This window comes from Pseudophaeobacter sp., assembly GCF_048267565.1.
Classification (GTDB): Bacteria; Pseudomonadota; Alphaproteobacteria; order Rhodobacterales; family Rhodobacteraceae; genus Pseudophaeobacter; species Pseudophaeobacter profundi.
The window spans coordinates 1-57,349 of sequence record NZ_JBLWXG010000014.1 but is presented as its reverse complement, the minus strand read 5'-3'; the positions used below and the strand labels follow the sequence as shown (position 1 = coordinate 57,349).

At 59.8% G+C, this 57,349-nt stretch carries 51 protein-coding genes (1 of these 51 cut by a window edge); 25 read left to right on the top strand and 26 right to left on the bottom strand.

The window, feature by feature from the left end; all coding sequences use genetic code 11:
* From ACN0VH_RS19385 to ACN0VH_RS19370, 4 genes are all read right to left on the bottom strand, one after another.
* Window positions 1–267, bottom strand: partial view of a DUF2271 domain-containing protein gene (locus ACN0VH_RS19385; RefSeq protein ID WP_417702081.1) — the 5' portion only. Its footprint begins 204 nt before the window's first position; the window shows 267 of its 471 coding nt (coding positions 1–267); the start codon lies at window positions 265–267; its stop codon lies beyond the left edge, outside the window.
* A gap of 41 nt (window positions 268–308) precedes the next feature.
* Entirely contained in the window at window positions 309–668 is a 360-nt protein-coding gene (locus ACN0VH_RS19380; protein WP_417702079.1) for a hypothetical protein, read from the bottom strand.
* A gap of 167 nt (window positions 669–835) precedes the next feature.
* Window positions 836–1,510, bottom strand: a complete 675-nt coding sequence (locus tag ACN0VH_RS19375) for a cytochrome b/b6 domain-containing protein (RefSeq protein WP_417702077.1) — start codon at window positions 1,508–1,510, stop codon at window positions 836–838.
* Complete coding sequence (locus ACN0VH_RS19370; protein ID WP_417702075.1) at window positions 1,503–1,784, bottom strand: PepSY domain-containing protein; 282 nt, start codon at window positions 1,782–1,784, stop codon at window positions 1,503–1,505. The genes ACN0VH_RS19375 and ACN0VH_RS19370 overlap by 8 nt, the downstream gene beginning before the upstream one ends.
* A gap of 147 nt (window positions 1,785–1,931) precedes the next feature.
* Between ACN0VH_RS19370 and ACN0VH_RS19365 the strand changes: the two genes are divergently transcribed.
* The 3 genes from ACN0VH_RS19365 (at window position 1,932) to ACN0VH_RS19355 (ending at window position 4,735) form a co-directional block, all read left to right on the top strand.
* Entirely contained in the window at window positions 1,932–2,591 is a 660-nt protein-coding gene (locus ACN0VH_RS19365; protein WP_417702073.1) for a response regulator transcription factor, read from the top strand.
* Window positions 2,588–3,928: an ATP-binding protein gene (locus tag ACN0VH_RS19360; protein ID WP_417702071.1), complete on the top strand. Its 1,341-nt coding sequence runs from the start codon at window positions 2,588–2,590 to the stop codon at window positions 3,926–3,928. The genes ACN0VH_RS19365 and ACN0VH_RS19360 overlap by 4 nt, the downstream gene beginning before the upstream one ends.
* Before the next feature lie 387 nt (window positions 3,929–4,315).
* Window positions 4,316–4,735 carry a hypothetical protein gene (locus tag ACN0VH_RS19355; protein ID WP_417702069.1) on the top strand — a complete coding sequence of 140 codons (420 nt, stop codon included), beginning with the start codon at window positions 4,316–4,318 and terminating at the stop codon, window positions 4,733–4,735.
* 326 nt (window positions 4,736–5,061) lie between these two features.
* Here ACN0VH_RS19355 and ACN0VH_RS19350 read toward each other — a convergent pair whose 3' ends face one another.
* A complete protein-coding gene (locus ACN0VH_RS19350; RefSeq protein ID WP_417702068.1) occupies window positions 5,062–5,757 on the bottom strand; it encodes an abortive infection family protein in 696 nt (231 codons plus the stop codon).
* A gap of 269 nt (window positions 5,758–6,026) precedes the next feature.
* Window positions 6,027–6,572, bottom strand: a complete 546-nt coding sequence (locus tag ACN0VH_RS19345) for a hypothetical protein (RefSeq protein WP_417702066.1) — start codon at window positions 6,570–6,572, stop codon at window positions 6,027–6,029.
* 439 nt (window positions 6,573–7,011) lie between these two features.
* On the opposite strand from ACN0VH_RS19345, the gene ACN0VH_RS19340 reads away from it, so the two are divergent.
* The 3 genes from ACN0VH_RS19340 to ACN0VH_RS19330 are packed head-to-tail and all read left to right on the top strand — an operon-like array spanning window position 7,012 to window position 8,457.
* Window positions 7,012–7,383, top strand: a complete 372-nt coding sequence (locus tag ACN0VH_RS19340; protein ID WP_417702064.1) for a TIR domain-containing protein — start codon at window positions 7,012–7,014, stop codon at window positions 7,381–7,383.
* A gap of 52 nt (window positions 7,384–7,435) precedes the next feature.
* Window positions 7,436–7,972, top strand: a complete 537-nt coding sequence (locus tag ACN0VH_RS19335) for a hypothetical protein (protein WP_417702062.1) — start codon at window positions 7,436–7,438, stop codon at window positions 7,970–7,972.
* On the top strand, window positions 7,966–8,457 hold the full coding sequence (locus ACN0VH_RS19330; protein WP_417702060.1) for a RipA family octameric membrane protein: 492 nt from the start codon (window positions 7,966–7,968) through the stop codon (window positions 8,455–8,457). Before ACN0VH_RS19335 ends, ACN0VH_RS19330 begins: the two co-directional genes overlap by 7 nt.
* Window positions 8,458–8,665: 208 nt before the next feature.
* Here the strand turns inward: ACN0VH_RS19330 and ACN0VH_RS19325 are convergent, their stop codons facing one another.
* From ACN0VH_RS19325 to ACN0VH_RS19305, 5 genes are all read right to left on the bottom strand, one after another.
* On the bottom strand, window positions 8,666–8,959 hold the full coding sequence (locus ACN0VH_RS19325) for a hypothetical protein (protein WP_417702058.1): 294 nt from the start codon (window positions 8,957–8,959) through the stop codon (window positions 8,666–8,668).
* Window positions 8,960–9,115: 156 nt separating this feature from the next.
* Complete coding sequence (locus ACN0VH_RS19320; RefSeq protein WP_417702056.1) at window positions 9,116–9,310, bottom strand: hypothetical protein; 195 nt, start codon at window positions 9,308–9,310, stop codon at window positions 9,116–9,118.
* A complete protein-coding gene (locus tag ACN0VH_RS19315; protein ID WP_417702054.1) occupies window positions 9,300–10,271 on the bottom strand; it encodes a GAF domain-containing protein in 972 nt (323 codons plus the stop codon). Before ACN0VH_RS19315 ends, ACN0VH_RS19320 begins: the two co-directional genes overlap by 11 nt.
* A 500-nt stretch (window positions 10,272–10,771) precedes the next feature.
* Window positions 10,772–11,869, bottom strand: coding sequence for an AAA family ATPase (locus ACN0VH_RS19310; protein WP_417702052.1), 1,098 nt, complete (start codon window positions 11,867–11,869; stop codon window positions 10,772–10,774).
* Window positions 11,870–12,186: 317 nt separating this feature from the next.
* Complete coding sequence (locus ACN0VH_RS19305) at window positions 12,187–14,484, bottom strand: adenosylcobalamin-dependent ribonucleoside-diphosphate reductase (RefSeq protein ID WP_278924335.1); 2,298 nt, start codon at window positions 14,482–14,484, stop codon at window positions 12,187–12,189.
* Between the two features lie 190 nt (window positions 14,485–14,674).
* Here ACN0VH_RS19305 and ACN0VH_RS19300 point away from each other — a divergent pair, with 190 nt between their 5' ends.
* A complete protein-coding gene (locus ACN0VH_RS19300) occupies window positions 14,675–15,106 on the top strand; it encodes a DUF1489 family protein (protein ID WP_278924334.1) in 432 nt (143 codons plus the stop codon).
* Between the two features lie 209 nt (window positions 15,107–15,315).
* Here ACN0VH_RS19300 and hisG read toward each other — a convergent pair whose 3' ends face one another.
* From hisG to ACN0VH_RS19280, 4 genes are all read right to left on the bottom strand, one after another.
* Entirely contained in the window at window positions 15,316–16,008 is a 693-nt protein-coding gene (gene hisG / locus ACN0VH_RS19295) for an ATP phosphoribosyltransferase (protein WP_278924333.1), read from the bottom strand.
* Window positions 16,005–17,093 (bottom strand): ATP phosphoribosyltransferase regulatory subunit, encoded by a 1,089-nt coding sequence (locus ACN0VH_RS19290; RefSeq protein WP_417702049.1) that lies wholly within the window; start codon window positions 17,091–17,093, stop codon window positions 16,005–16,007. Before ACN0VH_RS19290 ends, hisG begins: the two co-directional genes overlap by 4 nt.
* A 3-nt stretch (window positions 17,094–17,096) precedes the next feature.
* Window positions 17,097–18,596 (bottom strand): histidine--tRNA ligase, encoded by a 1,500-nt coding sequence (hisS, locus tag ACN0VH_RS19285; protein ID WP_417702047.1) that lies wholly within the window; start codon window positions 18,594–18,596, stop codon window positions 17,097–17,099.
* A 176-nt stretch (window positions 18,597–18,772) separates the two neighbouring features.
* Window positions 18,773–19,600 carry a crotonase/enoyl-CoA hydratase family protein gene (locus ACN0VH_RS19280; RefSeq protein WP_417702045.1) on the bottom strand — a complete coding sequence of 276 codons (828 nt, stop codon included), beginning with the start codon at window positions 19,598–19,600 and terminating at the stop codon, window positions 18,773–18,775.
* 129 nt (window positions 19,601–19,729) lie between these two features.
* On the opposite strand from ACN0VH_RS19280, the gene ACN0VH_RS19275 reads away from it, so the two are divergent.
* Complete coding sequence (locus tag ACN0VH_RS19275; protein ID WP_278924329.1) at window positions 19,730–19,924, top strand: SlyX family protein; 195 nt, start codon at window positions 19,730–19,732, stop codon at window positions 19,922–19,924.
* Window positions 19,925–19,982: 58 nt separating this feature from the next.
* Here the strand turns inward: ACN0VH_RS19275 and dnaE are convergent, their stop codons facing one another.
* Window positions 19,983–23,495, bottom strand: a complete 3,513-nt coding sequence (gene dnaE / locus ACN0VH_RS19270; RefSeq protein WP_417702044.1) for a DNA polymerase III subunit alpha — start codon at window positions 23,493–23,495, stop codon at window positions 19,983–19,985.
* A gap of 435 nt (window positions 23,496–23,930) precedes the next feature.
* On the opposite strand from dnaE, the gene xdhA reads away from it, so the two are divergent.
* From xdhA to ACN0VH_RS19235, 7 genes are all read left to right on the top strand, one after another.
* Window positions 23,931–25,313: a xanthine dehydrogenase small subunit gene (gene xdhA, locus ACN0VH_RS19265; RefSeq protein WP_417702042.1), complete on the top strand. Its 1,383-nt coding sequence runs from the start codon at window positions 23,931–23,933 to the stop codon at window positions 25,311–25,313.
* Window positions 25,310–27,685, top strand: coding sequence for a xanthine dehydrogenase molybdopterin binding subunit (gene xdhB, locus ACN0VH_RS19260; protein WP_417702040.1), 2,376 nt, complete (start codon window positions 25,310–25,312; stop codon window positions 27,683–27,685). Before xdhA ends, xdhB begins: the two co-directional genes overlap by 4 nt.
* Window positions 27,675–28,637 carry a xanthine dehydrogenase accessory protein XdhC gene (gene xdhC / locus ACN0VH_RS19255; protein ID WP_417702038.1) on the top strand — a complete coding sequence of 321 codons (963 nt, stop codon included), beginning with the start codon at window positions 27,675–27,677 and terminating at the stop codon, window positions 28,635–28,637. Before xdhB ends, xdhC begins: the two co-directional genes overlap by 11 nt.
* Window positions 28,634–30,151 carry an ABC transporter ATP-binding protein gene (locus ACN0VH_RS19250; RefSeq protein ID WP_278924324.1) on the top strand — a complete coding sequence of 506 codons (1,518 nt, stop codon included), beginning with the start codon at window positions 28,634–28,636 and terminating at the stop codon, window positions 30,149–30,151. The genes xdhC and ACN0VH_RS19250 overlap by 4 nt, the downstream gene beginning before the upstream one ends.
* 45 nt (window positions 30,152–30,196) lie before the next feature.
* On the top strand, window positions 30,197–31,279 hold the full coding sequence (locus tag ACN0VH_RS19245; protein WP_278924323.1) for an ABC transporter permease: 1,083 nt from the start codon (window positions 30,197–30,199) through the stop codon (window positions 31,277–31,279).
* A complete protein-coding gene (locus ACN0VH_RS19240; RefSeq protein WP_278924347.1) occupies window positions 31,279–32,199 on the top strand; it encodes an ABC transporter permease in 921 nt (306 codons plus the stop codon). Before ACN0VH_RS19245 ends, ACN0VH_RS19240 begins: the two co-directional genes overlap by 1 nt.
* A 75-nt stretch (window positions 32,200–32,274) precedes the next feature.
* Window positions 32,275–33,348 carry a BMP family ABC transporter substrate-binding protein gene (locus ACN0VH_RS19235; protein ID WP_278924322.1) on the top strand — a complete coding sequence of 358 codons (1,074 nt, stop codon included), beginning with the start codon at window positions 32,275–32,277 and terminating at the stop codon, window positions 33,346–33,348.
* Window positions 33,349–33,467: 119 nt separating this feature from the next.
* On the opposite strand, the gene ACN0VH_RS19230 is transcribed toward ACN0VH_RS19235, so the two are convergent.
* Both ACN0VH_RS19230 and ACN0VH_RS19225 read right to left on the bottom strand, forming a co-directional pair.
* Entirely contained in the window at window positions 33,468–34,706 is a 1,239-nt protein-coding gene (locus ACN0VH_RS19230) for an HlyD family secretion protein (RefSeq protein WP_278924321.1), read from the bottom strand.
* 4 nt (window positions 34,707–34,710) lie between these two features.
* Window positions 34,711–35,070 (bottom strand): hypothetical protein, encoded by a 360-nt coding sequence (locus ACN0VH_RS19225; protein ID WP_278924320.1) that lies wholly within the window; start codon window positions 35,068–35,070, stop codon window positions 34,711–34,713.
* Between the two features lie 173 nt (window positions 35,071–35,243).
* Here ACN0VH_RS19225 and ACN0VH_RS19220 point away from each other — a divergent pair, with 173 nt between their 5' ends.
* From ACN0VH_RS19220 to ACN0VH_RS19205, 4 genes are all read left to right on the top strand, one after another.
* Complete coding sequence (locus ACN0VH_RS19220; RefSeq protein WP_417702034.1) at window positions 35,244–36,194, top strand: aldo/keto reductase; 951 nt, start codon at window positions 35,244–35,246, stop codon at window positions 36,192–36,194.
* Complete coding sequence (locus ACN0VH_RS19215; protein ID WP_278924318.1) at window positions 36,191–37,270, top strand: NAD(P)/FAD-dependent oxidoreductase; 1,080 nt, start codon at window positions 36,191–36,193, stop codon at window positions 37,268–37,270. Before ACN0VH_RS19220 ends, ACN0VH_RS19215 begins: the two co-directional genes overlap by 4 nt.
* Entirely contained in the window at window positions 37,270–37,941 is a 672-nt protein-coding gene (locus ACN0VH_RS19210; RefSeq protein WP_278924317.1) for a DUF938 domain-containing protein, read from the top strand. Before ACN0VH_RS19215 ends, ACN0VH_RS19210 begins: the two co-directional genes overlap by 1 nt.
* Window positions 37,942–38,029: 88 nt before the next feature.
* Complete coding sequence (locus tag ACN0VH_RS19205; protein WP_278924316.1) at window positions 38,030–38,368, top strand: carboxymuconolactone decarboxylase family protein; 339 nt, start codon at window positions 38,030–38,032, stop codon at window positions 38,366–38,368.
* Window positions 38,369–38,446: 78 nt separating this feature from the next.
* Here the strand turns inward: ACN0VH_RS19205 and ACN0VH_RS19200 are convergent, their stop codons facing one another.
* From ACN0VH_RS19200 to ACN0VH_RS19180, 5 genes are all read right to left on the bottom strand, one after another.
* On the bottom strand, window positions 38,447–40,957 hold the full coding sequence (locus tag ACN0VH_RS19200) for a GcvT family protein (RefSeq protein WP_278924315.1): 2,511 nt from the start codon (window positions 40,955–40,957) through the stop codon (window positions 38,447–38,449).
* A 178-nt stretch (window positions 40,958–41,135) separates the two neighbouring features.
* The gene (locus ACN0VH_RS19195) at window positions 41,136–41,471 is read right to left on the bottom strand and encodes a hypothetical protein (protein WP_417702031.1); all 336 of its coding nucleotides are present in this window, start codon (window positions 41,469–41,471) and stop codon (window positions 41,136–41,138) included.
* 132 nt (window positions 41,472–41,603) lie between these two features.
* Window positions 41,604–43,013, bottom strand: a complete 1,410-nt coding sequence (locus ACN0VH_RS19190; protein WP_278924313.1) for an FAD-binding oxidoreductase — start codon at window positions 43,011–43,013, stop codon at window positions 41,604–41,606.
* A 171-nt stretch (window positions 43,014–43,184) separates the two neighbouring features.
* On the bottom strand, window positions 43,185–45,050 hold the full coding sequence (ggt, locus tag ACN0VH_RS19185) for a gamma-glutamyltransferase (protein ID WP_417702029.1): 1,866 nt from the start codon (window positions 45,048–45,050) through the stop codon (window positions 43,185–43,187).
* Between the two features lie 38 nt (window positions 45,051–45,088).
* Entirely contained in the window at window positions 45,089–46,075 is a 987-nt protein-coding gene (locus tag ACN0VH_RS19180) for a 2-hydroxyacid dehydrogenase (protein ID WP_278924312.1), read from the bottom strand.
* Between the two features lie 270 nt (window positions 46,076–46,345).
* On the opposite strand from ACN0VH_RS19180, the gene ACN0VH_RS19175 reads away from it, so the two are divergent.
* Window positions 46,346–46,813, top strand: coding sequence for an SH3 domain-containing protein (locus tag ACN0VH_RS19175; RefSeq protein ID WP_417702091.1), 468 nt, complete (start codon window positions 46,346–46,348; stop codon window positions 46,811–46,813).
* Window positions 46,814–46,837: 24 nt separating this feature from the next.
* Here ACN0VH_RS19175 and ACN0VH_RS19170 read toward each other — a convergent pair whose 3' ends face one another.
* On the bottom strand, window positions 46,838–49,462 hold the full coding sequence (locus ACN0VH_RS19170; RefSeq protein WP_417702027.1) for an AAA family ATPase: 2,625 nt from the start codon (window positions 49,460–49,462) through the stop codon (window positions 46,838–46,840).
* A complete protein-coding gene (locus ACN0VH_RS19165) occupies window positions 49,459–50,607 on the bottom strand; it encodes a metallophosphoesterase family protein (RefSeq protein WP_417702025.1) in 1,149 nt (382 codons plus the stop codon). Before ACN0VH_RS19165 ends, ACN0VH_RS19170 begins: the two co-directional genes overlap by 4 nt.
* 143 nt (window positions 50,608–50,750) lie before the next feature.
* On the opposite strand from ACN0VH_RS19165, the gene ACN0VH_RS19160 reads away from it, so the two are divergent.
* From ACN0VH_RS19160 to ACN0VH_RS19140, 5 genes are all read left to right on the top strand, one after another.
* A complete protein-coding gene (locus ACN0VH_RS19160; protein ID WP_313790359.1) occupies window positions 50,751–51,446 on the top strand; it encodes a GntR family transcriptional regulator in 696 nt (231 codons plus the stop codon).
* Between the two features lie 43 nt (window positions 51,447–51,489).
* Window positions 51,490–52,509, top strand: coding sequence for an ABC transporter substrate-binding protein (locus tag ACN0VH_RS19155; RefSeq protein ID WP_278924309.1), 1,020 nt, complete (start codon window positions 51,490–51,492; stop codon window positions 52,507–52,509).
* Window positions 52,510–52,593: 84 nt separating this feature from the next.
* Complete coding sequence (locus ACN0VH_RS19150; RefSeq protein ID WP_278924308.1) at window positions 52,594–53,361, top strand: ABC transporter ATP-binding protein; 768 nt, start codon at window positions 52,594–52,596, stop codon at window positions 53,359–53,361.
* Window positions 53,354–54,166, top strand: a complete 813-nt coding sequence (locus ACN0VH_RS19145; RefSeq protein WP_278924307.1) for an ABC transporter permease — start codon at window positions 53,354–53,356, stop codon at window positions 54,164–54,166. Before ACN0VH_RS19150 ends, ACN0VH_RS19145 begins: the two co-directional genes overlap by 8 nt.
* Before the next feature lie 368 nt (window positions 54,167–54,534).
* Window positions 54,535–56,748, top strand: coding sequence for an NADP-dependent isocitrate dehydrogenase (locus tag ACN0VH_RS19140; protein ID WP_417702022.1), 2,214 nt, complete (start codon window positions 54,535–54,537; stop codon window positions 56,746–56,748).
* A gap of 133 nt (window positions 56,749–56,881) precedes the next feature.
* Here ACN0VH_RS19140 and ACN0VH_RS19135 read toward each other — a convergent pair.
* On the bottom strand, window positions 56,882–57,349 hold a 468-nt coding region (locus ACN0VH_RS19135; RefSeq protein WP_417702021.1), incomplete at its 5' end, for a methyl-accepting chemotaxis protein.

Sequence of the window (57,349 nt, the reverse complement as noted above, 5' to 3'; positions counted from 1 at the left end):
TGCACCTGTGATGCCGTTGACCTGGGCCGTGTCGCCGCCGGTCGCCCTGTGCCAGTCGGTCAGGTGCTCATAGTATTTCGACTTGCTTCCAGCCATCCACAGGTTGCCGGCATAGGCACCCGAGGCGTCGGTAACATAGAGCGCGAGATACGCTCCATCACCGCCGTAATTGTTGAGTGTCGTGGACATTGTGACGGGCCGTGCCATGGCTAGGCCGGGGAGTGTAAGCGCTGTTGTGAGCGCGAGCGTTGCGAGAACGGATTTCATTGGCTTGGGTCCTTGTATGAGATTTGAGAGAGAAACCGGGTTCAGTTCACTTGGACCTGCGGTGCCGCGCCATTTCCGAAAAGTCCGTTCTGCGGCGGGGCTACGGTGCCAGCGGGGGCCGGATTGCGGGCGCTGCCGCTGCATTCGTCATCATCATCATCGTCATCGCAGTCATCATCATCGTCGTCGTCATAGCGAGAGCCATTCCGGTATTCGTGCTCATCATCGTCGTCATCACTGCTGACAAACACGAGCGGTAGCGCCGCTTGGGCGTCATCCAACACCGCTGCGGAGGCCTGGGCGAACGTGTCGCCAGGTGCGCGCATGGCGCTCCAGGCAGGAACGCCCATGACGGTGGTCAAGGCTGTCGAGGTGATCAGAAGGGCAAGGGGCTTTTTCATGGCAAGGGTCCTTTCGTTTGCTGAGATCAATCTGGAGAGGCTGCCTGATGTCTTCCTGACGACGCGGCGATTCGTGCTTCAGCTTGCTGTCAGGAACAAAAAGAAGGCCCCGCCGATTGTGGCGGGGCCAGGGAGGGCCGACGGGACAGATCGGCCCGGGGGAACGTTCAGGCGATGTCGCCTGGTTCGGGAGCGCGTTTTTCGCCGGTGACCATGGCGCGGGCCAGGTTTTCGCGATGACGGAATGAGGTCAGCACGACGCCCCCCACATGAACGGCGATCAGCAGGAGCATCAAGTTGGCAAGCACCTCATGCACCTCAGCCACGGCACTTTCGCCGCCTTCGCCTCGAGTACCATATTCACGGCCCCCGTCGTCTTCATCGGCAAAAGCAGGTGCAACGATCTGCGGGAGATCGGGCAACATCGCGATGCGGGTCTCGTCTTCGAGCAGCCAGCCGGTAAACGCTGTGCCTGTCAGGGTGATCAACAGCGCCACAGTCATCGCAGCGCCCGCAGGGTTATGACCAAGATAGCGGCGCTCGCGATGTCCGACCACGTCACGCAGATAGCCAAATGTGGCAGATGGGCCCTTGAGAAATTGGGGGAAGCGCGCATATCGGCTGCCGACAAGGCCCCAGACCAGGCGGAAGGCCACCAGACCCGAAACGATGTAGCCTGCAACCTCATGCACAGTGGAGAGCTCCTCGGCGCTGAGATATGCGGCCGCGAAAGCGGCCACCAAGCCCCAGTGAAACACGCGGACCAAGGGGTCCCAGACACGAACCTTTGCAAGTGATCCTTGCGCAGCCGATCGAGCAGCCTGTTGCGATGTTTCAGTCATCGTCATCATCCTCAAATTCGAGTTCGATAATTTCCAATGTGGACGGATGCACAGTCACCTCGATCCGACGGCCGTTGGCATCTCGACCGTCGATCTCATAACAACCGTCGTCGATCTTGATGCGACGGACAGTCCAGCCGTTCTCATCGGCCAGACGCGCAACAGCCTCGCGTGGCTGCCAATCCGCCATGGGCACAAAGCAATCGTCATCGGCCAGCGCCACCCCAGCGGGAAACACCGCAAGAAAGGTCAGAATTGTCAGTGTCGTCTTCATGGTGCAAACTCCAACTTGTGGCCGTCTTGAACAGACCATCAGCCCTGAACCTGACGGGATCCTGAAGACCGGCTGCCAAAACCGTCAGCTTTACGTCAGCCCAATTGGACAAAGAGTACCTTGACAAGGAAAGGAAACCCGACTGCCATGCGTATCCTGCTGATCGAAGATGACGCCGTTCTGGGCGCCGCCATACGCGACCAGATCGCGGGTGACTGCCAGTCCGTGGATTGGGTGCAGCGGCTGGACGCGGCGCAAGACGCCATGGCGGGCGCATCCTATGACCTGGTGCTTCTCGATCTGATGCTGCCGGATGGACGGGGCATTACGTTTCTCAAAGCCTTGCGCATGCGGGGAGATGTGACACCGGTGATCATCCTGACCGCACTCGACCAGGTGTCGGACCGGATCGAGGGGCTGAACGCCGGTGCCGACGACTACCTCGTCAAACCCTTCGACCTTGCAGAGCTCTCGGCGCGCATCGGATCGGTCGCGCGCCGCTACACCGGCAATCCCAATCCGATCATCACCCATGGCATGCTCGATATCGACCTTGCCGCGCGCAGCATTCACTGCGCTGGTAAACCGGTGGCTCTGACGGCGCGCGAATGGGCACTGTTCGAAGCATTCCTTACCCGGCCCGGCCAGCTTCTGTCCAAGGCGCAGCTCGAAGACAAGCTTTATGCCTTCGGGGCCGAGATCGAGAGCAACACGATTGAGGTTCATGTCAGCCGTCTGCGCAAGAAGCTGGGCGCGGGCATCATCGAGACAGAGCGCGGGATGGGCTATCGGCTGGGTGCGCCATGAGGATGCCACGCAGCCTGCGGGGGCGCTTGGGTCTGTCGCTCGGAGTGGTCTTGACACTTTTGTGGGTGGCAGCTGCATCGCTGACCGCCGTGACCCTCCGGCATGAAATGGACGAGGTGTTCGACAGCGTGCTGCAGGAAACCGCGCAGCGCCTGTTGCCACTGGCTGTTGTGGATATCGTCGGACGCGAGGATGATGGAGTAACCCAGCGTCTGGGAGCGATCCGAGACCACGTCGAGTTCTTTACCTATGTCGTGCGTGACGCGCAGGGGCGTATCCTGCTGCAATCCCATTCGGCCGATCCAAGTGTTTTCCCTGCCTTTGAAGGAACAGGCTTTCAGCAGACCGCGACCCATCGGCTTTACAACGAGGATGCCTTGCAGGGCAGCATCCGCATGACGGTGGCTGAACCGCTGGAACACCGTGCGCAGGTGGCGCGTGAAATCCAGATGGGTCTCGGGCTTCCGCTGCTCATCGTGATCCCGGTCGCACTGCTGGCCATCATTCTGGCGGTGCAGGCCAGCCTTGGCCCCGTTCGCCGATTTCGCGCCACGCTGGAAGCGCGCACAGCTCAAGATCTGACGCCGGTTCCCGCTGACGACATCCCATCCGAGATCAAGCCGATTGCGACGACGCTGAACGGCCTGCTGGATCGCCTCAAAGACGCCTTCGACGCCGAACGCAGCTTTGCCGCAAATGCCGCCCATGAACTGCGCACCCCGCTGGCCGGGGCCATCGCGCAAGCGCAGCGCCTGCAATCCGAGACCAAAGACCCGGCGGCATCGGCACGGGCAGCCTATATCGAAGCGACGCTGAAACGGTTGAACCGCCTATCCGAACGCCTCATGCAATTGGCCCGGGCTGAAGGCGGTCGTCTTAGGTTGGATCAGGCGTCGGATCTGCGGGCCGTGGCAAGTATCGTGATCGAAGATATCAGGCGCACTATGGCTCCGGGCCGCATCTTTTTGACTCTTCCGGATGAACCCGTAATGTCGGACCTTGATCCGGACGCCTTCGGCATCCTTTGCCGGAATCTCGTCGAGAACGCCCTGCGACACGGTTCGGAAACTGACCCAGTTGACGTGGCTTTGGCGGCAAACGGAGTTTTGAGTGTATCCAACGAAGGACCTGTAGTAGCTCCCGAGACGCTGGATCGTTTGACAGCGCGCTTCGAACGTGCTGGATCAGACACAGATGGCCTCGGCCTCGGCCTCGCCATTGTCGCTGCGATCGCCGCGCGCATCGGAAGCCAGCTTGTTCTGACATCTCCGCGCCAAGGGCAAGAGTCGGGGTTTGAAGCGTCCCTTGGGCTTCCCACATCGTCCAACTTCAATTGAAAGTGAACACCAAACATTACTAAATGAGGATTAAACCCGTCCAATCCATAACCAGGTTGTCTCAACCTCTTGATCTTTGAATGTCAGCAAATAGCATTTCGCGGTCTTTGATGCTCATTGCAGCATTGATCAAAGGGGCTCGAAGCCGACATGCGGCGTCGCGGCGGCAAGGTTGGAGCGTTCTTGACCTGGTCATCGCCGCCAGATGACGCCAGCAGCCCAGAGCGGACCACAGGCAAACGAACACGACTGGCATTGCCGCAAGTGCGAACAGCTTGCCCTAGACTTCCTGAAAGCTGACCTTCAAACGGGAAAATCCCGTTTCCGGTGGTCAAAGGCGGGTCTGAGCCCATTGTTACCTATCGGCGCGTCACTTAGGTTTGTGGAATGGACGAAGATGAATCAGTTTCAATCTACAAAGCCATTCCCGGTGGTGAGGAGCTTTTGGGTTGGTTTGGCAAAGTGCCCAGCTTCCATGATGCAGAAGTCCTAGACTTACATCTAAGACGCAAGGAGTGCTCAACACTACGACTTCACGCTTGGAACATGACCAGCAAAATCAGAAACGGTTATTTTGTACTGGAAAAGCACGCAGTTGTAGAGTTTTTGATTGACCGAATAGTCACCTTGGAACTTGATGATTTCAATCATCAGAATGTCATTGATGGCCTGAGTCTTTCGCGCGTGGAAGTGGACGAAAACAGACAAGCCTATGAATTGCTGTTGGAGCCGTCGTTTGGTCTGTCAGGGACTATTCGCGCGGAAGGGTTATCGGTTACGTGCAACCCCGGAAAGCCGGACAAATAACTTTCCTTCAAAGCCCGCTCCGTCCCGCATCCCTTCCGTTCGATGGTGTTTGTCGGCTGCACCTGCGGCGAAGGTGTGTTCTTTCCATTGCTCGTGCAGCATTGGACCGCCGCCCTGGTGGCAGATCCCTCGACTTTGCAAATGTCGCTATCTGCGCTTCGCTGACGTCCAACCAGGGCGCAGCGAAGCATGGCTCGCCGACAGCCTGCTCGACCGAAGCGACCGGCCCGAACCTGCTGTTCACTGCCGCTCTTGATGCTGCTGCGCGGCCCGCCGAACCGGCCATTCCGCCAAGACTGCAGCATCGCAATGCCCTCGGCTATCGCCTAGAGCTGGGTCGGTCGTCGCGCTGCTTCGATCCTTTCGATAAAAGCAAGAGAGGCCAGAACAGTGTCGACAATAAACTGCGCCTCGGAGACTTCTAGAAGATCGTTGTCGTGTGCGAAGGACCTGTTATTCCGCGCGCTGTTTAGCCCTTCATATAGCTTGTGCTGAACCCTCAGAGTGGGAAGGGCGTACTCGCTGACCGCGCCCTCGTCCTTAAGCGCCTTACCGTATGCGCCGAAGAGCGCGTGCAGCGGTGCCTTCGGATCCGACTTTACACCACGCTCCGCCAAGAGGGTTCGGAAACGCTTTACACAGTAGGTTTGAACCCGATCGATAGCAACTTCAGGGTTCTCCGCAATCAGGTCCGCCGCTATCGAGGCGCGTAGCTTTGGCAGCGTCGTATCTCCAGAGAAGTCACGAAAGGACTCTTCGAGACTAAGCGCGGAAGCTTGTTCAAGTTCGCTTGTGAACTTGTTGATCCAGCTCTTCAGTTCGGCCTCCCTCTTGGGATCGGGCTCGGTGCATCCCTCCCGGCTGCAGCGATAGGCCCATAGACCGCGGAGGACTTGTGCTACGAGCCGCGGTTCCGCGACTTCGACAAACCCCCTCAGTGTGTTCCCCTTGCTGGTGCCCTTAGCCTGGAACCGGTCTTGGAAAACGTCGATGCCAAAGGTTTCCTCGAACCATTCGGCCATCTTCGGTGTGGAGAAATCCAGGACCCAGCCACCCCCGCTCTGAAAAATCTCGTCGAACGTCTCTTGATGCGCCGAGGTTAGCCGCCGGGATCGACCCAAAATGCGCGGCGTGTCTGTCCTTACGGGTTCCGGCCCTCCTGTAAGTGAGCTTTGGCGTGTCACGGTTTTCTACCCTAAGCGTGTACTATCATCATTACAGAATTGGTGATTATCGCCAGAGACAGAAACGTATAGGTTTTTGCATGCGAAACCGGCTTTCCTCATGTCAGCTAGTTTGTTGGGCGACCATCTTTGAAAGTTCGTTCCAGCCGCCGTCCGAGGCGTTTCAGGTTCCAACGTGACACGGCCCCTGGGGCCTTTCCAGCAAAGAAATACTGTTCCAAGCTCTTGTCTATGGCCAGGCGCAGTTCTGTTGCGTCTATTTTCATTTTCTGGAGACGCGGATCGTCGAGAGAATTGCGATAATGAGACACATAGATTGGCAACCCCTTCAAATACCAAAGGGGGTCAAAAACAAATGGAAGCGAATATCGGTGTCTTCTGCGAAGATCGTCTAATTTCTTCGACACCTTTGCAGCTTGCTCAATCTTTTCTTGGAAGCGATCAGGGTCTTTGGAGTTTATCGCCTCTACACTCAGTGCAACCACTTCATAGAGTGCGGTGCTAAGTTCCTGCAAGTCATCACCCACGATGTTCTGCTTCGCAGCAAGGTGTGCCGCCGTCTTTGTCGCTCTAATATTTATGTAGGCAGACAGTAGAGCAGCGGCAGTCGCTATCAAAGCGGCCAGACCTTCATCAATGTTGATTGTTCCCATAGTATCGTTTCGCCGTTCGTCCAAATTTCCAACAACATTACAGCATAATGAACGCATGAGAAGCCTTTGCAGGGACAACAGTCAATGCTTGACAACAACATCGGGTCAAAACCTGACGGCCCCAAATCGGCCCAGATCTGCCTTTCACTAATTCGGTCAATGCTGCGGCGCAGCGTCCACGGTGCGGTCGTTCGCGTAACTATGCGATTATGGGCAGGAGCGAATACGAATCGACGTCACCTGAAGACCGCACCGACATCTGGCGGGAGATGATCGGCCCAAAATTGACCTTCGGTTCCAGGGCGCTCCCAGAGAGGATTGTGGCACTCCGAAGAGGCGCCGCGTTCGATTGCCAGCAAGCGGCGAGAGCTTAAGCCTTGAAGGCGATACCCAATAGTGCAAGTGTTAGTTGCAACGGCAGCACTGCGAGGAATGCGATATGGTAGCTAAAAAGACAATTTTCGTTGCATTTGCTATGAAAGATGAGCGGGCAAGGGACTTTCTCAAGGGGCAGTCTCTGAACACCAATTCACCATTCGAGTATATTGATATGTCCGTTAAGGAGGCCTATGACACAGAGTGGAAGAGCCGAGTGCGCACTCGCATCCGTAGATCCGATGGAGTGCTTGCGCTTGTGAGTAAAAACTCACTTGAGTCTTCGGGTCAGAAATGGGAAATAGAATGCGCCAAAGAAGAGAAAAAACCATTGCGTGGGATCTACGCCTTTAAGGATGACCGAACCAACCTTGTTGGCGTTAGCACAATGGTGTGGAATTGGGATTCAATTAAAAACTGGATCGACAGCCTGTAAACCAAGGTCTCAAAAATCGCTCTTCAAGTCTATATCTGTTTAGATCAAAATCATGAAAATACCAGTATTCGTAAGTTGTCCCAAGAGCTACTTGGAGAGGCAGGAAAAGTTTCTCCTTGAGGTGGAAAGTCACTTGGAATCTTGCGACTTGATTCCAATGACGCTCGGCCGCAGCGAGTATAGTATTGATGCTCCACTCGAAGCGATCCGCCGTCTTATGGGGGGGAGTTTTGGTCTCATCTGCTTGGCCTTCAGGAGAACACTGATCATCAACGGCCAAGACCGCCCACAATCAGATATGCAAGAGAAAGAAGTTGATCGCTCGGGAACTTGGCTGAGTAGCCCATATAGCCAGATTGAACCCGCAATGGCATATCAGATCGGCCTGCCAGTTCTCATTTGGCGCGAGACGGGCGTTACGGCTGAGGGTCTGTTGGACCGTGGTGCAGTAGGGCTATCGATGCCCGAGTTTGATCTCAATATGCCGCCAGATCTGACGGAGCCAAAGTGGGCGCACCCGCTGCAAGATTGGATTGACCGCGTGCGTAGTGCGCACCGGCACACCGGAAAGGCGCCTAAACTTTGGTAGACAATGACGCCCAAGCCACTGAAGATCGCAAGGAGCGACTTGAACTTTATAAGTTGCTTGTCGAAATGGCTGATCGTGTAAGTCAAAGAAGGCAAGCTGCGAATAGTTTTTACCTGTCGGTAAATACTCTATTGGTCGGAAGTTCTGCATATTTAGGTGTGATCGAGCCTGACGCGATGGGCATTCCCGTGATGCCGATTGCAGGAATGGCGATAAGCGCACTATGGATCATGAATATAACGAGCTATAAAACCCTGAATGAGGCGAAGTTTTTCGTCATTAACGCTATTGAAGAGAAACTCGTTGAGCAGCCGTTCCACGATGAATGGAAAAAATTAGACCCAGATCAAGATGGGAAAAGACATCGCCCGTTCCACAAGGTAGAGGGAGTGGTGCCTTGGGTTTTTATAGCAGTCTACCTTATTCAGGCATCTATGTTAATACCATGGCGTCAACTCGGAGACTCAATCTGCGCATCAGCTTGAGGAGAAGCCAAAGGTGCTTCGTCGCGCTTTGTAGACCTTCCATGTTAAGTGCAACGATGAGCCGCAAACCGCCCGTCCTACCAGGGCAGAGCGATCAACTCAAAATTGCCGTTTGACCACGAATTCAAACGCCGCAGCGCATCCTCCAGGAGCAGTCCTACGCTGCACTCACATCAGCGTTGTCGCGGGCCAGTGCAGCATTGCCTGACTACGCTTCGTGCCAGTCTCGGATGGATCGGCATAGGTCGCTCATGGCCATCCCTGTCCGCATTCCACTACTCAGAACTGGAACAGTCTCGGTGAACATTGGCTCACTCTCGCCGTCGGCGAAGAAGTCAAATACGCCTGTTTCTTTGTTTTCATCCTCGATAAACGTCCAAAGGCCGAGATATTCGCCATCGCGTGTGAGAACGTCACCTTGCTTGAGTCCTTCGCCGAAGCCAACGAGATTGATAGGGTATGCGAGTTCCATGGAAACAACATACAACGCTGCACCCGACATGCAACTCTTCTGCGAGTTGGCTTGGCATATCGATAGCAATGCCGTCAATTTCTTCGTGTTTAACGAAGCGACATCATCCGAAGCCAAAGTAGGATTGAGAAAATAGGCTCTTTCAACTCTATCAATAGGGCTTGGGAGGCGATCTACGGGACATCATCAGGCGGTTTGCTTCACTTTGAACGGGCGTGCAGCCAGTAAAGCTTGGCGTTTTTTAGCCTTAGCGATCACCTCACCCGTCGCACCTCGAGAGCCGGACACCACTAACTTCATGCCTTTTTCGATATCTCGATTCAACGCACCTACGCGAGTAGTCGAAAAAGAACTAAATGATTTCGTCACCTTAGCGTTCATCTGCGCTCTCCTCGGATGGCTCCACTGCCCTCGACGTACACACTGACATAATCTGAGCGATTTGTGCAGCAAAATCTTGAAGAGCGGCTGCAGCCAAACGTCGCGCTTCCTGCTCATCTTCGTCGCCGTGGTCTTCTCCCGAGTTGGCAAACCTCATCGCCTCACTGCTTGTAACGATCAGCACACCGATCGGTTCCTCAGCGCTGACCGCTATCGGCAACGCAGCAAGCGAAACATACCGAACGTCATCATTTTCATCAAAATTTTCCGGTGAAGCGCTTATCCAAGGTTTAACGTCGGGAGCGGATGCGTCACCACAAATAAGTTCTCGCTGTAGCTCGAAAGCTTTACCTACATGTCCTTCGCCAACCTTCCATTTCCGATGTTTCTCGCGGGCATCAGAAGGTCTTGACCTGTAGCAGGCAACGCAAACTAAAAGATTCTCATCATCTCTGTATTCATAAATTGAAATGTTGCAGTATTCGTCTGCTATCTGCAGCAGCGTTAATTTATAGTCGGCAAGTATCTCAACGGTCGAGAGCATCATCATCTCTTGCTTTTCTCGGCTTATTTCAGGCTCGGTGAGTGCTTGGTCCAATAATTCGGAAAGCAATTTTGTCACCGTCTGCCAAGTAAGCAGAATGCTTTCTCGCTTTGAGAGGTAAGAAATGTAATCTTGTTGCTGGACCACCAGCTCCTCACTCCCCTTCAGGTCAAGAAGAACGGAAACGCTATCCCTTTCGAAGAAAACAAGAAGCACGCCGGTAAAACATACGGCCAGAACACCCATCCAGAAGATTAAGTTAGACCAATCAGCCTGCCATGATTTATCGTAATCCATCCAAACTTGACCGACAGCGATAAGTACAACGCCGAGCCCGGTGAAAACCAATCTAAGAATTTTGAGCGTTTTTGCGAGAGGGCGGATCCAGTCGAATAGGTAATCATTTGAGCGGGTCAATATCTTCTCCTTCTCCACCAAAACAAAATTTAGGCACCTGAGCGAAAGAGCTCTACTTTCGCTTTTCTGTATACACCCTGCAGGACAATGAGGTCGAACTCAGCCAGCCATAGTTGGACGATCAGTAGACGAGGAGCAAGCAAAGATCAGAGAAGTCATTCTTATTTGGTGGATAGAGGCATGCAACAACCATCTATCGGTTTCTTGGGCTTCCAACCCAAGAAACGCAAACTTTAGTTGGGTCGCTCGGCAGATCAGATAACAAAATTAATTTTCGCTTCATACCACCTCACTGCCTGCATCGAACGGCAGCTTGCGTTGGAGTGCTTCTCATGGCTCGCAAGCGCAGCGAATGACGGCTCTCCGCCCTTCGTGTGGGCGCCTAGCGTAAAGTTGTGCCTGGCACGAATGCCGCTTGGGCTGCCCCCCGCCAGCTGCGCCCATCAGCCCAAGCGACTACTTTGATCTTGGCCGACCTAAGGCGCGCTCGCATCAACCACTCAATGCGACAGCGGGCTGCTTGCCATGGCCTCGGCTCTGGCCAGCATGCGGGACACATGGCGCAAATTGAGCTCATGCGCCTCAGCAACCTGATCGATCACCTCGCAGATGGCGCCCAGGGCGGCATCAGACAGCCCCCGTCTTGCGCCCTCGCGCTCCGCGAAGGAGATGAGATCCCCTTTGTTGGGGCCGGCAAGGCGCAGGATGTCCAGACGGCTCAGGAATGGGGCCGGAAGCGTGCTCAGGCTATTCGAGGTCAGGACCCAGCTGATCCATGACATGTCGAAGCCGACCTGATAATAGGGGCACTTCCATGCCACGGCAGACGAGCGTTCCAGCAGCGGCAGCAACCCGTCGGCCATGCCGTAGGCCTGCCCCTTGGTAGAGGTCGGCGTCCCGGCCTTCTCGATCTCGTCAATTACCACGATCGGGTTCGCGCAGAGGCTCTTTACGATGGTTTGCAAGGACCGCCCCGGAAAGGCCGAGCCCCAGCCGCGTTGCGAGCCGTTTACGACGAAGGAGGCCTGCTCCGCGGTTCCCTTGATGCCACAGCGCGGCACCCCGAGGTGGCGCCCGAGTTCGCGCGACCACACGCTCTTGCCGATCCCCGGCGGGCCATCGAGCAGCACGGGCGGTAGACGGAATCCGGGTTCTCCCACCCGCACCGAGCGACGCATCGCGTTCCAAAGGAAGTCAGTCGCGGCCGCCATCCAGGGCATCTCGGCATGAATGGCGGCCGCGATTTCATCAGCGCGGTGTTCGCTGGCGATGCCGACCAGGTCCGCCCCGCAGCGGAACACCTCGAGCGCGCGCCGGTCATCCGAACTGAGATGGCTGAGCCCGGAAGCCTTGGCGCGCGCGCCCATTACCCGGCGCGCACGGCGCAGCACCTTGTTGCGATCCTTTTCCGAGAGCCGCACGGCGATGAGGTCCTCGTTCCAGCGCAACTCATCTTCAAAGTCTCCCGGAACCTTTGGGGACACCCCGTCCTGAAGGGCGCGGAGCTTGCGCAGATGCCACTCAAAGCGGCGCTTGAGCGCGAACTCGTTCTCGTCGGGATCAGCGAAGCGGGCATAGATGAACTTGATCTTCGTCATGGAGGTCCTTTCTGGCGCAGCGCGCCATGCCCTCGGGCAGAGGCTCTGCTGGAGGGGGATGTTGGAAAGAACCCGGCCAGATTTGCCCTGAGGGATGCCGAAAGCGAGACCAACCGTCAACGGCGCCCACCAGGTCGGAACGCTCCGACGGCGCATCACAGGCCGCGAATCCACCAAACGAACAAGTCATTGATATAAAAAGAAACCACCGACTGCAGCGCAGCCGGTGGTCATTAATCCTGTGCCGGAATGGACAAATTACCCCGGAAATGGACAAGATTTAGTGGGTCCTACACTACATCCGTGGGATCAAACACCTAACCGCATTTGGAGTGTCCACAGCTGCGGCAGGTCATGCAGCCTTCCACCATTTGCAGGTCGAACTGGCCACAGCTTGGGCAGGGTTTGCCGCGCGGGGCGTTCAGGCTCACCACCTCTGCCTGCGGGTCGGATTTCAGCCCCATGCCTTCGCCTTCCAGGAAGCCCGTCTTGACCAGATGGGTCTCGATCACGCCCCCGATGGCCGCCAGGATCGAGGGGATGTATTTCCCCTGCACCCAGGCCCCGCCACGTGGATCAAAGACCGCCTTCAGCTCTTCCACCACAAAGGAGACATCCCCGCCACGGCGGAACACAGCCGAGATCATCCGGGTCAGCGCCAAGGTCCAGGCGTAGTGCTCCATGTTCTTGGAATTGATAAAGACCTCAAAGGGGCGACGGTGATCGCTGATGATGATGTCATTGATCGTCAGATAGATCGCATGTTCCGAATCCGGCCACTTCAGCTTGTAGGTGTGCCCCTCCAGGCTTTGCGGCCGGTCCAGCGGCTCGGACATGTAGACCACTTCCGCGCCATTGGCATCCACATCGCTCCCCTGTGGCGCGTCGGCACTCTCACCGGGGGCGGTATCAGCGCTTTCAGAGACCGACAGAACCGAGCCGGTCACATCGTTGGGGCGGTAGGTGGTGCAGCCTTTGCAGCCCTGATCCCAGGCCTGCATGTAGACGTCCTTGAAATCATCAAAGCTGATGTCTTCAGGGCAATTGATGGTCTTGGAGATGGAGCTGTCGATCCATTTCTGCGCAGCCGCCTGCATTTTGACATGGGCCGAAGGCGACAGGGTCTGGGCGTTGACAAAATAGCCGGGCAGCTTGGCATCGGCGCCAAATTTCTCGCGGTACATCTGCACGGCATAATCGACCACCTCTTCTTCCGTCCGGCTGCCGTCTTTCTGCAGCACCTTGCGGGTATATGCGTAGGCAAAGACCGGCTCGATCCCCGAGGAGACATTGCCCGCATAGAGGCTGATGGTGCCTGTGGGGGCGATAGAGGTCAGCAGTGCGTTGCGGATCCCATGTTCGCGGATGGCATCGCGCACGTCATCATCCATGTTCATCATATTGCCCGACGCCAGATAGGCGTCAGCATCGAACAGCGGGAAGGCACCCTTTTCCTTGGCCAAATCCACCGAGGCCAGATAGGCGGCGCGGGCAATCGCGTGCAGCCAACGGTCGGTCTGACGCGCCGCTTCGTCGGTGCCATATTCCAGCCCCAGCATCAGCAGCGCATCGGCCAGACCGGTCACGCCAAGGCCAATACGGCGCTTCGCCTGTGCTTCGGCTGCCTGGGCTTCCAGCGGGAACTTGGACACATCCACCACATTGTCCATCATGCGAACTGCGGTGGCGACCAGCTCCTGCATCGCCGCCTGGTTCAGCTCTGCATCGGTTTCAAACGGGTTGGATACCAGCCGTGCCATATTGATCGACCCCAAAAGGCAAGCGCCATAGGGTGGCAGCGGCTGCTCGCCACAGGGGTTGGTGGCGCAGATTTCCTCAACATAGGACAGGTTATTGGCCTTGTTGATCCGGTCGATGAAAATCACGCCTGGTTCGGCATATTCATAGGTGGCCTGCATGATCTTGTTCCACAGATCGCGCGCCTGCACCGTGTGGTAGATCTTGCCATCGAACTGCAGCTCCCACGGGCCATCAGCCTTCACCGCTTCCATGAAATCATCGCTGATCAGCACAGACATATTAAACATACGCAGCCGTGCGGAATCAGATTTTGCGGTGATGAAGGCCTCAACATCCGGGTGATCACAGCGCATGGTCGCCATCATCGCGCCGCGGCGTGATCCGGCAGACATGATGGTGCGGCACATGGCATCCCAGACATCCATGAAGGACAGCGGCCCAGAGGCATCTGCCGCCACGCCTTTCACATCGGCACCGCGGGGCCGGATGGTCGAGAAGTCATAGCCGATACCGCCGCCCTGCTGCATGGTCAGCGCCGCTTCCTTCAGCATGTCAAAGATCCCCGACATGCTATCCGGCACCGTGCCCATGACAAAACAGTTGAACAGGGTCACCTGACGCGCCGTGCCGGCGCCTGCGGTGATGCGGCCTGCGGGCAGATATTTGAAATCTTCCAGCGCCTCATAGAATTTCTCTTCCCAGACATCGGGCTTGTCTTCGGCCCGGGCCAGATCGCGGGCAATCCGGCGCCAGCTGTCCTCGACAGTCACGTCAATAGGGGTCCCATCCGCTTCCTTGAAACGGTATTTCATATCCCAGATTTGTGCGGCGATGGGGGCAGCAAAGCGGCTCATATAGTGATTCCCTATTGATCAGCATCGGAAGGTAAGTGGCGGCTTCGATACTACAGGCAGGCGCCGATCCTCAACGTCGAAAACACGGAACCTTGATAAATAATTACCGAGTGTACCACAATATCTTGCTGGCGAAAAGGATTTGAACACTATATAAAGGTATCGCTCTGGACGACTCTGTGGGGAAGCTGTGGATAACTACATCAATCTGGTGAAACTCTCGGTTGGCACTGAAAGCGTTGAGGGTCTGCAAGACTGGCAAGACACAACCCGCCATAGCCTGCCCGAAGGCCTGCCCCGCCATGTCACCCGCATGTGGCCCAAACGTGCAGCCGAAATTCTGGCTGGCGGATCAATATATTGGGTCATCAAGGGCCAAATTCAATGCCGCCAGCGCATCCTGCGCCTGGATGAACTCATCGGTGACGACGGGGTGCGCCGCTGCGCCATTGTTCTGGATCCGGTGCTGTTGCGCACCCACACGGCAATCAAACGCCCCTTTCAGGGCTGGCGGTATCTGAAACCAGAGGACAGCCCGGCCGATTTACCCAAAGGCCATGCAGCAGAAGTCCCCCTGCCCTTGGAGCTTTCCCAGGCGCTGGCCGAAATTGGGGTCATCTAACCTCCGCCCGCTCCCTTTGCTCCGCTAGATAGGGCGAAGACTGCACCGCAGCCCTGCGCAGCAGGCTCTACCCTGGGCGCGCCACCTGAACCTTCCCTGACACAAAGCCCCTTCACAAGGGCACCTCTGTCCCCAAAGGTGCCTTGGCAACGGACGGGAGAAGCCCCCTGCCCCTGTTCAGCGCGCACAGCCGACTGCGCAGCCATGACCTAGCCGAGGATCAGGGTATTCATCGCCTTCAACGTCTGGCGTTCCTCGGGCGTGTAGTCCGCCGTGCGGCTGCGCCACAGGGTCGCCTGACTTTGCAGCACCAGACCATCCGACAATAGCTTCAGGTGATTGGCGCGCAGGGTTTCCCCGGTAGAGGTGATATCGGCCACCATTTCGGCAGTCTCGTTCTTTACCGTGCCTTCGGTAGCGCCCTGGCTATCCACCAGTTGGTAGTCGGCCACGCCAGCTTCGGTCAGGAATTCACGCACAAGCCGATGGTATTTGGTGGCAATGCGCAACCGATGCCCATGCAGGCGCCGGAACGACGCCGCAACCGCGTCCAGATCCCCCAGCGTATCCACATCGATCCAGAATTGCGGCACCGCCAGGATCAAATCCGCATGGCCAAAGCCCAGCGGCTGTAGCTCTTGCAGTTGCTGTTCCCATAGCGGCAGCTTTTCCTGCACCAGATCGGTGCCTGTGACACCCAGATGAATCCGCCCCGCCGCCAGTTCGCGCGGGATTTCACCAGCGGACAGCAAGACCAGTTCCATACCCGGCACACCTTCGATGGCGCCGGCATATTCGCGCTCTGACCCGGTGCGCGACAGCGTCAGGCCCCGCTTGGCAAACCAATCAAAGGTCTTTTCCATCAGCCGCCCCTTGGACGGTACTCCCAGTTTCAGGCTCATGACTGACCCTCCTCGAGCATCAGCATCAGATCCGGGCGCAAAACGCCCCCAACGGCGGGAATATCGCCGTCCTGCCCCAACTGCCGGGTCAGCGCATCATAGCGCCCGCCACTGGCAATCGGCGGCAGATCAGGGCGCGCTGCGGCATAAAAGCCAAAGACAAACCCATCGTAATATTCCATTGAAGTCCGCCCGTAGGAGGCCTCGAAATCCAGGCCATCAATATCGATGCCGCGCGCCTTGAGCGCCGCCACGCGGGTGTCCAGACGATCCAGCGCCGGGGTGATGGCCGGCAGATCCACCGCGATATCGCGCATCTGTTCCAGGGCAAAGGGCACGGTTTCACGCACCGCCATCAGCGCCTCCAGCGCCAGCAGTTCATTTTCGGCCAGCGGCGGCGCAGCAGCATCCGCCCGCAACAGGTCGATCCGCGCATCCACCTCTGCCTCACTGCGTTTGCCCAGCACCGGGGCGGATCCAGTCAGCACCCCCTCAGAAGACAGCAGTTTCAGGCGCGCCTCGGGCACCGGGCTGCGCCCGGCATAGCGATCCAGCAAGGCGCGGAACCGCCGGGGTCGCCAGATATGGCGCATCAGGGCGGCCTTGCGCACCTCGGTGGTGTCCAGCCCCTGAACCGCAGCCATCAGGATGCCAATATCACCGGTTGCCGCCCGCAGGGGCAGGCCGCGCAGCTGCAGCGCGATCAGCGCAAAGACCTCGGCATCAGCGCCGGCCGGGTCATCGCGTTCAAAGACCTCATAGCCGACCTGCAGATATTCGCTGGCGCGATCCGGATCCTGTTCCTGACGGCGAAAGACCTCGCCAGAATAGGTATAGCGGGCCGGTTCCGCCCCCTCGCGCATGTGCATCTGCACCACAGGCAGGGTGAAATCGGGACGCAGCATCTGTTCGCCACGCACCGCATCCGACGTCACATAGGCCCGCGCCCGGATATCTTCACCGTACAGATCCAGCAGGGTACCGGCAGGCTGCAACAGCGGCGGATCCACCACCTGAGCCCCTGCGGCCTCAAAGGTCATGCGCAGCCGTGCGGCCAACGCCAATGTAGAAGAGCGATCCGGCATGGCTTAGCCCTGACTTTCAAGAATTTCACGTACCTTGGCGATCAGATCGCCACGCGGAACTTCAAACTGACTGGGGCGTTCTTTCCACTCTTCCAGAGTGGCACTTTCAGCGATCTTGGCGCCCAGGATCAGATCTTTAATCTGAACAACCCCATTGGCCTTTTCATCGCCGCCCTCGATCACCGCGACGGGTGAGTTGCGCTTGTCCGCATATTTCAGCTGGTTGCCAAAGTTCTTTGGGTTGCCCAGATAGACCTCGGCGCGGATGCCCGCATTGCGCAGCTCCGCCACCATGGCCTGATAGTCAGCCATGCGGTCTCGGTCCATCACCGTCACCACCACCGGGCCGGTGGGGGTCGCGGCTAGGCGGCCCTTTTCGCGCAGCGCCGCCAGCAGGCGATCAACACCAATGGATACACCCGTCGCCGGCACTTCCTGACCGGTAAAGCGCTTGACCAAATCATCATAGCGCCCGCCCCCCGCAACAGAGCCGAACTGCCGCTTGCGGCCCTTTTCGTCCAGGATGTCAAAGGTAAGCTCGGCCTCAAATACCGGGCCAGTGTAATAGCCAAGCCCGCGCACGATAGAGGGATCAATTTCGATGCGATCACTGCCATAACCGCCCGCGGCCAGCAGATCACCGATCTGTTCCAGCTCGCCAATGCCGTCCAGGCCCACCTGCGAGCTGCCAACAGCGGCGCGCAGGTTTTCAAAGGTCCTGGCCACATCAGCGGCCTTGGAGGTCAAGAACGCCAGCACCGGCTCTGCCTGATCCTCGCTGAGGCCAACGCCATCAATATAGGCGCCGGACGCATCCAGCCGCCCCTTGGTCAGCAGCTCACGCACGCCGACTTCACCAACCTTGTCGAACTTGTCAATGGTGCGCAGCACATTGTCACGGGCCAGCTGGTCATCGCCCAGCCCCATGACCTCCAGCACGCCGTTCATCACCTTGCGGTTGTTGACCCGCACCAGATAGTCGCCGCGTGGAATGCCGACAGTTTCCAGCGTATCCGACAGCATGGCGCAGATTTCCGCATCCGCCGCCATCGAGGCGGTGCCGACAGTATCCGCATCGCATTGATAGAACTGGCGATAGCGCCCTGGTCCCGGCTTTTCATTGCGCCAGACCGGCCCCATCGCATAGCGCCGATAGGGTGCGGGCAGATCGTTGCGGTGCTGGGCATAGACCCGCGCCAGCGGCGCAGTGAGGTCATAGCGCAGCGCCATCCAGTCGCCCTTGTTGCTGTCTGGATCGTTCTCGTCGACCTCTTGCCAGGCAAAGACGCCAGCATTGGGGCGGTCGACATCGGGCAGGAACTTGCCCAACGCCTCGACGGTTTCCACCGCCGCGCTCTCCAGCGCTTCAAACCCGTAATGATGGTAAACACCCGCGATGGTACGCAGCATTTCAGAACGCTGTGTCACCTCTTCGCCGAAATAGTCACGAAATCCCTTGGGCGTCGCCGCCTTGGGACGGGGCTGTTTCTTGATCTTGGCCATGAAAAGGCCTCCTCACGGGTGGGTTTGGGTCATTTACTCGCCGCGCGGTCTAGCCCAAGCCGCCCCTATGAGCAAGGTAGCAGAGTCAAACCGCCCGCATATCAAAAGGGGGCAATCCGGCGCTGCCTAGCAATCAGCTATGACAGCCCTGCGACAGATGCACAGGTCGGGTGGTGTCAGATCTTGGTGAAATCCCCGGCGCGTCCCAGCCCCGCCGCAAACCGCTGCGCCCCGACGCGGCCTTCGGCCAGAAAGGCAGCAGCAGAGCGCCATTCCCGCCGCAGCCCGGCCGCCAGTACTGCCGGATCCTGGCGGGCCGACAGATGGTCTGCCTGCAGACAGGCCTGCGGATAGCGCGCAAGGTCGCGCGCAAGGTCCTGCGCCTCGACCAGCGCCGCGCCCGGCGCGCAGAGCCGATTGGCAAACCCGGCCTGATAGGCCTCTGGCGCGTCAAAGGGGCGGCCGGTGAGGATCAGATCATTGGCCCGGCCCTGGCCCAGAATCTGCGGCAGGCGCAGGGTGCCGCCATCGATCAAGGGCACACCCCAGCGGCGGCAGTAGACCCCGGCAACCGCATCTTGGGCCATCACCCGCAGATCGCACCAGGCCGCCAGTTCCATGCCACCCGCCACAGCCGGGCCTTCGATTGCTGCGATCACCGGCTTTGTCAGCATCAAGCGGCTGGGTCCCATGGGACCGGGGCGCGGATCAGCCATCGGATTGTGCCAGTCTTCGGGGATATCCAGGCTGGCAAGCCAGGCATCGGCCTCTCCGCCACCAGCGGATTTCAGATCGAACCCGGCACAAAAAGCGCCCCCTGCCCCGGTCAGCACCGCAATCTGCGCCGCCGGATCCAGCTCAAAATCCATAAATGCAGCATACAGCGCGCGGGCCGTGGCAGGGTCCACCGCGTTGCGCAATGCGGGCCGACACAGGGTGATGGTGGTAATACCTGCCTCGGTATGGCTGGTAACCGAGGGGGGGCAGGTCTCTCTCTGGGGCATTGGGGCGCTCTTTTCTGTAATAAATCGCGTTGACCCGGCCAGCCTGCGCGTCTTGGGCATGGACCGGCAAGGGGAACCGCCATATGACGTTGCGCAGCCCCGCTCAACAGATCAGCCCAGGAGGACACGATGCAGGCTTTGGAAGAACAGATTGCCCATCTCACCCGCACCGTCGAAGAGATGAGCGACGTGGTGGCCGCGCAACAGAACGAGATTGACCGCCTGTCGAAACGGGTGCGGATGCTGATGGAACGCGAAGCCACCCGCGAACAAGGCAGCGGCGGCGCGCATGTCTTTGGTGACGAACGCCCGCCCCACTACTAGGGGCGCGGCGCAAGGATCAGCACATCGGCGGGAAGATCCAACTTGCGCAAGCGGCGCCTCAGATCTCTTCCACCTCCATCACGCCTTCCAGCGATTTGATCGCGCCCTTGATCTGCGGGTTGATCGGGAAGGGCTGGCCCAGATCCATTTCAACGTCCCCCGGCAGACCGGGATCCTGCAGATAGAGGTAGATGGCGCCGGGGTTGGCGTTGCGGGCGGCCGTCTTGGCATCTTCCAGCACCTTGGCCACGGTGCTAATCGCCGTCACATCATCCAGATAGATCCGCAGCGAAGACCGCCCGGCATCGGCAATTGCCGCATCCACCGGCCCGGCAGAGCGCATCAGCAGTTTCAGCTGGTCGCTTTCCATCGTCGCCTCGGCGGTGATCACTACCTTTGATCCGGTTTCAAGAAACTCCCGCGTTTTTTCCAGCACATCGGAAAAGATCGTCACTTCAAAGCCGCCGGTGGTATCCGAGAGCTGCGCAAAGGCAAAGCGATTGCCACGCGCCGATTTCCGTTCCTGCCGCCCGGCGACGACCCCTGCCATCTTTGCCATGAAGGGACCGCGCTCAGCCTTGGCCATGACCTCGTCCAGGGTCATCACATCCTTGCGTTTCAAGGCGGGCATATAATCGTCCAGCGGATGGCCCGACAGGTAGAAGCCAATCGCCTTGAATTCCTCCGACAGCCGCTCTGCCGGCAGCCAATCCGGGGTGCTGGCCAGCCGCGGTTCGGGCAGGTCATCGCCGGCCTCGCCAAACAGCGACACCTGATTGGAATTTTTCTGTTCGTGGATCGCATTTGAATAGTTCACCAATCCCTCAAGACTGTCGAACACCCGGCGGCGGTTGCGGTCCAGCTGATCAAAGGCCCCGGCGCGGGCCAGCATCTCCAGTGGGCGTTTGCCGATCTTTTTCAGGTTCACCCGTCGGGCGAAATCAAACAGATTGACAAAGGGACGTTCCTGGCCATCTTCGCGGCGCGCATCCGCCACCAGCCGCATCACATCCATGCCAACGTTTTTCAGCGCGCCCAGCGCATAGACCAGTTCGCCGTTGACCACGTTGAACGTCGCCAGAGAGCGATTCACGCAGGGCGGCACATAGGGCAGGCCTAGGCCTTTTTTGACCTCTTCAAAATAGATCGCCAGCTTATCCGTCAGATGGATATCGCAGTTCATCACCCCGGCCATGAATTCAACCGGGTGGTTCGCCTTGAGCCAGCCCGTCTGATACGAAACCACCGCATAGGCCGCCGCGTGGGATTTGTTAAAGCCGTAGTTGGCGAATTTCTCCAGAAGGTCAAAAACTTCCGACGCCTTTTTGGCAGGCACGCCATTCTCTGCCGCGCCCTTTTCGAATTTGGGACGCTCGGCGTCCATCGCCTCTTTGATCTTTTTACCCATGGCCCGGCGCAACAGATCGGCACCGCCAAGCGAATAGCCCGCCATGACCTGGGCAATCTGCATCACCTGTTCCTGATAGACGATGATGCCTTGGGTTTCCTCAAGGATATAGTCGATCAGCGGATGCACGGATTCGATCTTTTTGAGACCGTTTTTCACCTCGCAATAGGTGGGAATGTTTTCCATCGGCCCCGGACGATACAGCGCCACCAGGGCGACGATATCCTCGATGCAGGTGGGTTTCATCCGTTTCAGCGCATCCATCATGCCGGTAGATTCCACCTGGAACACCGCCACGGTTTTCGCCGCTGAGTAGAGTTTATAGGTTGGCTCGTCATCCAGAGGGATGGCGTTAATTTCATTCACCGCACCTTCGGGCGGTTCATAGAGCTGGGTGCCATCGGCCGCCGTATGTAGGTCGCGCCCGGACTGCTTGATCAGATCCACCGCGTTTTGAATCACCGTCAGGGTTTTCAGACCAAGAAAGTCAAACTTGACCAACCCGGCCTGTTCCACCCATTTCATGTTGAACTGGGTGGCCGGCATGTCTGAGCGCGGATCGCGGTAAAGCGGCACCAGCGCATCCAGAGGCCGGTCGCCAATCACCACCCCCGCCGCGTGGGTACCAGCCGAGCGCAACAGCCCCTCAACCTGCATGCCATATTTCAAGAGCCGGTCCACCACCGGTTCGTTCTTGGCCTCTTCCTGCAGGCGTGGCTCTTCTTTCAAGCTGTCCACAATGGACATCGGCTTGACGCCTTCAACCGGGATCAGCTTGGACAGACGGTCAACCTGGCCATAGGGCATCTGCAAGACCCGGCCCATGTCGCGCACCGCGGCCTTGGACAAAAGCGCACCAAAGGTGATGATCTGCCCCACTTTGTCGCGGCCATATTTTTCTTGCACGTATTTGATCACCTCTTCTCGGCGATCCATGCAAAAGTCGATGTCAAAGTCAGGCATCGACACCCGTTCCGGGTTGAGGAAACGTTCAAACAGCAAACTGTAGCGCAGCGGATCAAGGTCGGTAATCGTCAGCGCATAGGCCACCAATGATCCCGCACCGGACCCCCGGCCCGGCCCGACCGGGATATTGTTGTCCTTGGCCCATTGGATGAAATCGGCAACAATCAAGAAATAGCCGGGAAACCCCATGCCTTCGATGATGCCCAGTTCAAAATCCAGACGTTCCTGATATTTTTCAACGGTATCCGCGTGGGGGATCACCGCAAGGCGCTGCTGCAGCCCCTCATTGGCGATACGGCGGAGCTCTGCCACCTCGTCATCGGCGAACTTTGGCAGGATGGGGTCGCGCAGATAGGCCTTGAACGCACAGCGCTTCGCAATTTCAACTGTATTTTCAATTGCCTCTGGCAGGTCCGCGAAGAGCGTGACCATTTCCTGCTGGCTTTTGAAATAGTGCTGCGCAGTCAGACGGCGGCGCGGCTCGGATTGGTCAACATAGGCCCCCTCGGCGATGCAGATCATTGCATCATGTGCCTCATACATTTCCGTCTTGGGGAAATAGACATCATTGGTCGCCACCAGCGGCAGCTCCATCGCATAGGCCATTTCGACATGGCCGCGTTCGGTCAGCTTTTCCGCTTCGGGCTGGCCGTCTTCGCCAGGGTGGCGTTGCAGCTCCACATACAGCCGGTTGGGGAAAATCGCCTTCAGCCGCTGCATCAGGTCTTCTGCGGCGGGACGTTGCCCCTGACGCAAGAGCCGCCCAACCGGCCCGTCAGGGCCTCCGGTCAGGCAGATCACATCTGTTGCATTCTGCGCAAGATCTTCCAGCGTCACATAGGGCAGTTCGCTGCCCTGGCGCAGATAGAGGCAGGAATTAAGCCTCATCAGACATTCATAGCCGGTTTCGCTCTGGGCGAGCAGAACCAGTGGCGCGGGTGGCTGGGGCCGCTCGCCCGGCGCGGGCTCGACAAAACGCAGATCCATCTGGCAGCCAATGATCGGCTGCACCCCCGCCCCGCTGGCCGAAACAGAGAACTCCAGCGCCGAAAACAGGTTATTGCTGTCGGTCACAGCAATGGCGGGCATATCGTTGGCTTTGCACAGATCCGGCAGCTTTTTCAGGCGCAGGGCGCCTTCCAGCAACGAATATTCGGTATGGGTGCGCAGGTGGATGAATCGCGGAGCATTTGTCATGCGCACAAACTAGCCCATCGCCCGCGCAAGGATAAGAGCCGATCTTGCCTGTCAGCACAGCATTTACCGGGTGCCAGATCTCTGCACCCTGCCCCAAAAAGCAGCAACAAGACGCCCCAAGGCTGCCGTTTTCAGCGAATTCAGGCAGGAAACCTCTGGCCATTATCAAATACGGTTTGAAAGTCCTGCGGGCTGATATAGGTTTTTCTGGGGACACCACAAAGGAAGTGCTTTAAAAATAACGGCATGCCCCTGTATACGGCAATATAATTTCGTCATGAAATGCTGCAGGGCAGAGTCACTTTTTCTTGCCAGAACAAGAGACTGCTTCGTAGGCTATGTCCAGCAAGCATATGCAAGGCCCGCCATACTTTCTACGTCGCATCGAAAGCATGGCACCAAGGGTGGTTCACGTAAGGCGACGGGTTTCACACGATGACAATCACCTTTCATCTGAACGGTGAAGAGGTAGTGCTCAAGGATCTTGATCCTGCGGCAACACTGCTTGACTTTCTGCGCGAAGAGCGCGGGCTTACGGGAACAAAAGAAGGCTGCAATGAGGGAGACTGCGGCGCCTGCACCGTGATGGTGAGTGATAAGGCTGGCTCCAAGCCATTGAATTCCTGCATTCTGTTTCTGCCGCAGCTAAACGGGAAATCCATCCGCACGGTTGAAGGTGCCAGCGACGCCGACGGCACGCTGCACCCCGTTCAAGAGGCGATGATCAGCCACCACGGCAGCCAATGCGGGTTCTGCACGCCTGGTTTTGTGATGTCGATGGTCACGGCCCATAAGAACGGTGCCAGTGACCATGATGTGCAATTGGCAGGCAACCTGTGTCGCTGCACCGGCTATGCGCCGATCATTCGCGCCGCCGAAGCCGCCGCCACCGCCCCCGTACCACAGTGGATCGCGTCAGACCCACTGCCTGCTACCGAGGCTGCAGCTGCCTCTGCCGACATGCTGCCGCACAGCGCCGAGGCGCTGGCCGCGCTGTATCTGGCCAATCCCGAGGCGCGACTGGTGGCAGGTGCCACCGATCTTGGGCTTTGGGTCACCAAGGGGCTGCGCGAACTGGGGCAGATGATCTTTCTGGACGGCTGCGAAGATCTGAAACAGATCGAGATCAATGACAGCGAAATCCGCTTTGGTGCCATGGTCGATATGAACCGGGTCCGCGACACCCTGACGCCGCTGCACCCCTCTTATGGTGAAATGATCCGTCGCTTTGCCAGCCAGCAGGTGCGGGCCGCGGCGACCATTGGCGGCAATATCGCCAATGGCTCTCCGATTGGGGATAACCCACCGGCGCTGATTGCGCTGGGGGCACAGTTGCATCTGCGCCAGGGCGACAACCGCCGCACCATCGCGATCGAGGATTTTTTCATCGACTACGGCAAGCAGGATCGCCGCCCCGGTGAATTTGTCGAAGCCGTCAGCCTGCCGCGCCAACCAGACCGCCTGCGCGTCTACAAGCTGTCCAAACGCTTTGATCAGGATATTTCCGCCGTGCTTGGAGCCTTTAACATCACGGTAGAGGATGGCCAGGTGACAGTGGCCCGCATCGCCTTTGGCGGCTTGGCGGGCACGCCCAAACGCGCCGCCCATCTGGAAGCCGCCTTGATCGGCCAGAACTGGAGCGCCGCAACCATTGCCGCAGCAGCCCCGGCGCTGGATAGCGATTTCACCCCGCTCAGCGATATGCGGGCCTCGGCCGAATACCGGTTGGAAACTGCGCGCACCATGCTCAGCCGATATTTCACCGATCTGTCCGCTGCCTCAGGCGTTAGCCAATCGGTTCTGGAGGTACAGCTATGAGCCTTGAAAACGCCCAGCCCGTCGGCAAGCCCCTGCCCCATGACGCCGCCAAACTGCATGTGACCGGCAAGGCGCGCTATGTCGATGACACGCCCCTGCCGCGCAACGCACTGCACCTGGCTTTTGGCCTGTCCCGCATCGCCAAGGGCCGGATCACCGCAATGGACCTGGCCCAGGTCAAATCCAGCCCGGATGTCGTGGCCGTGCTGACCGCTGCGGACCTGCCCTTCAGCAATGATGTCTCGCCCTCGATCCATGACGAGCCCCTCCTGTCCGATGGTAGCGTGCATTACTTTGGTCAACCGCTGTTTCTGGTGGTGGCCACGAGCCACCGCGCCGCACGGATCGCCGCGCGCAGGGGCGACGTCAGCTATAGCAAGGAACCCGCCCTGCTGACGCTGGAAGATGCCCTGGCCGCCAACAGCCGCTTTGAGGACGGCCCCCGCATCTATCAAAAAGGCGATGCCGAGGCCGCGATCGAGGCCGCCGCGCATCGGGTCGCCGGCGAATTTGACCTGGGCGGGCAAGAGCATTTCTACCTGGAAGGCCAGGCCGCCCTGGCCCTGCCCCAGGAAGATGGCGGCATGTTGGTGAATTCATCAACCCAGCACCCAACCGAAATCCAGCACAAGGTGGCCGAGGCCATCGGCCTGCCCATGCATGCCGTCCGGGTTGAAACCCGGCGCATGGGTGGCGGCTTTGGTGGCAAGGAAAGCCAGGGCAACGCCCTTGCCGTGGCCTGCGCCGTGGCGGCGGCCAAGACCGGCAGCCCCTGCAAGATGCGGTATGACCGCGATGATGACATGGTGATCACCGGTAAAAGACATGCCTTTCGGATTGCATACCGGGCGGGCTTTGACAGCGACGGGCGGCTGGAGGGGGTGTCCTTTACCCATCTGGTCAATTGTGGCTGGGCACAGGACCTGTCGCTGCCGGTGGCTGATCGCGCCATGCTGCACAGCGACAATGCCTATGCCATCCCCGCCATCCGCATCGAGAGCCACCGCCTGAAGACCAATCTGCAAAGCGCCACCGCCTATCGCGGATTTGGCGGCCCACAGGGCATGGTTGGCATTGAACGGGTGATGGACCACATCGCCCATGATCTTGGGCTGGATCCGGTCGAGCTGCGGCAACGCAATTATTATGACGCCCCTGATGAGGAGTCGGAGGGGGGCGCTGCCCCCCGGTCTGCGACCTCCCCCCGAGGTATTTCAGGCAAGATGAAGCCGCGGGACAACACCACGCCCTATGGCATGGAGGTACGCGATTTTGAGCTGCATGCGCTGACAGACCAGCTGCTGGAGAGCGCGGATTATGCGGCCCGCAAGGCCGAGATCGCCACCTGGAACGCGGATCAGCCGGATTTGAAGCGCGGGCTGGCCTTTTCGCCGGTGAAATTTGGTATTTCCTTCACCCTGACGCATCTGAACCAGGCCGGGGCACTGGTGCATGTGTATCAGGATGGGTCGGTGCACCTGAACCACGGCGGCACGGAAATGGGCCAGGGTTTGTTTCAGAAGGTGGCGCAGGTGGCAGCCAGCCGCTTTGGCATTTCGCTGGACAGCGTGAAGATCACCGCCACCGATACCGCCAAGGTGCCCAATACATCGGCCACGGCGGCCTCTTCCGGATCTGATCTGAACGGGATGGCGGTCAAGGCCGCCTGTGACACCCTGCGCGACCGTATGGCCGCCCATCTGGCAGAGCGGCATCAGACGCAGGCTGATGCAGTCGTCTTTGCCGACGACCGGGTGCGTATTGGCGGTGATGAGATCTCTTTCAAAGAGGCCGCCAAGCAGTGTTACGAGGGACGCGTGAGCCTGTCGGCCACCGGGTTTTACAAGACGCCGCACCTGCAATGGGACCGTATCAAAGGACAGGGGCGGCCGTTTTTCTACTTTGCCTATGGCGCCGCGATTACCGAGGTTGTGGTGGATCGTCGTTCTGGTGAAAACCGCATCCTGCGCACCGATATTCTGCATGATGCCGGGGCCTCGTTGAATCCTGATCTCGACATTGGCCAGGTGGAAGGCGGCTATGTACAGGGCGCGGGCTGGCTGACCACGGAAGAGCTCATCTGGGATGACAGCGGGGCGCTGCGCACCCATGCGCCCTCGACCTATAAAATCCCGGCCTGTTCTGATCGGCCGGATGTGTTCAATGTGGCGCTGTTTACCGGGCAGAACCGCGAAGACAGTATTTACCGTTCCAAGGCGGTTGGCGAGCCGCCCTTCATGTTGGGCATATCCGCCTGGCTGGCGCTGAGCGATGCGGTGGCGCAGTTTGGCACGGGGTATCCGGCCTTGAATGCGCCGGCCACAGCCGAAGAGATCTGGCGCTGCGTCCGGAGGCAGGCAGATGGGGTTTGATCTGGGTGATCTACGCCGACACCTGACCCGGCATGGCCGGGTGGTGCGTGTTGTTATTGCCTCTATTCGGGGATCTTCCCCCCGTGAGGTGGGCGCGGCGATGCTGGTTTGGGACAGCGGTCAAAGCGGGACGATCGGCGGCGGTGCGCTGGAGTATGAGGCCGCGGCTGCGGCCCGCAGGCAGGAGGTCTCTTTGCGTCTGAGCACCCACGCACTTGGGCCGGATCTTGGCCAGTGCTGTGGCGGCTCCGTCACTTTGGCAAGCGAGGTCTACACCGAGGCGGATCTGGCGCAGCTGGAAGCGGCGGGGGATGTCATTGCCCGCCCGGTGACCCCCGCATCACAGGTCGAGGGACAGGTGCCTTTGGCGGTGAAACGTCTTTTGGCGCAGGAACGCGGCCACGGGCAACGCCCGGCGCCGCAGCTGATCGAAGGCTGGATACTGGAGCCAGTGCACAAACCGCAGGCCGATCTGTGGATCTGGGGGGCCGGCCATGTCGGGCGCGCCCTGGTGGATGTGCTCGCCCCGCTGCCGGATCTGGCAATCACCTGGGTCGACACCAGTGCCGCGCGCTATCCGGCACATATCCCAGCCGGAGTGACCCAACTGCCCACCGCGAATCCGCCGCTTTTGCTGCGTCATGCGCCGGGAAATGCACAACATCTGGTTCTCACCTATTCCCATGAGCTGGATCTGGCGCTATGCCACGGGTTGCTATTGCATGGGTTTTCCTTTGCGGGGCTTATTGGATCGGCCACCAAATGGGCGCGGTTTCGCAGCCGTTTGGCGGGCCTGGGCCATAGCCCTACCGAGATTTCCCGCATAACCTGCCCAATCGGAACCCCGGCCCTGGGCAAACACCCGCAGATGATTGCGATTGGCGTGGCGGCTGAACTGCTGGCCTTGGCCAGCGGCAAAGAGATGAAGTTAGAGAAGGAACGGCGCGCGTGACAGAGGTACTATTGAGCCTGAAGGGCCTGACCAAGGCCTACCCCGGCGTCGTGGCCAATGATTCCGTGTCCTTTGATATTGGCACCGGCGAGGTGCATGCGCTCTTGGGGGAGAATGGGGCGGGCAAATCCACCCTGGTCAAGATGATTTACGGGTTGGTCAAACCCGACAGCGGCGAAATGATGCTGCGCGGCAGCCCCTTTGCACCGGGCGAACCGCGCCAGGCCCGTGCCGATGGCATTGCCATGGTGTTTCAGCATTTTTCCCTGTTTGATGCGCTGAATGTAGCGGAAAACATTGCCCTTGGCATGGAAAACCCACCCAAGATGCGCGACCTGGCCTCGCGTATTCGCGATGTTTCCGAAACCTACGGCCTGCCGCTGGATCCCTATCGCACCGTTGGCGATCTCTCGGCTGGCGAACGCCAGCGGGTCGAGATCATTCGCTGCCTGTTGCAGGACCCCAAGCTGCTGATCATGGATGAACCGACCTCGGTGCTGACCCCCCAGGAGGTGGAAATCCTGTTCCAGACCCTGGAAAAACTGCGCGCCGAGGGGACCTCTATCCTTTATATCAGTCACAAGCTGGAAGAGATTCGAACGCTCTGTGATCATGCGACCATTCTGCGGCTTGGCAAGAATGTCGGCGAATGCATTCCCTCCGAAACCTCGGCCAGTGAAATGGCCGAACTGATGGTGGGATCTGCCCTGACGCCACCGGAACGCGGCAGCCGCGTGTTTGGCGATATGGCCCTGGATATTTCCGGGCTTTCCGTGCCTGCGCCTTCGGCCTTTGGCACCGCCCTGCGCAATGTGCATCTGACAGTACGCCGCGGCGAAATCCTTGGCATTGGCGGCGTGGCGGGCAATGGCCAGGATGAATTGCTGTCGGTTCTATCTGGCGAAGTCCTGACCCAGGCCGACGCGGTCAAACTGGGCGCGACGCCGATTGGCCGTCTTGGACCGGTGGCCCGGCGCGCACTGGGCGTTCTGGCCGCCCCCGAAGAACGCCTGGGCCATGCCGCCGCCCCGGATATGAGCCTGACAGAAAACGCCATGCTCACCGGGGCCACCCGCGAAGGGCTGGTCAAGAATGGCTTTCTCAAATGGGCCGAGGCCACAGAGTTTGCAAAGCGCGTGATCAAGGAGTTTGACGTCCGCACGCCGGGGCCCGAAAACGCCGCGCGCTCTCTTTCGGGTGGCAACCTGCAGAAATTCGTCATCGGCCGGGAGGTACTGCAACGCCCCGAAGTTCTGGTGGTGAACCAGCCCACCTGGGGGGTTGATGCCTCGGCAGCGGCGGCCATTCGCCAATCCCTGCTGGATCTGGCTGCGGGCGGTGCTGCGGTGATCTGCATCAGTCAGGATCTGGACGAACTGATGGAAATTTCAGACAGCTTTGCCGCCCTAAACGAAGGCCGCCTGTCAGCGCCTCGTCCCGCAGCCGGGCTGAGCGTGGAAGAGATTGGCCTGATGATGGGTGGGGCCCATGGCATGGAGGTGGCGCATGTCTGATCGCGCCCCCCGCAAGAGCAAAACAAGACAACAGGGAGAGGCCGCATGATCCGGCTCGAGAAACGGCCACAGCCTTCCAAGGCCTGGTCGCTGGCCACACCGCTGGTGGCGGTGCTGGCGACAATGATTGCGGGCGGCCTGCTGTTTGCCGCGCTGGGAAAAGACCCGGTAGAGGCCATTCGCACCATTTTTTGGGAACCGCTGTTTGGTGAGTTTTCCTTTTATTACCGCCCGCAGCTTTTGGTGAAAGGCGCGCCTTTGGTGTTGATCGCCATTGGCCTGTCGCTGGGCTTTAAGGCGGGGATCTGGAACATCGGCGCCGAGGGGCAGTATATCATGGGCGCCCTGTTTGGCGCTGGTGTTGGCCTTGCCTTTTACCCGTTCGAGGCCTGGTATATTTTTCCGCTGATGGTCATTGCAGGTGGTTTTGGCGGCTGGATCTGGGCGATGATCCCGGCCTTTCTGAAGGTGCGCTTTGGCACTAATGAAATTCTTGTCTCCCTGATGCTGGTCTATGTGGCCGAACAGTTTCTGGCCTCTATGTCGCTGGGTTTGTTGAAAAACCCCGAGGGCCATGGCTTTCCCGGATCGCGCAACCTGCAACAATACGACAGCGCCCACAACGCCGAGCTGATTGCTGGCACCGGTATGCACTGGGGCGTGGTTGCGGCGCTGATTGCGGTGATCTTTGCCTATGTTTTGCTGAACCGCCACATGACCGGCTATCATATCCGCCTGACCGGCGAAGCCCCGCGCGCGGCGCGTTTTGCAGGCGTCAACCCCACCCGGCTGATCCTGTTCTGCCTGGGCACATCCGGCATGCTGGCCGGTCTGGCGGGCATGTTTGAGGTCACAGGGCCGTCAGGTCAGGTGTCGATCGATTTCAACGTCGGCTATGGGTTCACCGCCATTATCGTCGCCTTTCTTGGCCGACTTCACCCTGTTGGCATTCTGCTGGCCGGGGGCCTTATGGCGCTGACATACATTGGCGGCGATATTGCACAATCGAACCTACAGCTGCCTTCGGCGGCCATTCAGGTCTTTCAGGGGATGCTGCTGTTCTTTCTGCTGGCCTTTGATCTTTTGACCAATTTCCGCATCTCGCTTGGCAAAACGGAGGTCGCATGATGGATCTTTCTGCAATCAACCCTGTCCTGCTTATTGCCTCGCTCATGGTGGCGGCGACGCCGCTGCTGTTTGCTGCCATCGGCGAATTGGTAGTGGAAAAATCCGGGGTGCTGAACCTCGGTGTCGAGGGCATGATGATCGTTGGCGCGGTGGCGGGCTTTGCCACGGCTGTGGAAAGCGGCTCTCCGCTCCTCGGCTTTGTCGCCGCAGCGGGCGCCGGTGCGGCGCTCTCGGTTCTGTTTGCGATCCTGACGCAATATGCCCAGGCCAATCAGGTGGCATCCGGCCTGTCGCTGACGCTGTTTGGCCTCGGCCTGTCAGCACTGATGGGACAAAGCTATGTTGGCATCAAACCGCCGCAGATGGAGAAGATCAATATTCCCGGGCTCAGCGATCTGCCAGTTATTGGCCCGATCCTGTTTGGCCATGATCTGATGCTTTATGTGGCAATCGCAGTCATCGCAGCGGTCTGGGCAGTACTGAAATTCAGCCGCATTGGTCTGGTGCTGCGGGCGGTTGGCGAAAACCACGACGCGGCCCATGCGCTTGGCTACAAGGTGGTGCGCATCCGTATCCTTGCAATCCTGTTTGGCGGCGCCTGCGCGGGGCTTGGTGGCGCCTACATCAGCCTGATCCGGGTGCCGCAATGGACCGAAGGCATGACAGCGGGAATCGGCTGGATCGCGCTGGCCCTGGTGGTCTTTGCCAGCTGGAAACCCTGGCGCGTGCTGCTGGGCGCCTATCTTTTTGGCGGTGTGACCGTTGTTCAGCTTAATCTTCAGGCAGCTGGCGTTGCCATCCCGGTAGAGTATCTGGCAATGTCGCCCTATCTGATCACCATTCTGGTGCTCGTCATTCTATCGGCCGATAAAAGCAGCGCACCTGCTGCCCTGGGCCGCAACTTCCACGCCGCCCGCTGATTAAAAGGCTAGCGGCCTACGACTTGTCCGGGGAATATCCTCGGGCACAACCAAAACTAACGGGGGATCCCTTTGATGAAACTGACAAACCTCATGACCAGCGCCGCTGTGGCCCTGGGCCTTGCAACCGCCGCCCTGGCTGAAGATCCAACCAAGGTTGGCTTTGTCTACGTTGGCCCAGTGGGCGATGGCGGCTGGACCTATGAACACGACCAGGCCCGCAAGGCCGTTGTGGAAGAGTTCGGCGACAAGGTGGAAACCGTCTATGTTGAAAGCGTCGCTGAAGGCCCCGATGCCGAGCGCGTGATCACCCAGATGGCGCTGCAGGGTGCGGACCTGATCTTCACCACCTCGTTTGGCTATATGGACCCCACCATCAACGTTGCGGCCAAATTCCCCGATGTGAAATTCGAACATGCCACCGGCTATAAAAACGCCGACAACGTCTCGACCTATTCCGCACGTTTCTATGAAGGTCGCGCCGTTCAGGGCACCATCGCGGGCCACATGACCAAGAGCAACGTTGTGGGCTACATCGGATCCTACCCGATCCCCGAAGTGATCCGCGGCATCAACTCTGCCTATATTCACGCCAAGAAAGTAAACCCCGACGTCGAATTCAAAATTGTCTGGGCTTTCACCTGGTTTGATCCCGCCAAGGAAGCAGACGCGGCCAAGGTTCTGATCGAACAGGGCGCTGATGTCATTCTGCAGCACACCGATTCCACCGCGCCACAGGCAGCAGCCCAGGCGGCAGGCAACGTGATCACCTTTGGTCAGGCTTCGGATATGGCGGAATACGCCCCCTCGCCGCGTGTGTCCTCGATCATCGACAACTGGGCACCCTACTACATCGCCCGGACCCAGGCGGTTATGGACGGCACCTGGGAAAGCAAAAGCACCTGGGATGGTATCGGCGCAGGCATGGTTGGCATTGGTGAAATCACTGATGCGGTTCCAGCCGACGTGAAAGAAGCCGCCCTGGCGATCAAGGCCTCGCTGGCGGATGGCTCCTACCACGCCTTTACCGGCCCGCTCAACAAACAGGACGGCTCTGCCTGGTTGGCCGAAGGCGAAACCGCCGATGATGGCACCCTGGCTGGCATGAATTTCTATGTTGAGGGCATCGAAGGCGACATCCCGCAGTAAGCCTCTCCTGCTGTAACGGCGCACCGTGCACCGTGCAGCCCGGAAAAGAAAGGCCCGCCAGATGGCGGGCCTTTTTGCGTTACATCACATGCGGAAACTCTGCAGTTTCCTACGCGTTATCAGTGCCCGCCCGTAAAGACCAAGGTCTGCACTGGCATCAGCAACATTTGCAAACGCAACAAAAGCGCATGTACCAGCCCAACCGTATCCACAACATGCAAGGCAATCCAGGACCCCAAGCCCAGATCGGGATCCGACAAACGGTCATGGTTATTGGTATAGGCATTGGCCAGACAGCTGCTTCCCGGAGGGATGTCATCGGCCATCCCTTCATACAGCGGCTCCATGAACACGGTCAGCGTCCCTGGGCGGGCGTTGTCCTGCGGATCGCGCAGCACGTCAGTGGGGCGGATCTGGCCCGAAGGGATGACATCCTGCACTTCCACAACAATCATCGGAATGATGGTGAAGGGTTTGCTGAGACAGCCAATCTCGGCATACATGCCAGGCTTAATCACATTGGCCGTGATCTGACCAAAGCCAGCGACAAATCGATCTCTTTCAATAAAGGTATCAGGTACCAGTATGCCGGCCGGGCGCAGGATAGGATTGACGATATCCCCCACCTGCAAGCCAAACTGTTCGATCCGTCCGGACACGCCTGCAACCACCGAGCTCTTGGCAAGCTCCACTTCGGCCTGATGCAACGCCGCCTCGGCGCTGGCGCGTTGGGCTGGAATGTAGGTGGAAATATTTTCCTGAACCGAGCTTTCACGTGCTCGGGCTGCTTCCAGCTCTCCTTGACGGCGGGCAACCAGATTTTCAAGCCGCTCAATTTCGGTTTCTCGCACTGCAGAGGACCCGCGCCGACGCAGTTCAAGATTACGCTCCAGATCTTCAGTGGCCTGGGTCAAGCTGGCCTGCGCCTGAACAATCCCCGCCTTGGCGGCCCGCAGATCCGCAGCTGCCAGTGTCAGCGATGCCCCAATCTCTGCCACCTTGGTACGGGCAGTTTCGACCGCGGCTTTCTGGCTGCTATCATCCAACCGGAAAATAACATCTCCGGCTTCGACATGCTGATTATTTTGAACATGGACCTCGGAAACCCGCCCCCCGCGTTCAGACAGAATTGTCACGGTTCTGAAATAGGATCCAACCTGTGAAGTCGCAGGATGGAAGTAAAAGATCACCGTAATCAGAGACACCGTCAACACGATGCACAGGGTGATCCCCCAACGCAATTCATACCAAACAGAGAAAAAGGTGATTTCCTGCCCCAGGCGTTTGCCCTGCACAAAGCGGCGATACAGAAAGTCGGGAAACACTGTCAGCAAAGAACAGATAAACAGTTCCAGCACAGGCTTACTCCTTATTCTTGCGTTGGCTCAGCTCGACCAAAGAGTTGGCGATTGACTGCAGCGGCGACAGGAAATCGGGCATCCGAAAGGCCGCGAGCATCAGGGCGGCCACCCAAAAGATGTTGTTATGCGTAAAAAGCGCCAGAACCGCCAGAATGCTGATCAACTGAAACTGCGCGTGATTATCTGAATGCGCCATCTTTTCCGGCAAGGCATGCAGCGTGAAATACAGCCCACCAATGGCAATGATCAAAACGATGGTGAAGATGGCCATGCCCGTGAACAAGGGATCACTGCCATCAGGGCCAGTAATATAGCCCGGCACATGACCGTTTGAGAGTGCATGAATGTTTGGGGTGGTCACGGTTTTTCCTCCAAAGAGATTATAACAAAACTGTTGCGCAACCATAGCATGGGCCCGCCCAATGCAGGAAGCGTTTCGAAACACTGCACCTGCGAAGGGCTGCAACCGCGCCTGCCTGCGCCTTGCAAAAATGCTGCTTTTCCCCAGCCAGAACCCGTGCAACTGTCTGGCCCATGACACAGATCCTCAAAAGCCCCGATGGAACCCCTGCCAGCCGCTTTGCCTTTGGCACCATGCAGTTTGGCGGCCGTGCGGATGCGGCACAATCGGCCGAAATCTATGATGCCTGCCGTGCAGTTGGCGTCAATCATTTTGATACGGCCTGGGTTTATACCAATGGCCAGAGCGAAGAGATCCTGGGGGACCTCATCAAGGATGAACGCGACCAGCTGATCATTGCCAGCAAGGTTGGCTATACGGGCGGCGCCGGGGCTGCCAATATGCAGGCGCAGTTTGACACCAGCCGCCGCCGGCTTCAGCTCGACAGTCTTGATATCCTCTACCTGCATCGCTTTGATGACGAGACAGATCTGCGCGAAACGCTGGCGTGGTTTGCCGCGCGCAAAGAAGCGGGTGAGATTTCCTATATGGGTCTGTCCAATTTTGCCGCATGGCAGGTGATGAAGGCGCAGATGCTGGGGGCCGAGTTTGGTCTTGCCACGGATATTTTGCAGCCCATGTATTCGCTGGTGAAACGCCAGGCCGAGGTCGAAATTCTACCCATGTGCAGCGACCAGAACATTGCCATTGCGCCCTACTCCCCCCTAGGTGGCGGGCTGCTGACCGGAAAATACATCACGGCCAACGCCGCTGGGCGATTGAATGAAGATGCCCGCTACAACAGCCGCTATGGCCAGGACTGGATGCATGAGACCGCCCGCCAGCTGAGCCTTCTGGCCGCAGAGCGGGGCGTGGAACCGGCCACCCTTGCTGTGGCCTGGGTGGCCGCCCACGCTGCCGCACCGATGCCCATCATTTCCGGTCGCACCGCCGCACAGGTGGCCCCCTCGCTTGCAGCGCTGGATTTCCAGATGGATGCAGCACTCTATAGTGAGATTGCAGCGCTCAGCCCGCGCCCGGCCCCAGCGACGGACCGACTGGAAGAGCAGGAGGCGGGCGCATGACCTATGACTTCATCATTATCGGCGGCGGTATTGCCGGTGCCAGTGCAGCCGCCCGCCTGTCAGAGCTGGGATCCGTGGTGCTGTTGGAAATGGAACAGGCCCTTGGCTACCATGCCTCGGGCAGATCTGCCGCGATGTTCGAAGAAAACTATGGCCCACCCGCTGTCGTTGCCTTGAACCGCGCCAGCGCAGATCACCATCACAACGCCAATGGCGGCTATCTGACCCCGCGCGGGCTCATGATGGTTTCAGGGCCTGGTCAGGAACAGCATTTTGCCACCGACCTCAAGGAACTGCAGCTGGATGAGATCAGCTTTCGCGAAGCCCAGGACCTGGTGCCGATCCTGAACCCCAAAACCGTGACCCATGCAGGGCTGCATATGCTGGCGCAGGATCTGGATACCGACCGGATGATTCAGGATTTTGCCAAGGTTGCCCGCGCCGCCGGGGGCAGCATTGTGACCCGCGCCCGCGTCAGTGCCATCCGCCACACGGATCACGGCTGGCAGGTCGAGGCGGGCGACGAGACCTATACGGGGGCGCAACTGGTCAATGCAGCCGGGGCCTGGGTGGATGAAATCGCCGCACTGGCCGGGGTTGCCCCGATCGGCATCCAGCCGCGCCGCCGTTCCATGGCGCAATTACCGGCGCCAGGTGGCCATGACGTCACCCAATGGCCGATGCTGATGGGGGTTGGCGAAACCTGGTACGCCAAACCCGACGCTGGCAAGCTGCTGGTCTCTCCGGCGGATGAAGATCTGGCGGTGCCACATGATGCCTATGCCGACGACATGGTTCTGGCCGAGGGGCTGGCGCGCTATGAAGAACGGGTCACCACCCCGGTTACCCGGGTCGAAAGTAACTGGGCCGGGCTGCGCAGCTTTGCCCCGGATGGGTCGCTGGTGCTGGGACCAGACCCGACGCAGACGGATTTCATCTGGTGTGCCGCCCAGGGGGGCTATGGTTTTCAGACCGCCCCCGCCGCCGCACGCCTGTTGGCCGATCTGGTCGGCGGACGCCCTTCGGAACTGGATGCACCGACACGTGCCGCCCTTTCGCCCGAAAGGCTGCGCTGATGGCTGTGCGCTCTGTTCCCTCTGCCGCATCGGTTGCCCACCCCAAAGACGGCAAGCTTTTTGCAGAATCCGCAGCCCGTAACCTTGCCCCACTGTGTGATCTGCTGCAACAGGTCGCCCCACCGCAGGGGCGCCGGGCACTAGAACTGGCAAGTGGCACCGGCCAGCATGTAATTGGCTATGCCAGCCGCCTGCCCGATTTCACCTGGCAACCCAGCGAGGCAGACCCAGTTCGGCTGGACAGTATCAACGCCTATATCGCGGCGACAGACCTGACGAACATCCGCACCGCCACGCTGCTGGATGCCACCGCAGTCGGCTGGGGCGCAGGACAGCACCCGCAGGATCTGATTGTCCTGTCAAACCTGTTGCACCTGATCAGCAGTGCCGAAGCACAGCACCTGATCCAAGAGGCGGCGGTGGCGCTCGCGCCTCAGGGGCGGCTGGTGATCTATGGGCCATTCTCGCGCGGCGGAGAATTGACCAGCCCCGGCGACAGGTCCTTTCACTGCGCGCTAACGGCCCATGACCCCGAAACCGGTTACAAGGATGACTTTGACGTCCTGGACTGGGGAGAGGCGGTCGGGCTACGCACCGCCCAGGTTGTAGAGATGCCCGCCAATAATCTGGCGCTGGTCTTTTGCAAGGAGGCCCCTCAACCTGACGGCTAGGCCGTTCAGGACATGACCTAGATCAAGGTTCGCGGTCCCGGCGCGCAATACACCTTCAATAAATGGAATATCAATTGAAGGACATCCAATGGACTGGAACACAAAACTGGAAACAACCCGTCAGGGGCTGCGCAATCTGAATCGGGCTATTCCCGACACGGCACAGGCCTTTGGTGCGCTTGGAAAATCCGTGAAACAGGGCGGTGTGCTGGACTTCAAACAAAAAGAGTTTGTCGCCCTCGGGATCGCGGTTGCAGTCCGCTGTGAGGACTGTATCGGACTGCATGTGGAAGCGCTGGTCCGGGCCGGGGCAAGCCGCGAAGAAGTCTCTGACGTCTTGGCAATGTCGATCCAGATGGGGGGTGGTCCTGCCATGATGTATGCCGCCAAGGCGCTCACCTGCTTTGACGAATTGATCAGCAGCTGAGAGCAGGAAGTTCACCCAGAAATACCAAAAGCCCCGATCATCGGATCGGGGCTTTGTGTCTTAATACCCTACAATAGCCTAGCCGTTTTGGCGAATGGTGGCGTTTGTCGGATCGTAGGGGCTGTCACAAGTGACAGTTGCATCCCACAGTTTATCCTGCAGTTTCACCTTCAGCTTGGTGCCTTCCACCGCCAGTTCCGGTGGCACATAGCCCATGCCGATGCTCTTCTCAAAGGCCACGGAATAGCCGCCCGAAGTCAGACGCCCAACACGGGTTGCGCCATCTTCAGTATAGAGCGCCTCGCGGCCCCAGGGATCGGCATCTGCTGGTCCGTCAATCAGCAGGGTGCAGCACTTGAACCGCACGCCTGTCTCAATCATCGCCTCTTTGCCGTGGAAATCTTTTTCCAGGTCGATAAAGCGCGGCAGATCGGCCTCGGCTGGGGTGGCGTCGCGGCCCAGCTCTGTGCCGAAGGCGCGATAGCTTTTCTCCATCCGCAGCCAGTTCTGGGCGCGCGCGCCGACCAACTTCATGCCGTGTTTCTCGCCTGCTTTTTCCAGCAGATCGAACAGGTAGTTCTGCATCTCGATCGGGTGGTGCAATTCCCAGCCCAACTCTCCGGTGTAGGCCACACGGATCGCATTGACGGGGCACATGCCCAGTTCGATCTGACGCGCCGACAGCCAGGGGAAGCGCTTGTTCGACAGGGCGGTTTCAGGGTCACCGTCGACAATGATCTCCTTCAGCACATCGCGCGACTTGGGGCCGGCGATGGCAAAGACACCCCACTGTGTGGTGACATCCTGGATCTCGATATATCCGAACTCTTCCATCTTGTCTTCGGCCGCCTTGCGCAGGAAGTCGGCGTCATACTCGGTCAACGCACCAGCAGAGACCAGATAGTAACTGTTCTCGCCATTGCGCACGATGGTGTATTCGGTGCGGGTGGTACCGGCCGAAGTCAGCGCATAGGTCAGGTTGATCCGGCCGATTTTTGGCAGCTTGTTGCAGGTGAACCAATCCAGGAACTGGGTGGCACCGGGCCCCTTGACGACATGCTTGGTAAAGGCGGTGGCATCAACCAGGCCGACGCCGCTCCGGATCGCCTTGGCTTCGTCCACGGCGTATTGCCACCAGCCGCCACGGCGGAAAGAGCGCGCATCGTGGTCGAAATTTTCGGGTGCATCCTTGGGGCCATAGTAGTTGGGACGTTCCCAGCCATTGACCCAGCCAAACTGCGCGCCACGTTCTTTCTGGCGCTCAAACGCCGGAGAGGTACGCAGGGGACGCGCGGCGGGGCGTTCCTCATCAGGGTGGTGCAGGATGTAGACGTGCTCGTAGCATTCTTCGTTCTTGCGCGCGGCAAATTCGGTGGTCATCCAGCTCTGGCTATAGCGCTTGGGGTCCAGGCTTGCCATGTCGATTTCGGCTTCGCCATCGACCATCATCTGGGCCAGGTAGTAGCCGGTGCCGCCGGCGGCAGTGATCCCGAACGAGAACCCTTCGGCCAGCCACATGTTGCGCAGGCCAGGAGCCGGGCCAACCAGCGGGTTGCCATCGGGGGTATAGCAGATCGGGCCGTTGAAATCATCCTTGAGGCCGGAGTCGGCGCAGGAGGGAACGCGCTCTGCCATCGCCATGTACTGATCCGCAATCCGGTCCAGATCGAGCGGGAACAGATCGGCGCGGAAACTGTCGGGCACACCGTGTTCAAAACGCGCAGGCGCGCCGTGTTCGTAGATGCCGAGGATCCAGCCGCCGCGCTCTTCGCGGGCATAGGATTCATTGTCGGCGTCGCGGATGACGGGGTGCTCGGGGTTGCCCGCTTCGCGCCATTTGACCAGCTCGGGGTCCTTGTCCATGACGATGAAGGTATGTTCCACTGGCACGGCAGGCATCTTGATGCCCAGCATCTTGGCGGTGCGCTGCGCGTGGTTGCCCGACGCGGTCACGACGTGCTCGGCGGTGATCACCACTTGCTCGTCGGAGGGGACCAGATTGCCGCCCTTTTCCACCATCTTGGTGCAGGTGACTTCCCAATGTGTGCCGGTCCAGTGGAAGGCATCGGCTTGCAGTTTGCGCACGATCTCGACGCCGCGCTGCCGGGCACCCTTGGCCATCGCCTGGGTCACATCTGCTGGGTTAATATAGCCGTCTTCGGTGTGGTAGATCGCGCCTTTCAGGTCGCCGGTTTCAATCAGCGGCCAGCGTTCCTTGATCTGGTCGGGGGTGAGCCACTCATACGCGACATCGCAGGTTTCCGCGGTCGAGGCATAGAGCTTATATTCATCCATGCGCTCTTCGGTCTGCGCCATACGCAGGTTACCCACCACGGCAAAACCCGCGTTCAGGCCGGTTTCGGCCTCCAGCGACTTATAAAAATCGACCGAGTATTTATGGATATGGGTTGTCGCATAGGACATGTTGAACAGCGGCAGCAGCCCGGCGGCATGCCAGGTCGACCCCGAGGTCAGTTCGTCACGCTCTACCAGCATAACGTCGTCCCAGCCAGCTTTGGCGAGGTGATAGGCAATTGAGGTGCCAACAGCGCCGCCGCCGACGACCAATGCTTTGACTTGAGTTTTCATGAGGCCGTTCTCCGGAACAAGTGACTCGGGGGTTGTGCATTGCTTATGCCCAACGCGCATCAAACCGGGCTAAATCCATCCGACGCAAAAAAAGTCAAAACCGACCTTTTCACCCGTCGACACCGCTTTGCCGACCGCAGATTGCCAAGGCGCGCCCCAAAGCGGCGTCACAAAAGGATTATTGGCAGCTTACAGTAGTCGTGCCGCGCCGAATGCAGACAGCAGCTGGTTCGTCATCCCGGGCAGAGGCCTCCTGCGCGTCTGCCGCAAGCTCTGCCAGTTGCGCATCACCTGGCGCGTGGTCTGCAGCGCGACCGATCGCGGTCGTGCCAAACCTACCAGCAAGGGCCTGCGCCGAGGTCTTGTCGTATCGCTTTTGCACGATGGCTGCATAGTCTTTCATGCTCAGCTCTCCCGGGGCGAGCCCGGCCGCCTGGCTTTGCATGTTGTAGTCCACCACGACAACGGCCTGGGTGCAAAACACAAGTATCCCAAGACTTTTCTTGATGCTCATCCGACCTCCTGCGCGCGGCCCCCTATGGCCACGACACAGGGGTACAGGGCAATCCGTGCAAAATTATGGCAGGGCAGACCCCGGATCCGTGCCGCCAAACCGCCCTGCCCCGCCCGTCAGTCAGTCAGTCAGTCAGTCCTTATCGCTCAGCACCTTACCAGGGTTTAGGATATTGTCAGGATCCAGCGCAGCCTTGATTGCCGCCATATAGCGGGTGGCAGCCCCCAGCTCCTTGAGCAGATAGGGCCGCTTGCCCTGGCCGATGCCATGTTCCCCGGTGCAGGTGCCATCCATCGAGATCGCCATTTCGTTCAGCCAGCCGATATAGTCATCCGCCTTTTGCCGTTCTTCGCTGCTCTCCATGTCAATCAGCAGCAGCGCATGGAAATTCCCGTCGCCCACATGGCCCACCATAGGCGCGATCAGCCCCATGTCCTCGGCCTTTTGCCGGGCTGCGCCGACGCAGGCAGCCAGTTGCGAGATCGGCACGCAGACATCGGTAGAGATCCCCTTGGCGCCGGGGCGGATCTGTAGGCTGGCCCAGTACATATCGTGCCGCGCCTGCCACAGCTTATTGCGTTCTTCTGCGGTTGAAGTGGCCTCATAATCAAAGCCGCCGAACTCTTCTGCGATGGCGGCAAAGGTCTCGCTCTGCTCCAGCACACTGGCGTCAGAGCCGTGGAATTCCAGCAGCAGCAGTGGCGTCTGGGGCAGCGACAGCTTGGAATAGGCATTGGCGGCACCAACGCTCATCTCGTCCAGCAGTTCCATCCGGGCGACAGGCACACCGTATTGGATGGTCATCATCACCGCGCGGCAGGCATCATCCACCGAACGGAACGAACAGCGCGCCGAGCGGATGGCCTCGGGGATGCCCTGCAGACGCAGGGTGAGTTCGGTCATCAGCCCCAACGTCCCCTCAGAGCCGACCATCAGCCGGGTCAGGTCATACCCCGCCGAGGACTTCTTGGCCCGCTGAGCGGTGCGGATCACCTCTCCATCGGCCATCACCACCTCAAGCGCCATCACGTTGTCTTTCATGGTGCCATAGCGCACCGCATTGGTGCCCGAGGCGCGCGTTGCCGCCATGCCGCCCAGCGAGGCATTGGCACCGGGGTCAATGGGAAAGAACAGCCCCTGATCACGCAGGAAGGTATTCAACTGTTCACGGGTGACGCCGGGCTGTACCACAACGTCCAGATCTTCGGCATGCACCGCAAGGATCTTGTCCATCCGCATCATATCGATGCAAATGCCACCCGCCGGGGCATTCACATGCCCCTCAAGCGAGGTGCCGGTGCCAAAGGGGATCACCGGCACGCCATACTCGGCGCAGGTTTTGACAATGCTTGCGACCTCTTCAGTCGACGTCGGGAAGACAACGGCATCAGGGGCCTGATTGGTGATCCAGGTGGTGGTATGGCCATGTTGCTCGCGGATCGCTTGGCCGGTTTGCAGCTGCTCTCCGAACTGCTGTTTCAAGACGCTGATGGCAGCCTCGATGCCGGCTTCATTACGTGGCAATGCTGTTGCTTGCACCATGGTGTGATCCTCTTCCTATCCCCGGCGGTATGATGTCGCCGCTGTCCTCGCCTTCGTGTTGTCATGACAACACGCGCGCCTCTTATGATGTAAAAGAGGGGTGCAGACAAGACATTGCCGCACCCCTTATTCTCTGCATGGTGGCCAGCCCTTGGGCCAGGTTACATCCCGCTATTGACCCAGCGCAATGCCCTCGCGGCGCGGATCTGCCCCCCCTTTCAGGGTCTCGCCAATCTCAATCGCGTGCAGCCCCGAATTCAGATCGCGGATGTTGACCTTATAGCCCATCTCGACCAGCGGCGCTTCCAGCTCTGTAGCGGCGGTGTCGGCCTCAAGATCATAAGTGCCAAAGCGGTTCACCGCATGGGGCAAGGCCAGCGCCTGTTGCACATCCAGCCCCCAGTCGGCCCAGGCCACAATCGCGGTGGCCACATAGCCGATGATCCGGCTGCCCCCGGGCGAGCCAATGGCCAGAACCGGTGCCCCGTCACGCAGCACGATCGTGGGCGCCATAGAGGAACGCGGCCGTTTGCCCGGCTCTATCCGGTTGGCAATCGGCACCCCGTCGCGATGGCTGCGAAAGGAAAAATCGGTCAGCTCGTTGTTGAGCAGAAAGCCATTGCTCATCACCCGCGAGCCAAAGCCGTTTTCAATGGTCGTCGTCATCGACAGGACGTTGCCATATTGGTCGACAATCGTCAGATGCGAGGTAGATGGAAATTCAATCGAAACATCATCGGCCCAAAGCGGCGCCAGAGCGGCGTGATCAAACTCGGGCTGGCCCGGTGCCACCTCGGCCAGGGCTTGTGGCCCCGCCAGCAGCTGGCCACGCTGGGCCAGATAGTCAGGATCAACCAGCCCCTTGACCGGGACCGGCACAAAATCGCTATCGGCCATGTAGCGGCCCCGGTCAGCAAAGGCGAGCCGGGAGGCATCGCCAATCAAGCGCCAGGATTCAGGGTTTTTAGCGCCCAGGGCCGCCAGGTCGTAGCCTCCCAGCATGCCCAGGATCTGCCCCACTGTCAGCGCCCCGGACGAAGGTGGCCCCATGCCGCAGACCTCAAAGACGCGATAGCTGGCGCAGCTTGCATCGCGCTCTTTCACCCGATACAGCGCAAGATCCAGCATCGACAGCACACCGGGGTTGCCCTCGGCCTGCTGCACGTTGCGCACGATCTCTGCCGCGATCGGCCCGGTATAAAACCCTTCGGCGCCCTGTTCGGAAAGCACCTGCAGCACATCGGCATAGGCCAGATTGGTCAGACGATCACCTTCGGCCAGCGGCGTGCCACCCGGCAGAAAGTAGTCAGCAGTTGCCGGAAAGCGGCTCAGACGATCCGCATCCTGCGCAATCGCACCCGCCATCCGCGGTGAGACCTCAAAACCATCCTGCGCCAGGGAAATCCCGGCCTCAAACAACGAGGCCCAGTTGGTCTGCCCCCATTTGCGATGCGCCATCTCCAGCAAGGCAGGGGTGCCGGGGGTGCCAACGGATCGCCCGCCAACCACGGCGTCAAAGAACTTTAGCGGCGCGCCAGTTTCGTCCTGAAACAACTGTGGCGTCGCGGCCAGGGGCGCGGTTTCACGGGCATCCAGGGTGGTGACAGCCCCTGTCCTGGCGTCATACCAAACCAGAAAGGCCCCGCCCCCCAGGCCCGAAGACTGTGGCTCGACCAGTCCCAGCACCACCTGGGCTGCAATCATCGCGTCAGCCGCCGTGCCGCCTTGGCGCAGAACCTCCGCGCCAGCCTCCACCGCATGTGGGTTCGCAGCCGCGATCATCCAGTCCTGTGCCTCTACCGGTTGCCCCGCCTGCTTGGCAGCCAGTGCCGCCGCAGAGGCATCGGAGATCGCCGCAATGCCGCCCCGGCTTGCGCCTTCGGGTGCAACCGCATCGGCGGCCTCTTCTGCCTGCAGGCCAATTCCAGACAGAACCAGGATTGGCAGGGTCAAGACAGACAGGGAAAGAACTGGCTGCATCAACGACGGAACCGTCCGTGCAGATGCAGCCAGACAGGTCAGAAAAACAGATTTCATGGAATGCCCCTCATACGCAAAAGATGCTGGCAGGGCTGCTACAACATGGCTGGGACCACCTGATCAGGTGGCCGATGCCCATCCTCGAAGGTCTTGATATTCAACAGGACTTTTTCACCCATCTCGATACGACCCTCAAGGGTTGCAGACCCCATATGAGGAAGAAGTACCACATTCGGCAACTCGCGCAACCTTGGATTGATATCGGTGCCCTTTTCATAGACATCCAGACCTGCCCCGGCAATTTCATCGCTGCGCAGCATCCGCGTCAACGCCAGTTCGTCGATCACCTCGCCGCGTGAGGTGTTGACCACCACCGCCGAGGGTTTCATCAGCTTCAGCCGCCGGGCATTCAGCAAATGAAAGGTCGAGGGCGTCGAAGGGCAATTGACCGAGATCACATCCATGCGCGCCACCATCTGATCCAGGCTTTCCCAGTAGGTGGCATCCAGTGCGGATTCGATTTCGGGGCGCAGGCGGCGGCGGTTGTGATAGTGAACCTGCATGCCAAAGGCGCTGGCCCGGCGGGCCACAGCCTGGCCAATCTGGCCCATGCCAAGAATCCCAAGGCGACGCCCGGCCAATCGCCCGCCCAGCATCGCAGTGGGCGCCCAGCCCCGCCAATCACCTTTCTGCATAACGGCCAGCCCCTCGGGAATGCGCCGCACCACCGCCATGATCAGCGCCATCGCCATATCGGCGGTATCATCGGTCAGAACCCCTGGCGTATTGGACACCAGAATGCCGCGTTGCCGGGCGGTGGCCACATCAATGTGATCGACCCCGGCGCCATAGTTTGCGATCAATTTCAGTTTTTCCCCGGCCTGCCCCAAAAGCGCCGCATCAATGGTATCGGTTACCGTCGGCACCAGCACATCGGCCTCTTTCATTGCGGCAGCCAGTTCCTGGCGGTTCATCGGTGTATCATCGCTGCGCAGACGCACATCGAACAGCTCGCTCAGCCGTGTCTCGACTGGCTCTGGCAACCGTCGCGTAACAACAACACTCAGACGTTCTCTGGCCACTTTTGCTCTCCCCTGGCTTTGCAAGTCACTTGCCTTCATGACATGGTGGCGCAGGACGGAACCGGGCACAAGAACCGATCCACCGGAACCAAAGCAGTTGGCGCGGCTTTTTGCCTTTTTCCAGGTCAGATTGCCGCAGGATTTTGCGACATATATTGGGCAGGCTGAACCCTAAGCAAAAGTGAGCAGGCAGTGATTAAATTTTCCACAGGATGGCGCGGTCTGGCGCTGGCGCTCTGCGTTGGTTTAGGCGTCACGACTGCAGGGTCCATCGCCGCGGCCCAGGAAAGCAGCCAGCCAGCCCCCCAAGAGCGCGGGCCAGTGACCAACCTGCCTCTGCCGCGCTATGTCTCGATGAAGGCCTCCGAAGGCAATGTTCGGCGCGGCCCCTCTTTGACGCATCGCATCGACTGGGTGTTCAAACGACGTGGCATGCCGCTGCAGATCACCGCCGAGTTTGGCCACTGGCGCCGGGTGCGCGATCAGGATGGAGCCGGCGGCTGGGTGCATTATGCCCTGCTGTCAGGGGTGCGCACAGTGCTGGTGCAAGAAGACATGCTGACCCTGCATACACAACCGGATGAACGCACCGCAGTGACAGCCGCGCTCGAATACGGGGTGGTCGCGCGCCTGGGCACGTGTTCCCTGACCTGGTGCAACGTCTCTGTCGGCGGCTTTGACGGCTGGGCCCCCAAAGATAAACTCTGGGGGGTGATGCCGGACGAAATCCGCGAGTGACCCCCCTGTACCGCCTTGTGGCCCCTATGGCACCACCCGGCGAATGCTCAGCTGGGTGCCACCAAGGGCGCGAAAGCTCTTTTGGCGGCAGGTGAACACCAGGATCTGCATCTCATTCGCCTGCAGCGTCAGCGCATCAAATATCTTCTCGATCCGGGCGTCATCGGTATAGACGATGGCATCATCCAGAATGATCGGCGCAGGCTGTCCCCGCCGCGCCAAAAGCCGGGCAAAGGCGAGACGCACCAGCAGGGCAACCTGTTCCTGCGTGCCACCAGACAGGCTGTCAAAGGCTTCCTCTTGCCCGGCACGCTGCAACTGATCCGGCAGCACCTGCCCCGCATCCAGCGCCAGGCGCGCTTCAGGCCAGAGCAACCGCAGCAATGGTTGCAGTTCTTTCAGCACCGGCCCGATATAGGCCTCTTGTGCGGCACTGCGGGCGCGCTCCAGCGCCTGTTCAAGGCGGCGTAGAACCGCAACTTCGAACTCGATCCCCTGCAGCCGTTTGCGGGCCCCAATCACCTGGTCACGCAGCTCTGCCAGATCTTCCTCCACTGCCGCCCCGGCGCTGGTGGCAATGCGGCTGTCCAGCACTGCCAGATCTCGCAGGTGGCTCTGCACTGCTTCGCGGGTTGAAGCCTGCTCGGATTTGGCACGGGCGGCGCGGGCCTGCGCCTGCTCCAGATTCGGGGCTTGCTGTTCCAGCAGCTGATACTGCGCCTTGCGCGTCGCCAGCCCCTGCTCCAGCTCTGCCTGGCGTTGCTGCAGACTGACCAATCGCTGGGCCATATCGCCCTGCTCTGCCAGGGCCGCCTCGGCGCGTTGCAGCCGTTGCTGCGCGGCCTGATGATGCGCCTGGGCACCTTCCAGCGCGCGGCGCAGCTCGGCCTCTTGGCTGCGCGCCGCCTCACGCTCGGCAGCGCTGCGCTCCAACGCGCCGCGACAGGAGAGAAGATCCGCCTCTGCCGCGTCGATCTCTTGCGCAGAACCCTGGACAGGCGGTGTTTCACCAGCCTGCGGATCCGCCATCGTCGGCAATGCGTCCAGCTGCTGCATCAGGGCCAGAATGCCATCCGGGGCAAGGGTGGCAAGCTGCTGCTCGGCCTCTTGCAGGCGAATGACGGCCTCTTGACGGGCACGATGGGCTTGGCGCGCCTGTTCAACATCCGCGCAGCCCGCCTGTTCCAGGGCCGCACGCAGGGCGCGCTCTGCCTGATCCAATTGCACCTGGCCGCCGTCCGCGCCCGGGTGCAGATCAATCTGCGCCAACCCCGGCACCGAAAGGCACCCGCCTGCCGGCAGCGACAGGCGCTGCCCGCCGAGTAGTGGCGCGCCATCCAGCAGCAGCAGCCCATCCAGCCCCTGTTCATAGGTTACCGTAATGGCCGGGGCCGCCAATTGCTGCGCCTGTTGCGCCAGCGCCAAGGCCTCGCGGGTGGTCTCTATCTCGGCCAGAGCACCGGCATCCGGGCCTGTCGTCGCCAGATGGTTTTGCCGGGTAATCTGCTGCATGGCGCTGCGCACCTGGGCCAGGGTCTGTTCCAACGCCCGACGCTGGCCTGCGGCCTGGGCGTGCCTCTCGGCCCGTTGTAGCGCTGCCAGCCGGGTTTCGGCCTCGCGCGACGCCAGCTCGGCCTCGCGATGCGCGGCCTCTGCCTGCGCCAGCCGCTGCCGGGCCGGATCCAGATCTGCCACAATGCGCGCGCAGGTCTCGGTGGCGGCCTCGCAGGCTGTTTCGGCCTCGCTGCAATCCTGTTGCCGGGCCTGGAACTGCGCCAGCGCGCGCAGGTGACTGTCCAACATCAATTCAGCATTTTGCGCCCCCTGTCGCGCCACCTGCAGCTTTTCCTGATGCTGCTGTGCCGCCGCAAGATCCTTCTGGCTTTGTCGCAGGCGGCTCTCCTGCTCTTGCTGCATCTGCGGGTCTTGCAGATCACCCAGCGCACGGCGCAGATCCTGACGCTGATCCAACTGTTGGCGCAGCTCTTGCACCTGGGCGGCCAGCGCCTGCTCGCGGGATTCATAATCCGCCAGAGCGGTCATCGACAGTTCCAGCGCACCGCCCTTTTTCGCCCCGCGCGAAGTCACCAGCCGATCCAGAGACTGGCGCACATCGCGGCGGATCGCATCCATACGCTGCCCACCAGTGACACTGTCCACCTCGCCCGCAACCGAAGACATCAAATCCTGCCGCGCCGCCAGCGTTTCTTTGGCATCGGCAAAATTGGTCAGCCCCTGACGCACCCAGAGTAACCCGGCCGGGCCGCCCTCTTTGGGCGATTTGATCAGCGTCTTCAGCCAGGCCTCAGCCGCATCCGATTGCAGGAACAGGCTGTCGCCCTGCCAGATCCGCACCTCGCCCTTGCCAGAGGCCTTGCGGAACTGTTTGACCAGACGATAGACATCACCCTGCAGTTCAATTTCCACCTCGATCCGGGGGTCGCCACCAACACGCGGCGCAAGGGCGCGGGTGTCTTTGTCCCAGGATTTTGCATCCTTGAAGAACACCGCATGCAGGGCGTCAAAGATGGTCGACTTCCCCTGTTCATTCGGCGCAGCAAGGACATTCAGCCCCGGCCCCATGCCGGTGATTTCCACCAAATCGGTGAACCGACGCACGTTTTCCAGCCGGATGGCGCGAATTATCATCGGAGATCCTCCGCCGCGGCCGCATCCTGCGTATAGGCAAACAACCGGTTCAGCGCCGCCGAGGCGGTGTCGCGTTCGGCCTGTGCCAGCGTCCCGTCCTGGGCCGCCTGCATCAGCTCTTCGGCGGCAGTGCGCAGGGCCCCATTGCTGGCAATCAGGTCCAGATCAGATACCTGATGCTGACTGCGCAGCCCGGCTTCGTCCAGCTGGAAATAGCAGAACTCCGGTGCCACCTCGGTCACCGCCCGGCGCAGCGCCAAGAGTTGCGGCGGCGTCACCCAGCCTTCGGCCCGCAGCCGCAGCAGGTGGTGCTGCCAGTCTGAGCGCGGCTCTGGTAGCAGCGCGCGCACCTCTGCCACGACATCCGCCGCCGGGGTCAGCGCCAGCGGCTGTTCTTGCCAGTGGTAGATCCCGGTTTCAATGAACGTGACCTTTGGTTCGGCGCCCGGCGTCGTCAGCTCTACCAGCAGGCATTGCCCGGCCCCCGCATGTTTGAAGCGATCTGCTTCCGGGGTGCCGCTGTAACGGCTGCGGGCGTTCAGGGTAAAGGCACCGTGCCAATCCCCCAGCGCCAGATAATCCAACCGAGCACTGCTGGCCCGCTGCGCCGAGATCACCTCGCCGCCCGTCTCTTCGCTGCCAAATTCAAGCACCCCACCATGGGCCAGACCAATACGCAAATCGCCTTCTGGCGTGGCCTGCCCATCCATCCATGCGGTCAGGTCCTGACCGGCAAAGCGATGGCGGCAGGGCGCCGGCAACAGCTGCACCCCTGGCGCCATCTGCACAGGATCGGGCTGCATCAAAAGGTGGGTATTCTCCCCCGCATGCTCTGCCATCGCCGTCCAAAGCGTTTCAGCAGCGGCACTGTCATGATTGCCGGGAATGATCCACCACTGCAAATCGGTTGCCGCCGCCATACCGGCCAGCGCCTGTCGCAGTACCCGGTCTGATGGAGTTTCACTGTCAAACAGATCACCGGCGATCAACACATGCCCGGCCCCATGCGCCTGCGCTACCCTGGCCAGCCCGACAATGCTTTTCTGGCGGGCCTGCTGCAGATCAGCGCGCGTTTCTTCCGGCATTTGGCCAAAGCGTTTACCCAGATGCAGATCCGAGGTGTGGAGAAAGCGAAATGGGGTCATCGAGGCTCCGACAAGTGATCACAGCGGCACGGCGCGCGCCTTGGGGGTATGAGTGGCAGAGGCGTCGGCAGGGGTCAACGTGGCTTTGCCCAGAGCGGTAAAACTGCAGGGATGATTGACAGGGGGAAGGCTCTGCGCCAAAAATGTCCAACATTTTGCAAAATCGGGTTCAAATGCTCTTTGGTTCAAAACAGGATGAGGATGAAACGGTGGTGGCCATGCTGGCCTCTGCGCTGCGTCGCGACATCTCGTTTGGCCTGCTCCGGCCAGATGAAAAGCTAAAGCTGAACGGCCTGCGGCAGCGCTATGGCGGCTCGAACCATTCGATGCGCGAAACCCTGCGGCTGCTTAGCGCTGAGGGCCTGGTGGCGGCAACCGCCCAGCGCGGCTTTCGCGTCACCTCGGCCACGTCACAAGACCAGCAGGACATCCTGTTCATGCGGGTGCAGATCGAAAAGATGGCATTGGAGAGGGCGCTGAAACTGGGCGATGTCGCCTGGGAGGGGCGCATTCTGGCCGCGCATCATGCCATGCGTCACCGCGAAACCCTGGTACAAGAGGATCTGAGCGATCTGGCTGCCCTGGAATGGGATAATGCCTGCCGCGGCTTTTTCTACAGCCTGTGCGATGCCTCGGACTCGCCGCGCCTGCTGGACACCCAGCAGAAATACTACGACCAGTCCCGCCGCTTTCGCCTGGCTGCACTGCGCGAAGGGCGTCTGGATTTTGCCCAACGTGCGGCCCAGCACCATGCCCTGCTAACGGCGGCTTTGGCGCGCGACACAGGCACCGCGCTTGGCCTGCTTGAGACCGTAATAACAACGGAGTTGCAGGCCTGAGCCAGCAACGCCACACAGACGACATACACGAGGGAGGAAGACCATGACTGAATTTACCCGCCGCAAGGCATTGGCCCTATTGGGCAGCAGCGCCGCCGCCGCTGGACTGGCAAGCCCAGCCCTGGCATCAGGGCGCAAAATCACCGTGGGCGCGCTGCGTTTCACCAGCCATTCCGGCAGCTTCATCGGGTTTGAGCGCGGCTATTTTGCCGAAGCGGGCCTGGATGTAGAGTTCAAGTTCTTCCAGGCGGCGACCCCGATGGCGGTTGCGATTGCGTCAGGCGATGTGGATTATGCCGTGACCGCCATGTCCGGCGGGCTGGTCTCGCTGGCAGACAAGGGCGCGGTCAAGATCATCGGCGGCGCCCTGTCAGAGGAAGCAGGCATCGACGGCCAGAAATATCTGGTCTCGGACGCCGCCTATCAGGCTGGCATCACGACCCCGGCACAGCTGGCGGGCAAAAGCTATGGAATCACCACGGCCGGATCGTCCTTCCACTACATGGGCTCCAAAATGGCCGCCGCCGAAGGGATCGAGCTGAAGTTCAAGCCCTTGCAAAAGGTCGGCGCCATCATCGGCGCGCTGAAATCCGGCCAGATCGATGCTTGGTCCATCGTACCGCATCTGGCCAAGCCGCTGGCGGGATCGGGCCAGGTGCATATCATCGGCAATGTTTCGGACTATCTGCCCAACTACCAGGTCACCACGGTCTTTACCTCGGCCAAGAATGCCAGCGGTGAACAGCAGATGACCCGTGATTTCCTGGCCGGCTATTCCAAGGGTGTCGCCGAATACAACGCCACCATGATCGACAAGGCCCAGGGCGACGAAGGCGTTCAGGCGCTGGTCGATCTGATCCACAAGTATGTCTATGCGGATCGCCCACGCGAAAAGGCTGCCAAATCCATCATCAACGGCACCATGCGCCTGAATGAGGGCGCAGCGATGAACACCGCCTCGCTGCAGGATCAGCTAAGCTGGTTCCAAGCAGAGGGCCTGGTGGACAAGGGCATCAGCCTGGAAACCGTGATTGACCCAAGCTACGTGCAGACCCTGGGCTAAACCAGCCAGCATCACACCATCGGGGGCGGGGCTTTTGCCGCGCCCCCTCTTCACACTTGTTCCCAACATTCATTGGAGCCCCACATGGATATTCGCCTCTCTGGCGTCAGCCATTCCTACGATGACTTTGAGGTGCTCCGCGATATCTCGCTCGAGATCCCCTCGGGGCGGATCGTCTGCATCGTCGGCCCTTCAGGCTGTGGTAAATCCACCCTGCTGCGATTTCTTGGCGGGCTGGAAAAACCCAGCCATGGCGAGGTGCTGCAGATCGGTGCGCCGCCCAGCGATTGCCTGAACCCGCTGACATATATCTTTCAGGACTTTGCCCTGCTTCCCTGGCGATCTGTGCGAGGCAATATTTCACTGGTGCTGGAAGACCACGGTATTCGCGGAGCCCGTGCAGACGGTATCATTGCCGATGTCCTAGCCCGCACCAAGCTGAGCGATTTTGCCAAGGCCCTGCCCAAGCAGTTGTCGGGCGGGATGAAGCAACGGGTGGCCATTGCCCGCGCCCTGGCGGTGAACCCTGCAGTGATGCTGATGGATGAACCCCTGTCGGCGCTGGACAGCCAGACCCGCGAATTGCTGATGGATGATCTGGTCAGCCTCTGGACCCGCACGCCCTTTACCGCCGTCTATGTCACCCACAACCTGGCAGAGGCCGTGCGCCTGGGGCATTCCATCGTGGTGATGTCACGCCGCCCCGGAGAGATCCGCGAAGTGGTGCATCTGGATAAGCCGCTGGATCAGCGCCAGTATGGCGACACTGATCTGGAAGAGAAACAAAAATACCTATGGCAGCTGATGCGCGAAGAAGCCCGCGCGGCAGATGCGGAGCTGGTCCATGTCTGATTTGCATTCTCCCTCCACCGCCGCCCGGCAGGTCACCTTTCGCGGCGGCGGCTTTGCCCCGTCCAGTCCGCGCTGGATTGGCGTTGCGGTTTTTGCCGTGCTGCTGGGTCTGGCCGAGCTGGGCACCCGTCAGGGCTGGATTTCACCGCTGACGCTGCCCCGCCCCAGCGATGTGCTGCTAACCTTCCAGGAACTCTATGCCTCTGGTCTGTTGTGGGCGCATCTCAGCGTGTCTCTGACCCGCCTTTTGATTGGCGCTGCCCTGGGGGCCAGTCTGGGCGTGGCCACCGGCGTTTTGATTGGGCTGTTCTCTTATGTGCGCGCCGGATTGGTGCCGCTGACGGCGGCGCTGTTTCCGATCCCCAAGATCGCCCTGCTACCGCTGTTCGTCATCTGGTTTGGCATTGACGAAGGTTCCAAATACGCGCTGATCGCCTTTGGCACCTTTACCCCAACGGTGGTGGCAACCTATGGCGCGGTGGACAATGTCGACCGCAGCCTGATCCGCATGGGCCAGAGCTTTAACCTGTCGTGGTTTTCCATCGTGCGCAAAATTGTGCTGCCCGGTGCTATGCCCGGCATCCTGTCCGGCCTGCGTATCAGCCTGGCGATTGCCATCATCCTGCTGGTCGCCGCCGAAATGCTGGGCGCGGAATATGGCATCGGCGCCTATATCCTTGAGGCCGGGTCGCTTTATGATCTGGAGCGGCTGTTTGCCGGGGTGACCATCCTGTCACTACTGGGCATCACCATGAGCACAATCATCGGCCAGATTGAACGCCGGGTGCTGAGCTGGCGCCAGTAGCACAGCAATCCAAAGGCGACTGGCGACTGGCGCGCGAGGGCGACGCGCCAGTCGCCCTGCGTGCATCCGTATCCTTGCCTAGCCTGATCCTTACCTGGCCTGCGCGTCACTACCATGACCTGAAAAATGCTGCCGCCGCGCTGCGCAGCCCCCTGGCAAAGGGTGAAAACTGCTGCACCGCGTCAATCTGCCAGCGCAAATCCGCATCCTAGTGATTGCACCGACTGCTTTCCTGCTCTACATGGGGCCTTAAATGGCCCCTGCCCAAACACCAGATCGGCGCCGGGTCCGTTCGCTCTTATGCAAGAGACGTAGTGCTGCTACGCTAAGTCAACAAAGCTTCCGCTATCGCTGAAAGGTTGAGAAACATGACAGAAAATTCAAACCCCGACATTCTGTATACCATCGTAGACGAAGCCCCCGAGCTGGCCTCGGCGTCCTTCTTGCCGATCATCCGCAAGTTCGCGGCCGCCGCAGATGTCAGTGTTGGCACCAAGGATATTTCTCTGGCGGGTCGCATCATTGCCACCTTCCCCGAAGGGCTGACCGCCGAGCAGCGCCAGCCCGATGACCTGGCCGAGCTGGGCAAACTGGTCAAAACTCCCAATGCAAATGTCATCAAGCTGCCCAATATCTCGGCCTCTGTGCCGCAGCTGCTTGCCGCGATCGAAGAGCTGCAATCGCAGGGCTATGACATCCCCAACTACCCCGAAGACCCCAAGAGCGACGCGGAAAAAGAAGCCCGCGCCCGCTATGATGGGCTGAAAGGTTCTGCTGTGAACCCGGTTCTGCGCGAAGGCAACTCGGATCGCCGCGCCGCCCGCGCCGTCAAGAACTACGCCCAAAACAACCCACATTCGATGGGGGCCTGGTCCGCAGACAGCAAGACCAAGGTCTCGTCGATGCCGGGCAATGATTTTTATGCCAATGAAAAAGCGGCCACCATCACCGCAGCCCAGGCTGGGAATGCCAAGATCGAATTTGTTGCCAAGGATGGCGCGGTCACCGTGCTGAAAGACGGCTGGGCGCTGGAGGCAGGCACCATTGCCGATGCCACCTTCATGTCCGCCGCTGCGCTCGGTTCCTTCCTGGCCGATGCAATTGCCGACACCAAGGCTGACGGCACCATGTTTTCGCTGCACCTGAAGGCCACCATGATGAAGGTCTCCGACCCGATCATCTTTGGCCACGCGGTCAAGGCCTGGCTTGCGCCCGTGTTTGACAAATTCGGCGCTGAACTGGACGCGCTGGGGGTGAATGCCAATTCCGGCCTTGGTGATCTGTTGGATCGCGTGTCCGGCAACGCCGACATCATGGCCGCGATCGAGGCCGTGACTGCCGATCGCCCCGCCATGTATATGGTCGACAGCGACAAAGGCATCACCAACCTGCACGTGCCATCGGATGTGATCATCGATGCCTCGATGCCCGCAGTGATCCGCGCGGGCGGCAAAGGCTGGGATGCAGCGGGCAATAAGGGCGACACCAACTGCGTTATCCCTGATCGCTGCTATGCCACCGTCTACGACGAGGCGATCAATTTCTTCAAAGCCAATGGCGCGCTTGACGTCACCACCGCAGGCTCTGTCGCCAACGTCGGTCTGATGGCGCAAAAGGCCGAGGAATACGGATCGCACCCAACCACATTCGAGGCCCCTGCGGATGGCACCATCCGGGTGGTCCTGGCCAATGGCGAGACGCTGCACAGCCACGACGTGGAGGCTGGCGATATCTGGCGCGCCTGCACCGCCAAACAGGCGCCGATTGAGAACTGGATCGAACTGGCGCTGGATCGCCAGCGTCTGACCGGATCCGAGGCGATCTTCTGGCTGGATGACAACCGCGCCCATGACGCCGAGCTGATCAAATATGTCAAACCCGCGCTGGAAGCGGCAGGCAAAACAGATCTGTTCCAGATCATGGCCCCACGTGAAGCAACTGCCCAGTCGCTGAAGACCATCACCGCAGGCAAGGACAGCATCGCCATCACCGGCAACGTGCTGCGCGACTACCTGACAGATCTGTTCCCGATCCTTGAACTGGGCACCTCGGCCAAGATGCTGTCGATCGTGAAACTGATGCAAGGTGGCGGCCTGTTTGAAACCGGTGCCGGTGGATCGGCCCCCAAACACGTGCAACAGCTGGTTGAACAAAACCACCTGCGCTGGGACTCGATGGGCGAATTCTGCGCCCTGGGTGAAAGCCTGAACTTCCTGGCCGACAGCAAAGGCAATGCCAAGGCCGGCGTGCTGGGCGCGGCTGCCGAAGTGGCGACCCAAGGTATTCTGGACAACAACAAGTCGCCATCGCGCAAGGTTGGTGAACCCGACAACCGTGATAGCCACTATTGGTTCGCCCGCTACTGGGCCGAAGCCCTGGCTGCCCAGAGTGACGATGCCGAAATCGCCGAGCATTTCGCCCTGATCGCGACAGCCCTGCAAGAGGGGGAAACCCAGATCCTGACCGAACTGGCCGCTGTCCAGGGCCCTGCTGCCGATATCGGCGGCTACTACCACCCGAATGCGGCTCAAAAGGCCGCCGTGATGCGCCCAAGCGCCACGCTGAACGCCATCATCGGCTGATCCCCCTGCCCCGGCGCGCAATCCGCCGGGGCAGCGACCAGCCTATTGAGGCAGAGACAGACAAAACAAAAAAACGCCCGGCGATTTCGCCGGGCGTTTTTTATCATTCAATAATCAGTCTGGGACCGCAGGATCAGAAATCCTGCCACATATCCCTGGCCGCATTGCCATCGTTACGGACGTTGACAATGCCTGGGGCGGGGGCTGCCTCCAGATCCCAGTCATCATCGCCATGGGCCGATGGTGTCACAGGGGCTGCTGGCACAGCCGCGGCGGCCAGACGTGGCATGGCGGTCACGGATGCACTGCCATCCACTTTGAAGACCGCGATCAGCTCAGCCAGTTTGGAAGAATCTGTATTCAACAGATGCCCGGCGGCGGTTGCCTGTTCCACCATGGCGGCGTTTTGCTGGGTCACCTGATCCAGCTGGGTCACCCCGGTGTTGATCTCGTTCAGGCCGGTGGATTGCTCCACCGCGCCCTCGGCGATACCGGACACCAGCTTCGAGATATGGCTGACCTGGCCGACGATGCTTTCCAGCGCTTCGCCCGCCTTGCCCACCAGATCAACGCCGCGCGCCACCTGTTTGGAGCTGTCACC

Excerpts from the sequence above, each read along its gene's own strand:
- ACN0VH_RS19380 (WP_417702079.1), bottom strand. The coding sequence starts at position 668 with ATGAAAAAGCCCCTTGCCCTTCTGATCACCTCGACAGCCTTGACCACC.
- ACN0VH_RS19375 (WP_417702077.1), bottom strand. The coding sequence starts at position 1,510 with ATGACTGAAACATCGCAACAGGCTGCTCGATCGGCTGCGCAAGGATCA.
- ACN0VH_RS19370 (WP_417702075.1), bottom strand. The coding sequence starts at position 1,784 with ATGAAGACGACACTGACAATTCTGACCTTTCTTGCGGTGTTTCCCGCT.
- ACN0VH_RS19365 (WP_417702073.1), top strand. The coding sequence starts at position 1,932 with ATGCGTATCCTGCTGATCGAAGATGACGCCGTTCTGGGCGCCGCCATA.
- ACN0VH_RS19360 (WP_417702071.1), top strand. The coding sequence starts at position 2,588 with ATGAGGATGCCACGCAGCCTGCGGGGGCGCTTGGGTCTGTCGCTCGGA.
- ACN0VH_RS19355 (WP_417702069.1), top strand. The coding sequence starts at position 4,316 with ATGGACGAAGATGAATCAGTTTCAATCTACAAAGCCATTCCCGGTGGT.
- ACN0VH_RS19350 (WP_417702068.1), bottom strand. The coding sequence starts at position 5,757 with ATGGCCGAATGGTTCGAGGAAACCTTTGGCATCGACGTTTTCCAAGAC.
- ACN0VH_RS19345 (WP_417702066.1), bottom strand. The coding sequence starts at position 6,572 with ATGGGAACAATCAACATTGATGAAGGTCTGGCCGCTTTGATAGCGACT.
- ACN0VH_RS19340 (WP_417702064.1), top strand. The coding sequence starts at position 7,012 with ATGGTAGCTAAAAAGACAATTTTCGTTGCATTTGCTATGAAAGATGAG.
- ACN0VH_RS19335 (WP_417702062.1), top strand. The coding sequence starts at position 7,436 with ATGAAAATACCAGTATTCGTAAGTTGTCCCAAGAGCTACTTGGAGAGG.
- ACN0VH_RS19325 (WP_417702058.1), bottom strand. The coding sequence starts at position 8,959 with ATGTCGGGTGCAGCGTTGTATGTTGTTTCCATGGAACTCGCATACCCT.
- ACN0VH_RS19320 (WP_417702056.1), bottom strand. The coding sequence starts at position 9,310 with ATGAACGCTAAGGTGACGAAATCATTTAGTTCTTTTTCGACTACTCGC.
- ACN0VH_RS19310 (WP_417702052.1), bottom strand. The coding sequence starts at position 11,869 with ATGACGAAGATCAAGTTCATCTATGCCCGCTTCGCTGATCCCGACGAG.
- ACN0VH_RS19305 (WP_278924335.1), bottom strand. The coding sequence starts at position 14,484 with ATGAGCCGCTTTGCTGCCCCCATCGCCGCACAAATCTGGGATATGAAA.
- hisG (WP_278924333.1), bottom strand. The coding sequence starts at position 16,008 with ATGAGCCTGAAACTGGGAGTACCGTCCAAGGGGCGGCTGATGGAAAAG.
- ACN0VH_RS19290 (WP_417702049.1), bottom strand. The coding sequence starts at position 17,093 with ATGCCGGATCGCTCTTCTACATTGGCGTTGGCCGCACGGCTGCGCATG.
- hisS (WP_417702047.1), bottom strand. The coding sequence starts at position 18,596 with ATGGCCAAGATCAAGAAACAGCCCCGTCCCAAGGCGGCGACGCCCAAG.
- ACN0VH_RS19280 (WP_417702045.1), bottom strand. The coding sequence starts at position 19,600 with ATGCCCCAGAGAGAGACCTGCCCCCCCTCGGTTACCAGCCATACCGAG.
- ACN0VH_RS19275 (WP_278924329.1), top strand. The coding sequence starts at position 19,730 with ATGCAGGCTTTGGAAGAACAGATTGCCCATCTCACCCGCACCGTCGAA.
- dnaE (WP_417702044.1), bottom strand. The coding sequence starts at position 23,495 with ATGACAAATGCTCCGCGATTCATCCACCTGCGCACCCATACCGAATAT.
- xdhA (WP_417702042.1), top strand. The coding sequence starts at position 23,931 with ATGACAATCACCTTTCATCTGAACGGTGAAGAGGTAGTGCTCAAGGAT.
- xdhB (WP_417702040.1), top strand. The coding sequence starts at position 25,310 with ATGAGCCTTGAAAACGCCCAGCCCGTCGGCAAGCCCCTGCCCCATGAC.
- xdhC (WP_417702038.1), top strand. The coding sequence starts at position 27,675 with ATGGGGTTTGATCTGGGTGATCTACGCCGACACCTGACCCGGCATGGC.
- ACN0VH_RS19245 (WP_278924323.1), top strand. The coding sequence starts at position 30,197 with ATGATCCGGCTCGAGAAACGGCCACAGCCTTCCAAGGCCTGGTCGCTG.
- ACN0VH_RS19240 (WP_278924347.1), top strand. The coding sequence starts at position 31,279 with ATGGATCTTTCTGCAATCAACCCTGTCCTGCTTATTGCCTCGCTCATG.
- ACN0VH_RS19235 (WP_278924322.1), top strand. The coding sequence starts at position 32,275 with ATGAAACTGACAAACCTCATGACCAGCGCCGCTGTGGCCCTGGGCCTT.
- ACN0VH_RS19220 (WP_417702034.1), top strand. The coding sequence starts at position 35,244 with ATGACACAGATCCTCAAAAGCCCCGATGGAACCCCTGCCAGCCGCTTT.
- ACN0VH_RS19215 (WP_278924318.1), top strand. The coding sequence starts at position 36,191 with ATGACCTATGACTTCATCATTATCGGCGGCGGTATTGCCGGTGCCAGT.
- ACN0VH_RS19210 (WP_278924317.1), top strand. The coding sequence starts at position 37,270 with ATGGCTGTGCGCTCTGTTCCCTCTGCCGCATCGGTTGCCCACCCCAAA.
- ACN0VH_RS19205 (WP_278924316.1), top strand. The coding sequence starts at position 38,030 with ATGGACTGGAACACAAAACTGGAAACAACCCGTCAGGGGCTGCGCAAT.
- ACN0VH_RS19200 (WP_278924315.1), bottom strand. The coding sequence starts at position 40,957 with ATGAAAACTCAAGTCAAAGCATTGGTCGTCGGCGGCGGCGCTGTTGGC.
- ACN0VH_RS19195 (WP_417702031.1), bottom strand. The coding sequence starts at position 41,471 with ATGAGCATCAAGAAAAGTCTTGGGATACTTGTGTTTTGCACCCAGGCC.
- ACN0VH_RS19190 (WP_278924313.1), bottom strand. The coding sequence starts at position 43,013 with ATGGTGCAAGCAACAGCATTGCCACGTAATGAAGCCGGCATCGAGGCT.
- ggt (WP_417702029.1), bottom strand. The coding sequence starts at position 45,050 with ATGAAATCTGTTTTTCTGACCTGTCTGGCTGCATCTGCACGGACGGTT.
- ACN0VH_RS19170 (WP_417702027.1), bottom strand. The coding sequence starts at position 49,462 with ATGATAATTCGCGCCATCCGGCTGGAAAACGTGCGTCGGTTCACCGAT.
- ACN0VH_RS19165 (WP_417702025.1), bottom strand. The coding sequence starts at position 50,607 with ATGACCCCATTTCGCTTTCTCCACACCTCGGATCTGCATCTGGGTAAA.
- ACN0VH_RS19160 (WP_313790359.1), top strand. The coding sequence starts at position 50,751 with ATGTCCAACATTTTGCAAAATCGGGTTCAAATGCTCTTTGGTTCAAAA.
- ACN0VH_RS19155 (WP_278924309.1), top strand. The coding sequence starts at position 51,490 with ATGACTGAATTTACCCGCCGCAAGGCATTGGCCCTATTGGGCAGCAGC.
- ACN0VH_RS19150 (WP_278924308.1), top strand. The coding sequence starts at position 52,594 with ATGGATATTCGCCTCTCTGGCGTCAGCCATTCCTACGATGACTTTGAG.
- ACN0VH_RS19145 (WP_278924307.1), top strand. The coding sequence starts at position 53,354 with ATGTCTGATTTGCATTCTCCCTCCACCGCCGCCCGGCAGGTCACCTTT.
- ACN0VH_RS19140 (WP_417702022.1), top strand. The coding sequence starts at position 54,535 with ATGACAGAAAATTCAAACCCCGACATTCTGTATACCATCGTAGACGAA.